We start from the raw sequence: 47,800 nt of genomic DNA on the forward strand, positions 1-47,800 counted from the left end.
CTAGCAATGCCACGTCGATCACTCCGATCTCCTGCCGAAAAGACAGGGGGAATTGTGCTACTAACGTGGGTCAGATTCCGTTGCAAATTCGTGGGAAAGGTGGGTCAGATTTCAGTGCAACTTAACATGGGTCATTTTGCACGCAAAATGACCCTAAAAAACTCTATTTTCTCCTTTAAAACAAAGGCTTCTAGGGCCAAGGTTGCAGAACAATGCAAACCACTTCATAGGGGCCTGGACGGGTCAATTTGCCCCACCTGCAAATGCCCCCTGCGCCCAGATCAGATCTGAACCAACACACGTAAATGATTAGGAGGTTTGCGCTTTCAAGATGCGATAAACGCTTGCGATTCCGATTGAACAGGCGTCTGCAATCTCTTGCTTAGTCAAGTCTTTGGCCGCCAGCGCCAGCACTTTTGCGCGCTTTGCTTGCGCTGTTGGTACTCGGCCAGTATAGGCACCGCGTTGTTTTGCAGCGGCTATTCCGACCCGCTGGCGCTCCAGCATATTCTCCCGCTCGAACTGAGCAATAGACGCGAACAGATTAAACGTTAGACGGCCTGATGGCGTGGCCGTATCCACAGCCAAATCAAGAATGCGTATCGTCGCGCCGGCACGAGCTACACGTGATTCAATCTCAACCATGTGCACCATTGAGCGAGCGGCCCGCGATAAGCTGCTAAACACAAGCACGTCGCCTGGCCTTAAGACGGCAAGGACTTTGGCGAATTCCATCCGGTCTTCCATTTTGACGCTGCTGATCTGCTCCTGGTAGATCGACTGGTCCGTGCAGCCTGCGCCCTTGAGCTTCGCAATTTGATCGGCAAGCCCGGCAACTTGCTCAACTGTGGACGTGCGTGCGTAGCCATAAATCGTCATGGCGATCCTTTCTATCAATAGGTTTTAGATATTGTGAAATTATCAATAGCCTCTAGAGCTAGGGGCGGCATTGATAGGTTTAGGGGAGGACGGCGGATGCGATCATTTGACCCTGCCTTATTGGAATTGCTCCTGTTCGCCTCGCAGGTAGCCACAAAGCAGCTCCGCCGCGAAGGTGATCAGTTGCACAGCGATCAGCTTCAAGATTTCGATGAGCAAGTTTTTCAATTTCATCTCCAGTGAAGTTAGATCGGCCCTTTGTTTTGCAGGCTATCGACGTACTTACAAACGAGGTACGTGTGAAGCGCTCCTGCAAAGAGCCCCAGCATCAGGGCGTACACGGCATCGCGACAAATACCGGTTGGATAGGGGTATGGATACATTAGCTTTCTCCTTCAACAGACAACATAAAAAAGGCCCAAGATAGATGGACTGTCCCGGGCCGGCTGCAACAATGAGTTTGAAGTGCTACACGAATAGCAGGTTATTTGATTGGCGGCTCATGACAGGAGCAGCAACGCTTCATCCCATGCCTTCTGCTTAAGCGCCGCGCCTTGGCCAAACCAGGCTGCATCCAGGCGATGATCGACACTGCGAGCGCGGCGATGGTGATCGACATACTCAGTGACGCTATTGAGCAGCCCCCATGCAGTCCCGGAAGCAGAGGCCATCTCAGCGCCTTTGGCATGACCGGCGTACAACTGCTGCACGGTCTTGATGGCGCGATCATTGAGGGAAGACGCATTGCTATCGAGCGCAAGACTCGTCGGATACGTCAGCACGCGCTGGAAGAACGCCTCTACTGCATTGCCGTTGACCTTGCATTCAGAGAGCGCCTTCATGCGGTCCATGAAACCATCCCAGGATGAAATCGCAATGCCTAACTGGCGCTTGATCGCATCAGGATTGAACTTACTACGATGCGGAACCTTGATGGCATCGCCACCATGGCCGACAGCAATCGCCAGCGTGTTATTGCAAACCACGCGCACCGATGTCAACTTAGCCGTGGTGGCCAACGTGCCGTCGCAGGCAGTCGCCAGCAGCAGATAACCATTGACGCGATCACAGCCTTTCAGATTTGCCGACTGGCCGGTCTTGGCTAATGCCCAGAACTTGCGGCCTTCCTTCAATACGCCAGCGGTTTCCAGCTCGAAGCCGCCAGCCTCGGTGAGGTCACGATAGAACTCTAGAATCTCGTGTGGCTGTACGACATGGAAACGTTTGGAAACGACCGACAGCGGGGCCTTTGTGTCCGAGCGATATAGCACGCGTTGATCGGGATAGGCATGGATCGAATTGATACCATTTTCAGACGAAGCGTATCGGATATCACTCGATTCAATGCTCCAGTTCATGCCAGCCTGTTTTGCCCAGACTTCCAATGGTTGATGAGGCGTGAGCTGACTCCCCAGGCCATGCCAAGGCTCTTGGCCTACATAGGCCATCGTTTGTACGAGATGCATGTATTTTCTCCTTGAGGTGAGATGAAGTGCTGAAAACATAAATGCCTACAGCTCCTTTGGAGCTGTAGGCATTTATGCAGGCGGGTGTGGGTGAGGCTAGGAGTTATGGCGCGCTTGGTGGTGCCATGTAACTAATCTCATTTCTACGATATAGATTTGAAATTTTTTAGCTCTATGTCTTCGCAGTCCAAGATTGACGGAGGCACACATACAGTAGTGGACGACTTGTCTTCAAGGCGGCTCACGCTGCACCACTTTGCGCGGCTAATGTGGCAAGGCATACACCGACATAGGCTCGTTCCTGGTTGACTTCTGCTTCACGCCTCTGCAGCGCTTCCAAGCGTTGCTGATGCTCCTGCTGGACGTCGGCAGGCGCCTGACTCAGTTGCGAAATCTTGGCTGCACAGTTCGCTATTTTCTGACCAAGGTCCGCCAGCAATTTGGTGCAGGCATCGTGCTTTTTCTGCGGGAACAGCTGGCATTCGAAAAGACGGATCGCATCGTAAATCTTGACGACTTCCTTGCTGGTTTTCGAATGAACGAAGTTCAAACTTGCTTCGTCAAAGGCGTGATGCTCCTGGTTCTGGCCACTCCAATTCACCAGGTCCTGTTTAATGAGATCAAAGTGCACGGGATCATAAGCAATGTGCGGCTCCACAAGCGCGAAGGTCTTTTCCAGACTGAGCTGCAGGTAGTTACTTTTCTTCAAGGCTGACTTCTGGAACTTTGCAGTGACCGACACGGCGTTGTCGATGCAATACTCCAAGACCATCGACTCGAACCAAATGCGGCAATAAATTAAAGCCTGTCTAATATCGTAGACCGCTAGGGCGCGGTGTACCTTTTCTTGGAATCCACCGGCATGATCGACTATCACAATGCCTTGGTTGGTGTAGCTGAGTACGCTACTGGTGTGTTGGACAGATTGCGGATGTCGATCAGCAATAATGCAGAATCGCTCCCAGAATAGGCGATCATGCGTTGTGATAATCATCTGCGTCAGACGCAGATACTCGTCCGCAAAGAACAGGTCGATGATGTTGGAGCGATGGTCGCTGTCAATTGCATTGACGACGTCGTCAAACACAATCAGAGGGAATTTGTTCTTTTCTGCCATCGCCAAAAGCAAGGACAGACCCAGTGCGCGCAAGTGCCCCTCGCTTAACACAGAGAAGGCATCCATGATGCTGCCATCAGCATTTGTAATTTTGATGCGGTAGTTTTCTCCGCTCTTTTCGAAGCTGAGAGCGTCGATGCGTTCATGGTCATCGTCGTGATGATTGATTGCCTTGTAATATTCAGCCGCCTTGACTTCGATGCCCGCAATTCGAGCTTTCTCAAGCTTGAATTTGTATCCCATCAGGTCTCGATAAAGATTGCCATACTCCAGCTGTAACTGCTCAATGAGGTCGTTGAAACGCACAATGTCTGCATCGTTCCCTTTCATAGCCGCACGCTGCAGCGCGAGACCGGCGAGCTGGCGGCTAACTTCTTCTAGTGCCGCCAGCGATGTCCTTTTCTTATCGAATAGACCTCGAAGGTCTTCTACCTGGTGTTTAAGCAGCTCGGCTTCATTTTCCAAGCGTTTGACCTGAACGTCGGATTGCGTGACCGCGTCGTGCTTCAGCTGACAAAAATTCAAATAAGCCTCTATCTCCGCCTGGTCGTTCGCGAGTAGTTCGGTGAACTTTGTGAGCACATGCGTGGCGGCTTCAAGTCTGTCTGTCGCCGTATGAAAATCAGCGTGGCTGGCCCGCAGCATCCCGAGTGCCAAGGGACATGGGATGCCCAGGCGTGCGTTGGTATCGACTGCTGCGATGGCATTGCCAATGGCAACGATCAACCGAGCCATACGTTCTTCGATCCGTTGCCGTGATGTCTTCAGCTGGTCAAGTGCTCCAAGTGTTGCCAGTTCACGTCGCGCCTTTTCAAATGGATTTTCGGCAACGCGATCCAATGGCGTTGAACATGCCGGGCAATGCTCGGCGACGCCATTACGTTCAATTGCTTGCAAGGCTTGATAGACGGCGCGATAGTTGACTGCGACGACGTTTTGCAAGAGGGCTTGATCCACCTTGTCTTTTCGAACGAGCAAGCGGCAAGCAATCCGCATAGTGCGTGTGATTTGCGATAACGGTGCGCAGAAAGGTAAAGTTGCGACCTTCAGTCGCTCGGCATTTCTAAGTTTGAGTTCCGCCAACCGTGTTAAGCGCGAAAGCCGGGCACGCACAGCGAATTGCTGGTGAGTCTCTAAGCCCAGGCGCACGCAGACGTCGTTATTGAAGACAGCTACGTTCTCACGATGATGTCGCCACTGTTCACGGAGAGCCTTTATATTGGCATCCAGCGCTTGCACTGCAACACTTTGGCTCTGCTTCCGATGCGATGTGAGATTGAAGTTTTCGGGCTTCACAAAGCGCGAGATTACTTCCTGAAATTCTTCGAGTCCGAACAGGGCCGCGATTACATCCCCTTCAGCGCTATTGGTGTCTTTCGACCCCAGTAGCGAGAATTCCTGCAGACGATTTCTATCAATAAAACAGCTAGACCATGTCAGATTAGCGGGAACACGTTTGCGGTCCGTGCCTATTAATGTAAGTTCGACCTTATTTGTGCCCCGTGTAATGTACTGCTTGACCTTGGTCTTGCGGCGATCTGCCTCCTTAATATGGCCGGTGGTGCCATACTCCAGCGCTTCGCATAACGATGACTTGCCCCCACCGTTAGGTGCGTAAAAGATGTTCTTGATCTTACTAAATCGTAGCAGCGCCCCTTTGTCATCAGGACCGAAAGCGCCGAATCCACGGAAGTTCTTTACCTGAAGCGTCGCCAGTGGCCTCAGCCCAGCAGGCGCAATCCAGTCCAACTCCGGCCGCGCATCAAGAATGCGTTTGAAGCGAGCCGCAATGCGCTGATAGTTGGTCGTGACTAAATCGTTATTGGCGGATGTCAGGTGAAGCTTGACGTGATCGGAGTATCTGCCCTTATCCTGTCGTCCTTTATACATACACCACAGAAGCGCCAAATAGGCGTCCGACTTTCCAGTCAAGTTTTCCTTGGCAAAGCTCAAAAGGTACTGACTCATTGGCACTCCCAAATGGCAGGGGCGAGACACGTTCGGAACGATGTGATTGCATTATAACAACTCAGTTTACTGTGTTAGCAAGTAGTTTCGTCAATGCGTACGTCGCCCGTTCGAAACACCACCGATACCGTTGAGTTGATGTTGAGTACCGAGCGTTCGCAATTGCACTTAAACCCTCCTATCCGGAGTGGCATCCTTCCAGCGGACTCGACAACTCGGGCTTCGCGGAGTTCCAGCCGCAGCTCGAAGAAAGCGGTTGCATCTTTCGGCAGTCGATCGGCTTCGACGCGTAGGCCAACTTTATGGCTTTCCAGTCAGCAGATGTACGCTACCGGCTGAGTGTGACCGTTTATGGCCCCGAGTTCATGGTTGGGCAGGCTAAGTATAGTTTCAAAACCTCACTTTTTCATAAATTGCATCAATAAAGTGTGAATTTTGGCAATAAACTCACGGGGTAGTGAATTTATTGCATCTGAAAGTGTGTTGCCTCTCATGCCTGGGGGCTATAATTGCGCTATGACATACGAAGAATTCCAACGGCACATCGGCAAGGCTGGGCTGAAGCTCTACGAGTTCGCCCACTTGATGGGGATGAACCCGACTTCGATCAGCAACAAGCGCAGGCAAGGCGTGCCCACGCACCTGGCTGTAATCGCTGTGCTGCTGGGCGAGATGGCGGAGCGCGGAATCGACTTCCACGAGCTACTCGCGCGGAACGGCATTGCCCATCCGGAACCATGCGCGTCCGCCGAAGGCCTCGCGGAAGGGGAATCCTAAGGATGGGCCGCCCATTGGAATCTGGAATCCGGACGGTCCTGCTCTGGCCGCTCAGGAAACGCGGAACCGCGCTGTGCTTGCGAGTATCCACTAGGTGCTGGGGCATGGGCCAGGAATGACTAGCGCGACTCCAAACTTACAGAGCAAGGCCAACCCACGACAGCTGGAGGCGATCCTGTCCACTGAAGGCCCGTTGCTCATCATCGCGGGCCCGGGCTCCGGGAAGACGTTCACCCTGGTCGAGCGCATCGTCTACCTCATCACGCACAAGGGCGTCGCGCCCGAGTCGCTCTTCGTCGTCACGTTTACGGACAAGGCCGCACGCGAACTCACCACGCGTATCTCCAACCGGCTGGCCGAACTCGGCATCAGGTTCAACCTGAACGAGATGTACCTCGGCACCTTCCACTCCATATGCCTGCGCATTCTGGAGGACTTCCGAGAGTTCACACGACTCAAACGTAGTTTCACGCTGTTCGACCAGTTCGACCAGCAATATTTCCTATACCAGCGCATTAAGGACTTCCGCGAGCTTCCCGATGCCGAGCTCGTCATAGGGGACGACCAGTCCGGCCGCTGGTCGCAGTCGGAGAACCTGCTCAAATGGCTGAACAAGGTCAGCGAAGAGGCGCTCGAACCCGCCACGCTGGCCTTGGCTCCGGAAGTGGAGATCCGCGCGCTGGCCGCATGTTTTTCTAAGTACCAGGAGCTACTGCACGAAAACAACTCGCTCGATTTTTCCGGCATCCAGTACGAGGCCCTGCGCCTGCTGGAGAGGCACCCCGAAGTGCTGGCGCAATTGCGCGGGAAACTGACGTACCTGATGGTGGACGAGTACCAGGACACGAACACCATTCAGGAGCGTATCCTGTTGCTGCTAGCGGGCGAAAAGCGCAACCTGTGCGTCGTGGGAGACGACGACCAGGGCCTATACCGATTTCGTGGCGCTACCATCCGCAACATCCTAGAGTTTCCCGGGCTGTTCGACGAGGGCGAGTGCAGACGCGTTGCGCTCACCGTCAATTACCGCTCGCACCCGGACATCATCCGCTTCTACAACGAGTGGATGCGCGAACAGTCGTGGGACGACGGAACGCGCGCCTTCCGCTTCGCCAAGCAGATCGTCCCGCGCGAGGGGGCATTCCCCGAGGTCCCCACGGCGGTGCGGCTGACCGCTACCGACGACAAGGACGAGACCGCGAACTGGCACGCCGAGGTGCTGGCGTTCCTCAACGGACTGAGGGAGTCCGGTAAGCTGTCGGACTGGAACCAGGTCGCCTTCCTATTCCGCTCGGTCAAGAACGAAAAGGTCGTGGCGCTAGCGCGCTATCTCGAAACGGCGGGCGTGCCAGTGTTCTCTCCGCGCTCAAACATGTACTTCGAGCGAGAGGAAGTCCGCCTGATGATTGGCGCGCTAATCTTCCTGTTCCCGCAGTTCCCCAAGGTTCGGGCTTGGGCCGAAGGCATCTCGCTGCCGGTCTGGGACTACTACGACCAACTGTGCTTCGCGGCCTTCGCCAAGGAACTACGTAAGCCGGAGAACAAGCCCTTGCTGGACTGGGCACGGCCGCTAGCTAAGCGCCACGCCGCGCTGGCGCAGAACACCGACTACTCGTTCTCAGGCCTGTTCTATCAACTGCTCCAGTTTCCGCTGTTCGCGCGCTACCTTGCCGAGGATGCCTTGCAAGGTGTGGACAAGGGACGCGCTGCGCGCAACCTTGGAACCTTCTCCAAGTTGCTCACCAAGTTCGAGTACCTGCATTTCGTCAGCGTGCTCAACCCGGAATGGCTGGAAAAGAACATCCGAGACCTGTTCAACCAATTCCTGCGCTTCCTGGTGGACGGCGGCATAGGCGAATACGAGGACGAGGCCGAGTACGCGCCCAACGGCTGTGTATCCTTCCTCACTATCCACCAGTCGAAAGGCTTGGAGTATCCGGTCGTCGTCTGCGGCTCCCTGGAAGCTGTGCCGCGCAAGCAGTACGGCGTGCTCGACGTGCTGTTGGAAGACGGCGGCTACCTGTCGAAGGAACGCTTCGAACCGCTCGACCACATCAAGAACTTCGACTTCTGGCGGCTGTTCTACACCGCCTTCTCACGCGCTCAGAACCTCCTGGTGCTGGCTGCGCAAGAGAAGCACGGTCGTGGAAAATCGCCGTCCAAATACTTCGAGCGGCTGTTCTACGAGCTGCCAAGCTGGCGTGACGTTGATCTCTCCGCCCTGGGCTACGAGGCAGTCAAGCAGATCAGCCTCAAGAGGGAATATTCGTTCACGTCGCACATCAGCGTGTTCGAGAGCTGCGCTGAGCAGTACCGCTTCTTTAAGGAGCTGGAGTTCGCAGCGATCCGCGAAAGCCCAATGCTGTTCGGTACGCTGGTGCACCAGACCATCGAAGACATCCACAAGGCAGTCCTCCGCGGCGAGGAAGGCGGTATCAGCTCTGATACCATCAGAGGATGGTTCTCGGCCAACTACGCCTTACTGTCGAAGAAGGAACGCGTGTACCTCGCGCCTACCTCGCAGCAGGCGGCGCTGCTGCATGTGATGCGCTACTACGAGCGCGAGAATGGCAACTGGGACCGCATTAAGGAGGCCGAGGTCGAGATCTCGCTGGTCAAGGACCAGTACATCCTCAAGGGCAGCGTCGATCTCATTCGGGGCGAACTAAACACGGTCGAGATCATTGACTTCAAGTCGGAGAAGAAGCCCGACATGGAGAAGGACCGTAGCCGGATCCAACAGTACCAACACCAACTGGAGGTGTACGCCCACCTAGTCGAGGAGCGCACCGGCCAGAAGGTCAGCCGAATGCACCTGTACTACACCGGCGAGGACGGCGGCAACCCTTACGTGTCCTTCACCAAGGACGATCGCTCCATCGGGAAGACCATCGCGCAGTTCGACGACATCGTTGCACGCATCGAGCGGCAGGACTATCGGATCGCCGCGCGCCCGGCCAAGCTATGCCAGAACTGCGACATGCGCGCCTACTGCGACAACAAGAATTGGAAATTCAGGAAAGACGACAAATGACGATAACCACGACGCCCGCACAAGAAAGCCTGCTACCGCCTAGGCGCGACGGCGGCACGACCAACGTCGAAAAGTACGAGTTCGAGCCGATCAAGGGTTACCCGATGCTGAACTGGCGCGGCAAGCGCCCGTTCACCTCGACGCAGTATTACCCGGCGCAGCTGAAGGAAGTCCACGGCGAGGAAGTGGACGGCTGGCGCAACAAGATCTTCTGGGGCGACAACCTCCAGGTGATGAGCCACCTGCTGAAGGAGTTTCGTGGCAAAGTTGACTTGATCTACATTGATCCCCCGTTTGATTCGAAAGCTGACTATAAAAAGTCAATTCAACTTAGGTCTGCGAAGGCTATCGGAGATCAGTCGTCATTCGAGGAGAAACAGTACACGGACATCTGGAACAACGATGAATACTTACAGTTTCTTTATGAAAGACTCGTTCTGTTGCGAGAACTGCTTTCCGAGAAAGGGGCAATTTTCGTGCACGTAGGAACTGGTGTCTCCCATTTCGTACGTTGCGTGCTGGAGGAAATTTTTGGTAAAGAGAGATTCGTCAACGAGATTATTTGGCGAAAGGCTTTTGCGCATAACGACCCTGGGCGATGCGGAAATATTCATGACGCTATTTACTATTTTTCGAAGTCGCCTGAACGTACTTGGAACAAAGTGTTCCAAAAAATTGACAAGGACTACGTCGATACTTTCTTCGATTCGTTCGATCCGGACCGAAACGAGCGATACAACAGGCTGCCAATGGATGCCCCACGCCACGGTGACGGTGGAAACCTCGTCTATGAATGGAAGGGCGTCTGGCCATCGCCTGGACGAACCTGGGCAACTACCAAGGACAAAATGGAAGCGTACGACCTTCAGGGGCGCATCCACTACCCAAAATCTGGTGGGGTTCCTCGCTTGAAGCGCTATGAGAGTGAGCACGAGGGGACAGTGATCCAGGACCTCTGGACTGACATCAACAAGCTGCACAACTTGGCTACTGAGGCGGCAGGATATCCGACGCAAAAGCCTGAAGCGTTGGTGGATCGGATTGTTCGGGCCGCATCCAACCCTGGCGACCTTGTGCTTGACTGCTTCATGGGATCGGGCACAACCCAAGCTGTCTCCATGAAGCTCGGTCGTCGATTTATCGGAGCGGACATTAATTTGGCCGCGATTCAAACTACTACGAAACGTCTTATCAATGTTGCCGAGAAAATGCGCCAGAAGTCACTTGACGGTGAGTTCAAGCAATTTGGGGGCTTCGAACTTTATAACGTCAACCACTACGACGTGTTCCGAAACCCCATTCAAGCAAAGGACCTGCTGATTGAGGCATTGGAAGTGCAGAAGCTGGAATTCAACACCGTGTTCGATGGCGAGAAGGATGGGCGCATGGTTAAAATCATGCCCATCAACCGCATTGCAACGCGCGCCGACCTGAACGAGCTGATCGCAGGCTTCGACTATAAGACGTGGGAACGTAGGCAGAACGAAAACCCGAACCGACCGGTCGAAAAGGTCTCCCTTGTTTGTATGGGCCACGAATCAGACTTGGCCGCCCAGTTGGAGCTCGCTGCGAAGCCCTTCAAGATCAACGTTGAAGTGGTGGACATCCTGCGCGACAAGTCCAACTTGGAATTCAAGCGCGACTCTGAGGCGAAGGTTACCATCAAGAAAGGTGAGCTGGCCATTGAAAAGTTCTACCCTATGAACCTGCTCCAGAAGCTGTCGATCCAGAAGGAGTCGGTCGGAGACTGGAAGGAACTGACCGAAAGCGTGCTGATCGACTGGAACTATGACGGCGCAGTGTTGCAACCGGCCGTAGTGGACATTCCGGCTAAGGACGAGCTGGTCAAGGGTACGTACAAGGTGCCCGACGATGCCGGCACCATCCGCGTAAAAATCACCGATCTGCTCTCGGAATCGTGGGAAGGGAGCGTCAGCAATGGTGACTAAACGCGCAGCAACCAAGGCCAGCGCGTCGGGCGCGTCGCTCGACTTCGCCTTCTTTCGCTTCCTGTGGCGTTTTTACCAGGACAACCGAGGCTCCATCCGGCAGAACTACAAGGAGCTGACCCGCAAGTTCCTCGACTTCAACAACCCAGAGAGGAACCCCAAAGCGTACCTACGCCAGCCGCAGTTCGAGGCGCTGGAGACCTACGTCTTCCTCAAGGAGTTCCTTGGTAACGCCAAGGTCGAGGAGATCTTCAAGGCATGGTACGAGCGCAGTGGCAAGTTCGAGGGCCGAAAATTTGGCTCCTTCCTTGGCAACGCAGGGCAAGAAATGTTCGAGTTCGGTGAAAGCGACGAGCTGGAACTTAGCTCGTACAAGGTATTGTTCGAGAAAATACGGAAGAACTCCCGCGTCTACCCGAACTACATCTTCGCGCTGACGATGGGCACTGGCAAAACCATCCTCATGGCGACCTGTATCTTCTATGAGTTCCTACTTGGGAACAAGTTCGAAAAGGACGCGCGCTACTGCCACAACGCGCTGGTGTTCGCGCCGGACAAGACGGTACTGCACTCGCTAAAGGAGATCGAGTCCTTCGACCTCACACGCGTCGTGCCGCCGGAGTACGTCAACTTCCTGACCACGCACCTGCGCTTCCACTACCTCGAAGAGGCGGGCACGTCGCTGGACACTTTGGACCGCTCGCGCTTCAACATCATCGTCTCCAATACGCAGAAGATCATTCTAAAGCGCCAGCGGAAGGAAAAAAGCTCCGTTGACAAACTGTTCGGCGCGACCGGCGAAACGCTCGCGGCCACGGGCGTGTACGCCGACGCCGCCGACCTCTACAACTTCGACCAGCCGGAAGAGGAAGGCGAGCTGACCACAAACCAGCGCTTCGAGAAGCTGCGCCGCCTGGAACAGTTGGGCATCTACGTGGACGAGGCCCACCACGCGTTCGGCAGGGCGCTGGCCAAGGACATGGGCGTCGGCGCGAAGGAAACCGACACAAGTTTGCGTACCACCATCGACATCCTCGCAGCCAGCCTTAACGCGGCGGGGACCCGCGTGGTGGCCTGCTACAACTATACCGGTACGCCTTACGTCGGGCGTGAGGTGCTACCCGAGGTAGTGTACGCTTACGGCCTGAAAGATGCCATCGAGAAGGCCTACCTCAAGAAGGTGGTGCTGCATGGCTACGGAAACACGCGCACCGACGAGTTCGTGGACATCGCCATCGAGGGCTTCCTAAAAGAATCAGGCAACCTGCGCCCGGAGGGCCTGCTGCCCAAGCTGGCCTTCTTCGCCACCACCATCGACGAGTTAACCAGCGAGCTGAAGCCAGCGGTCGAGCGCGCGCTGCTTAAGCATGGCATCCCGACCTCGCGCATCCTGGTCAACGTCGGCGACGAAAAGCTGACCACCAACGACGACATCCGCGAGTTCAACCGACTTGACACCGAAGGCTCGGAGAAGCAGTTCATCCTGCTGGTCAACAAGGGCCGCGAGGGCTGGAACTGCCGCTCGCTATTCGGCGTTGGCCTGTTCCGCGAGCCGAAGTCGAAGGTGTTCGTGCTGCAAGCCACGATGCGATGCCTGCGCGCCATCGGCGAGGCCCAGCACACGGGCCACGTCTTCCTGTCCGAAGACAACCTCAACACCCTCAACGACGAGCTACAGCAGAACTTCCGCATCAGCGTTGACGACTTGCAGAAGACGAACAGTGACAAGGAACGCGTGGAGGTGCGCGTGGTCGAGCCGCCGGTCAGGATCAAGCTGGTGCGGGTGCGCAAGCAGTATCAGATGCGCGAAAAGCAACCCGTGCCGGGCCAGGCACTGCTGCCCGAGCGCACCGACCGCGAGGCTTGGAGTGCGCTCATCGAAAAGTACCGGCTGATCGAGACACAGCAGGAAGGGCTCACCACCGCCGACGCAGCACGGGCGTCGGGTAGCCGCACGTTCGACCTGACCGCGCGCCGCGAGAAACGGACGTTCTCGCCGATGACGCTTGTGGCGGAGGTTTCCCGCTACCTCAATCTCAGCCCCCTCGGAGTCGAGGAACTCCTGGACGCGACTAAGGAAGGCACCGGCGAGCTGGTGACCATGGCCAACGAGTTCAACGAACTGCTGTACGACGAAATTATCCCGCGCCTGTTCCGCCAGCTCTACGACCTCGCCGAGTCGCAGCAAACCGAGGAGCACGAGGTCGATCTCATCAAGCTCCCACCGAAAGGCTACTACGAGGTGACGGCGGTCAAGGACAAGATCGTTCGCATGGACGACGTACAGATCAACGACGAGGAACGCGCCAAAAGCTTCCACCTTGACGCCTACTGCTTCGACTCGGGATCGGAAAGCTGGCTGTTCTGGGACCTGCTGCGCGAGCAGCGCGTGAGGAAGGTCTACTTCACCGGGATGCTGACCCACGGCCAATCCGACTTCTTCATCCAGTACATCGATCCGGATTCACGCACCGTACGCAGCTATTACCCGGATTTCATCTTCCAGCGGGAAGAGCCGGATGGCAGCCTGAAGTACGTGATCGTGGAGGTGAAGGCCGACAACCAGATTGAAGATGCCATAGTGCAGGCCAAGAAGGACTTCGCCCAGCAAATCGCAGTGGCCAGCGGCATGGAATACCGCATTCTAAAGTCCTCGGATGCGGACAAGCGTCACTATCGCGTGCTGATGTAACATGACAGCGACCAGGGATTGGCGGTGAGGGCTGTAATGCATTTAAAGGCCCTTCCCGGGAAATCCCCCAGTCGCCTGGCAGGCTCCCGGCGGAGGAATCTGGTTACGAAGGTGGAAGATTATCTCGATTGAAAAAAGTCCTTAATCGCCGAGGCATAAGGTTCCCAGCGTGTCTTTTCAATTTCCTCTCGCATATATTCGCGTCGTGACTCTTCGTCCCATGAGGCGAGCTCTTCGAGATCCGTCCTGAGCATTTCACGATATTTAGTCACGGCTTTTTCCCGCGCCCCCATGAGGGAGCGGTTGTCCAATCCAAATACGCGGATGGTTTCGCTCGCGCGATGTTTGTCGTCGGGAGGAAGTCCCTCCCTGGGCGCTATTGAGCCTGACGAATGGAAGTAAAGAAAGGCCTCAGCGTCCTCTTCATCAGGCTTGAGCAAGTGGTCAGGATTATAGGCGGGTCCACCCTGACGATCTTTGAAGTGGCCACAGTGGTCGTTGGAACCGCAGGCCAGAAACAGATTTTCCCAAGCAAAAGTCAGCTCAGGATAGCCGTTCGGATGGCTGGAATTCTTGCGGCGGAAGTGTTCAATATGACCTTCCGCGCGAATAGCACCCTGACAGTAAGCGCAGCGCAGCCCATATTCTTTGGCGTCCTCCCCAGTGATTCCAGGGATACCTTGCATCTGGAACAGCGCAAAACGCAGTTGTTTTTTGCAGGGGCCATCAAGATCAGACCATTTGTGGGTTTTAAAATCGTATTTAGCCAAACATGTGGGGGGAGTTGCGACGGAGCGATCAAGTTTATGCATACCGATCAGACCTTCGAGGCATTTGACTTGCGCAGCTTAAACGCTTGAAAGCGTATCAGGCGGTCGGTATCGAGAATCACTGGATGTCGCTCGCCGTAGAGTTCAATGAGTTTGGCGCGCAACTGACGTCCCTCGGCGTCGTCATAGGTGTGGTTTTCGATTTTATTGGTGTATTCGACCAGCCAGTTAGCCTCGTCAATCGGTGGTATCGGATTCACTCTCATGATGTCGTTGAGCGCGACCGCACTTTCAACGCCTTTGATTTCCTGCTCAGGCGGAAGCGCTTCCCATTGATTGAGGCGATTGCGGTACAAGATACGAATATTTTCGCTAGCGATCGACGTCAACACTTGGGGGCTGTGGGTGGTCACAATAAACTGCAACTTCGGGAAGGCTGCCGAAAGATCGGACAGTACTGTTTGCTGCCAGCTTGGATGAAGATGCATGTCGACTTCATCGATCATCACGATGCCACGCGTGAGCGTAGGAGCGTCCATGCCCAGGTGATTGTTGAGTTTGTAGCACCGGTACGCAATATCACCCACCAGAGCTAACATGCTACGAATGCCGTCGCTTAGCTGACTGACCTTGAGTACGCCATGAGTATCGTGGTGAAGAACCAGTTCTTCGTGCTCAGCGTTATATGCCAGTTCCCCCCAACCTGTGTGCTTGCGCAGTATCTTGTCAATGGCATTTTGGACCGCCTTGAATGGTGCACTGAGCTCAACAGCGTTTTCTGCGTTCAGGGGCAGGTGCCTTTCGAGATTGCGTATTTGAGCTTGCAAATAGGCTTGGTGAACCCGCGTAAACCATACGGCAAAGTGCTTATAGCTGGAGAATGGGTCGAGACAATCGCGATAGGCGAATGTGCGCGACTGCGACTGAGGGTCGGTTTCGACATGGACCGACGTCAGCTTTTTCTGTGCCCAGAGGCGGCCGGTCCCATAGTAACCAAGTACTGGGAGATCATCTGGCACGCCAGGTCTGTCGGTGAAGATGCGCTGTTGGAGAGCTTGGGCGGTGTCGTTTATGCCAAGCACGCCTACAGGGTTGATCTCTTTGGTTTTCGTACCCTTTCTAACGCTTTCCCGGAAGCGGGTGATTTGCCACGGCAAACCCTCGGAAAATGTTGCCTTTGGATCCGGTTCCTCCAGATATTTTCTTTCAAGCTGGGGTATCTGGAAGACGCCTTCTTGAAGTAGCTGGGCAACACACAACGTGCCATCTGCGTTGACCTGTGCTGGTAGGCGCCACTCCATTGAAGATGATTTTTGCTCCGTTTGCACACGTTCGAGAAATACGTCATCGATCTGAATCGTAGTTACGTCGTTGGTGGTACTACCTAGATCGAAGCCAGCAACATAGGGCCAGAGCGCCACTTTAACAGCGTCGAGAATGGAGGTTTTACCGTGACCGTTTGGCGCCACCAAGACAGTCATCTGCGGGTGGAGCTTCAGCGACAAACTGTCAAAGCATCGGTAGTTCTTAAGTCGAAGGTTGTCAATTCGCATAGTGATTTCCTTGGGTAGCTTTCTCACCAAACGCTGCATGCAGACTGGTGGCGGTAAATGTTGTCTTCTGTTGGGCTGACAAATGAAAGCTTGTTGAAGCATGCCAGTGCACCGCGCCGCAGCAAGCCGCACCCGTGCAAGTTTGCCCGCATTTTACATTGTGAACGGTTTCTCCAAAGTGTAGACACATCCCGATGCAGAAACATTCCTGCAAACCGGGCAGTAGGACACGTTTTATTAAAGAGCGTTCATTCTTAAAACCGCCAATCTGGCTTTATATATGCCACAACTCGGCGAGCATCCAGGATACCTACCAGGTATCTCATCTGACAGTCAGTGTCACAGTAAGTTTGAGCCAGTACAGTTAAACTCCGACGTCAGGCACGAGCCCGACAGCTCATTCGGACAAGAGGTCGGACCGCTTTCCAAGATACATCGACTTTTCCGGGCCACGATACGTCGGTAGCCAGCGCATATCTTGTTTGGCGGTCGGGTGATCGTACTCCGTTGAAGAGAAGATAAGCTGCGCGTTATGCGCTTCGCACATCCTTTCAAGTTCGGTGATGTATCTTGCCAAATCGGCTGTGTGGAGCTCGTCTTGCTTAGGTGTATCCAAAATCAAGAAACGGAACGGACTGCTCTCATCGGCGAGGTAAGCCTCTAACAGCGCCGCGTGAATGGCAAGCACTAGTCGACTGGTCGTGCTGCTTGTGCCTCCGCTACCAATGGTTTCCAGCGTTTCCCCCCCGAAGGTGAAACGCAGGTTCAGGTCAATGTCCACATGCCTTGAAACGCTGGTGGTGTCGAGTGTGTCCATCCATTTAACGGTTAGCTCACGCAGTTTCCGTCGCAGCTCGTTGAACGCGTGGTCAGCCCTTCCAGTGTTTGCTAGTTCTTCAATGCGTTCTTGAATGCGATCACGCTCTCGCTCCAATCTGAAAAGTTTCGAACGCTCATCCTTTAACCCAGTGATTCGGCCCAGTTCGCTCTGAGCAGTGACAAGCTGTCTAGTGAGCGCCTGTACGGCCGTCACCAACTGGTCGGCGCTGGAAGTACTTGACGACTCGAGACTCTCGACGAGGGTTTGCCGCTCCGCGCCCATTTCCTCAAGCCGTTCTTCCAACTGCTCGATACGAATCTCAGCTCGCTGACTATTTCGTTCAAGGTCCTTGATTTGATCCTTGAGGTACAGCAGATTTTTCCCGTACGAATCGGCGCTCCCGAGGAAAAGTCCACAGTTGGGAGCACGGCAGATTTCGTGAAATGACGTGAACACCCCGCGCGCCTCTTCGTTCAAGCTAAGGGTCTTAACTTCGCCGTCAATCTCTGCGCGGATGACTTCGATACCTGCAACCCGATTTTGCAATTCGAAGAGCTCCAACTGGCGCCCCCGGATTTGCACGTCTTTCTGGTGTAGCAGTTGCGTTAATGCCGAGCTCGCCGCCCCCTTAGAGTCTACCGAAGCACGAAGTCCGTCGATCTGCTGGGTCAAATTCTCACAGGTCCGTTGCAGTGCGGCTTGATTTGCATCGCTGCCATCAACGCCCCGGCTCTGATACTCAAGCACGCGCTGCGCGGCAACGATCTTGCGGGTCTGCGCCTCCAATGCACTCTTTTCTTCGATTAGCGACTTCTTAACTTCGAACGAGTGCTTGGGATTCAAGCCGAACGCGAACCGCACCATTTCAGCAAACTGATCCGTTATAAAGGAGCTAGGGGCGCGGTACGCAGTTGAGTATCCGTGCCCCTGGATCAAGTAGAAGAGTGGAAGTAGGGTCGCGATGTACGGCTGCGTTTCCTGTCCCTGCGTTGATACAAGCCTTGGTGGCTTAAGTCCAAGCAGTTGAAAAAGCGCGGCCGAGAATGATGCCTCGGAATGGTGCTCAGTTTGCTCGCCATCGAAGTCAATCTCGGCATAGAAGATCCCATTCTTCGCCTCAATGGAACGCCGAATCGTAAGTGGCCTACCGTCAGCTTCGGCTTGTAAGATTACAGAGTTGCACTTCTCAAGGATTTCAGCCCTAAAGTTGTTGGGAAACCCCAGCGCTGAAGCGAGCATACGCACGACGGGAGACTTTCCGCTGCCGTTCGCGGCGAAGAGCATAGTGGTTCGGTGCCCGAATTCAAGGACTGGAGTTTCCCAGCCTCCCTCGCCCAGCGGCTCTACTTGAAGTGACTTCAATCTCAATTTACTTCCCCCCTGACTCGAGCTTCGTCCCTGATGTACTGATAGCTAAGTTCGATCGTTTTCAATGAGTGAGCCAGAAAACTTTCTCCCTCCACGGCGCCGCTATAGACCTTTTTGCCCAAGTCGGTAGCAGAGATTTCGCGCGTTACCTTGTCGATGATGATCAGCCCCGTCGTATCCAAAAACGTCAAGGCCTTGATAGTCCTAATGCGCAGGTTGCCGGACCAACCAATGTCCTGCGATGAACCCTTAAAGCCCGGCACTGTTCGCTCCAAGCACTCTCCAACCAGTTGACCAATCTCTGGCAGTTCCGGCTTTGAGCGGCCTTTCGAGATGGCCAAGATGGTCATCGCAAGCAAGGGCAGCTGAAATAGAGCTTCGTTGTCGAGCCTGTGCATTGGCGAAGGACCGTTACCAGACAGGTTCAACTTGAGGCCAAGGCGTCTGGCTTCACTGAAAAATTCGGTCGAGATCATCGTGTCGCTCTCCTAACGATTGCGGCGCAGAAGCCTCCGAACACGAGGTCAACGTCCAGCGCCCCGAACTTCTTGCTGTTCGAGTCCAATATCTCTTGAACAAATTTCTCGAGGTCCGCCAGGACGCCGCCAGCAAGGAGCCACGCCTTGCACCTACTGTCGATTTCGTCGAGCAAAAGGTTCAAAGTAAAGTCTGGGAATGTGTGGCGCGCGCTTCTGAGCCAAACGTCCCAGGATACTTTAGCTCTCGATGCCGCCTCGATCATGGACTCCGTAGCGCCAACCTCCCTCAGCTTTCGCTGAAGGATTGACGCGTTCTTAATTGCAGCTGGGTCACCGCCTTGCTGCAGCGTGTTGTACACCTGAGTGGAGATGCTCAAGACGTTAAGCAGGTCCTCAAGACCGACTCCGGTCGCTAAATCGATTTCGGACTGGGACAGCCCACTGATCGGAGCGCAGGACCTCTCCTCTACCAGCGCCACCAAGCTTCTCGCGATCCGCTCAACCTCGTCCTGATGCAGCTCGATCTCGGAATATTTCCATATGGCGTTGTGCGCGGCAATTCCAAACGCCTCAAGGGTGTCCCCAATGTACTGAACATTGGGCAACAAGGACAGCTTCTTGCGGGCCGCTTCAACTTGCTCAGGCGATAGCGGGACGTCCGGCGATACGATGGCAGCAAACTTCTCGATAAACTGGCGGGTGTATTTCTTGCTGGACGTCCCAGCAGCAAGATCTGCGACGAGGTCATGTACTTCGTCTTTGAAGTGAACATTGCTAAGAATCGTTACCTCTCGACACTGGTCGCCAAACTCGATCGTATGCAGGAAAAGCTTGCCGGCGATACTGCTTCGAATAGCATCCAGTTTCAGCGGGGTGTCAAGCGCGCCCGTCTTTTTCAAGGCAAACAACTCACCAATGTCCCATTGCTGATTGGGCCTGCCTTTTGTCTTTACCTGAAAGAAGTGGTATTCGATCACGCCAGCAACAGTTCTGCGAACGATGAAATCGTCATGGTAATCGCAATAGATGCGGTCAACTTCCGTGCCCTTCAGAATTTCCAGCGCTGCGAACGCAGCTGCTTGATACTGCATCTGGAATCGCACCATGGTGTCGCGGCCGACAGTTTCGCGCGGTACTTTCTCATGGATTAGGTCCATGGCTATTGTTTTACCCCATCTAGATTGCCCAAGCACAATTTGTATCAGATTTTCAAGCATTCGCCTAGGTCCTATATTACCTTTTCGATAATTAATAGGGTTGTGGGCTGCACAACTTTGGCTCGACAATGCGGCGGGCAGCTGGCTATAACCTAGAGAGAAGTAGGGATCCATACTGTATAATTATACAGTTGTTCGTGTCTTAATTCTGGAGTTTAGGCTAGCGTTATTAGCCTGCTCCGAGCTTGCTGTCGGCGAACGGGCAAAGTGGGCGCTATGGGGAGCGGAAGCTGCCGCTAGTCTGAAACTGTTTCTCAGATGAGGTCCGAGCCATACGCCGATCTACTTCGCCGCATCCTCCTGCAGCAAGCGCACTAATGCAAGGGGCGGGACTAGCCTCGTATTGGAATGGTTTGTTTTCGGCCCTGTACTTAAGGGATCGGGCGGTATCGCTAAGGCGCGTGCATGGCAATGGATGGTTCAGCTGACGCCGGAACAAGAGCGGCTAGCGCGACTGCACCGTCGATCCGAATGGACACAGACTCCTTGAAATTCAAGGCGAACCAGCGAAGTTCTGCGCACGAAGCACTGCGACCACTTGACTTCCCAGTAACGAATTGTGTTAGAAGGGAAATCTGCTTTCGACGTAATGAGGAGGCCACCAGTAATGAGAGCAGTTGGCGAAATGCCTTACTCGTTTGCATCCTACAGGGGGTGTAACCATGGCTTACACCCAATCAAATCTTATTTTGATAGTCAAATTGTTAGTTTGATGTGGCTTCCTCTACGTTTTCTCAATCAAATCAAACACTTGCGATGACTTTATGGCGGAAGCGGTGAGATTCGAACTCACGAACGGCTCACACCGTCGGCAGTTTTCAAGACTGCTGCCTTCAACCACTCGGCCACGCTTCCTAAGTGTGCAACATTATACAGATTTCTCACGCCGCCCGGGAAGATCTTCCTGGCAGCCAATTTTCGCGCAGGGCGCGCTCGAATTCGTCCGCTTCCAGCGGCTTGGAGAATAAATAGCCCTGCACTTCGTCACAGCCGGAGTTTTTCAGGAAGGTCAGCTGCTCCATCGTTTCCACGCCCTCAGCGATCACTTTGTGCTTCAGCTGCTGGGCGATGCTGATGATGGTGTTGGCAATCGCGCAATCGTTGGTGTCGTCCGGGATGCCTATCGTAAACGAGCGGTCGATCTTCAAGGTGTCGATCGGGAAGCGTTTCAGGTAGGACAGCGATGAATAGCCGGTGCCGAAATCGTCCAGCGACAAGGTCACGCCCATGGCGGTGATCCGGTCCATGATGCCGATCACGCGGTCGATGTTGTGCATCAGCGTGCTTTCGGTGATTTCCAGTTCCAGCCACGATGGTTCCAGGCCGTAGCGCTTCAACGTATCCGACACCCGCCCCGGCAAGGCGGCGGTGAATTCGCGCGCGGAGACGTTGACCGCCAATCGGATCGGCGGCAGTCCGGCATCTTTCCACGCCTGCGCCTGCGCGCAGGCCGTCTCCAGCACCCATTCACCCACTTGCACCACCAGCCCGGTCGCTTCGGCCAGTGGGATAAACTCGGACGGAGGCACCAGTCCGCGCTCGGGATGGCGCCAGCGCACCAGCGCTTCGGCGCCGATGATTTTGCCGTCGGCGATGGCGTATTTGGGCTGGTAGTGCAGCAGCAGCTCGCCGTTGCCGAGCGCGTTGCGCAGGCCGGTTTCGATGCGCATGCGTTCCTGCATGCCCTGGTTCATGTCCTGGCTGTAGAAGGCGATGTGGTCGCCATCCGCCCCACCCTCTTGCTTGGCACGGTACATGGCGATGTCAGCCAATCGCAGCAGGGTTTCGGCATCGTTACCATCCTGCGGGTAGACGCTGATACCGATGCTGCCGCCGACCCGCAGGTCGTGGCCATCGATGTAGATGGCTTCGTTCAGCGTGGCCAGCAGTTTTTGCGCCACCATGCTGGCTTCGAAGTGCTGGCCGATGTCGAACAGGCCGACCGCGAATTCGTCGCCGCCCAGCCGCGCCACCAGATCCTGGTCGCGCAGCACGGTGCGGAAGCGGCGCGCCACTTCGACCAGCAACTCGTCACCGATCTTGCGCCCCAAGGTGTCGTTGATCAGCTTGAAGCGGTTGAGGTCGATGAACAGCACGCAGCCATGCGCTTTGTTGCGCTGGGCCACCATCAAGGCCTGGTCGACCAGCTTGGTCAGCAAGGTGCGATTCGGCAGGTTGGTCAGCGCGTCGTAATACGCGAGGTGGTGGATGCGCTCCTCGGCCAGCTTGCGTTCGGTGATGTCGGTCAGGTAGGCGATCAGGCCAATCGAGCGGTCGTTGATATCGCACAGCGGCGACAGCGACAAGCTGGCCCAGAACACTTCGCCACTTTTCTTTTTGCGCCGCACTTCCATCAGCCGCCCGCCCTGTTCGAGGAAGGCGTCGTGGAAGCCGATGTCTTCGTCGTCGTACAGGAACAGGATGTTGCGCCCCACCGCTTCCACCGCGGTGTAGCCGAACAGCCGTTCGGCGCCCTTGTTCCAGCTGATGATGAAGCCGTTCATGTCCATGGTCAGCACCGACTCATGGATTTGATCGAGGATTTGCGCCTGGTGCTGCAGCTGGGCCTCGACCTGGACGTAGGCGTGCGTGGTGCGCTGGGCCACCGAGTGAACCTGCATCACGCTGCCCAGCAGGCTGGCCAGGCTGGCCAGGTGCTGGCGGTCCAGCTCGCTATAGGAGGCGCGGCCGGACACCACGAAGCGGCCGAAATGCTGGTCGTCGAAGCGCACTTCCTGGGTCAGGCTGGGCACGGCGTCGTCGTTGGCGGCCAGCACGGGTTCCAGCGGCGGCTCCAGCAACAGCGCCACCGCGTCGGCCGGGATGAACTCGCCCAGCGGGCTGCTCAGCACGGCGCGCACGATGCGGCTCAGTTCCTCGATCAGGGCTGTCCCGCGCAAGCGCAACACCGCGTCGCATAAGGCCGCGCTGTTGGTCAGGAGATCGGGGACGGGAGGCGCGTACATGGGTCAGAGGTTCCTGCTCACCTGGACTGCCCAGTGGTAAGCCTGCAATTGCGCTTGCCAGTAGGTTTCGCGCGCGATGCCCAGCTGTTCCAGCACGCCGCCATCGGCCTGCTCGACCAGCTTGAGCAGCTCGCCCAGCGGGCCGGCGCGGTCCAGCAGCGCCATCACCACGTCCAGATCCAGGCTGAGCGCGGCGACAATTTCGGTCATCGGCATCGCCAGCAACACATCCAGCAGCGAGAACACGCCGGCCACGAAGGCCATGTCTTGCTGGTCGCGGTCCCAGCCCTGGGATTTGGCCAGCTCTTCCATCATCGAGGCCCGCACCGCCGCCAGCGGCAGCAGCGGATTGGCCAGGCCATCGTCCTGCTGACGCGCGTACAGCAGCAGTTGCAGCCAGCGCTGCAGCTGACGCCGGCCCAGCACGTTGATGGCCTGGCCGAAGCTGTGGATCGGCGAACTGAGCGCGAACGCGGCCGAGTTCACCAGTTTCAATAAATGGTAGGACAACGCTGGATCCTGCTTCAGCAGCACTTCCAGCTCGCGCGAATCGGCGTCGCGCGCCAGCAAGCCCAGCAGCGCCAGCAGACGCTTGCGCGAGGTGCCGTCGCCCTGGTTGCTGTCGTGCGCTGGATGCAGCGCGAAGTCGCCGGCAAACCAGCTGAAGCCGGCCTTGGCGCATTCGGCGATGCGGGCCTCGCTATGCATGCCGGTGGCCAGATGCGGCCCCGGCTGTGCCACCAGCGCCAGCACCGGCGGCAGCGTGATCGCGGCGTCGACCATCAGCGCGCGCGCGCCGCACATGGTGGCGGCGGAACCGGCGGCCACGCCGTCCAGCATGATGCGGTAGCCGGCGTCGGCATAGCCGGCCAGTTTCTTTTGCACCGCCGGCTCGGCCACGGCGGCGGCCGCCACGCGCAGGATCACGCGGTTGGGCGGCAGCGCCTCCAAATGGGAAGCTTCCAGCAGTTGCGGGTTGGGTATCGGGAAGATGCAGTCCAGCGGCGCCAGCGCGGCAAACACGTCCGGCGTTTTCAACAGCGTCAGGATAGCCTGCAGGGCATCGCCAGCATCGGGCGATGGGAGGAATGCCAGTGCCACCCACTCGTTATGAGCGTTGGATACTGCTTGTAATTCCACCAGTGGAAACGGGCTGATTTCAGGCGCAGACATCAATATCTCATGAGGTTATGCGCGCCATCTTAGATCAACAATTGACATTAGGCAATCGATACCATGTTGCTAGTGGTGCGATTAGCATTATTACCAGTTCAAGACCAGTCAACAGCGCGCGAAACGATTTATTTTACACTATAGCAATATTCCACAGTCGGTGAGGGAATATAGCAGATATTGCCGTAGAAACACGATCTGTTAGGAATTTCTCAATGGCATTACGCGTCGTCGTCGATTTTTCACCACATGGTAGCGGTTGTCATGCCTGCTTATTGGGCATGCTGCACTGCAAACCGGATCAGTTCGGCCTGCCCCTCGATGCCCAGCTTGCGCTTGATGTTGAGGCGATGGGTTTCCACCGTGCGCACACTGAGGTCGAGCGCGCGCGCGATCTGCTTGTTCGATTCGCCGTTGGCGATGTGGCGCAGCACCTCGTGTTCGCGGGTGGTCAGCTGATTGTCCTGGTGTTGCGGCTGGGCCAGTTGGCGGGCCAGCGCCGCGCTGTAATAAATACCGCCGGACATCACGGTTTCGATCGCCACCACAATGTCCTTGCCGGGCGCGTCCTTGAGCACATAGCCGCGCGCGCCAGCCTGGATCGCCTGCGACACATATTCCAGCTTGTCGTGCATCGACAGGATCAGCACCGCGATGCGCGGGAAGGTCTGCCGGAACAGCGCGGTGGCTTCAATGCCGTTGGTGCCGCGCATATTAATATCCATCAGCACCAGATCGACCGGATGGCGGGCAGCCTGTTCCAGCGCCTCCGCCGCGCCGCCGGCCTCGGCCACCACTTCAAATTGCGGCATGGCTTCCAGCCGCGCGCGCAGGCCGTCGCGCACCAGGGGGTGGTCATCAACCAGCAGGATTTTGATTGTATTCGTCATAGCAATTAACTGTTATTCGCGGCAAACGCCGTCACGATCGTGCCATCGGTGGAGGAAGCGATATCGAAGCGGCCGCCGATGGCATCCATCCGTTCCATCATATTGCGCAGGCCGATACCGCGCTGCGGGTGCTGGGCGATGCCTTCGGCGTCGAAGCCATGGCCGTCGTCGCGGATGCGCAGCGTCACGCCCTCTTCCGCGCCGGCCAGCCGGATCTCGATACGGCTGGCGCCGGCGTGGCGCTCGATATTGGTCAGCGCCTCCTGCGCCAGCCGGAACAGCACCGTATTGGCCACGTCCGGCAACGCGTCGGTGCTGCCCACTGCCTCGAAGTGTACCGGAGTGCCGCTGCTCAAGGTGTACTCCTTGGCCAGATGGTGCAGCGCCGCCGCCAGACCGAGGTCGTCGAGGATGGCCGGGCGCAGATTGTGCGAGATGCGACGCACCTCCGCCATCACATTGCTGAGCTGATCGGCGGCGTGCTCGAACACCGCCAGCGCCGCCTGCTGCTGCTCCGGCTTGCCGGTGAGGCGGATGATGCCAGCCTCGATCTGCAGCTTGATCGACACCAGCCACTGGCTGATGCCATCATGCAAATCGCGTGACAGCCGCGCCCGCTCCTCCTCCTGCGACTCCACCACCCGCTGCGCCAGCACCTTGAGCTTGGCGTCGGCCACGCGCAATTCGCTGATATTCAGCGCCAGGCCGGAGCTGGCCACCGCCACCGCAGCCGCAATCGCGATGCCGGCGATCCACAGCATCGTGTTATGGATATTGCCGGATTGCTGGACATCGACCTGGGCCAGCGCCTGATCGACATCGTCCAGATAAATGCCGGTGCCCATCATCCAGCCCCAACGCGGCAGCGCGACCACATAGCCCAGCTTTTCCACCGCCTTGTGGGTGGATGGCTTGACCCACATGTAACGCTCCAGCCCGCCGCCCTCGCGGGCGCGTTGCAGCAGATTCTGAATGGTCGGACGGCCATTCTGATCACGCAGCTCGAACAGATTGCGGCCGACCAGCTCCGGCTGACGCGGATGCATCAACGCATTGCCGTGCATATCGTAGAGAAAGAAATAGCCATCATTGCCGTAGCTAAGCGAACCGAGGATGCGCATCGCCTCCTGGCGCGTGGCCTCATCGTCGCGGCCGGAATCGTACAGATGGGCGATCGAATGCGAAGCCAGCGCCACATAATGCTTGAGTTCAGCCTCCTTGCTACTCAAATAAGCGCGCTGGATAGTCGCGCGCTGCTGCTCCGCCAACAGCACCGACTGATGGCGCACCGCCAGCGCGATCGCGCACAGCGCCAGGATCAGCGGCGTAATCGCCAGAAAAATCACTTTTTGCCGCAACTTCATCCTGCGTCTCCCTCTCGTTATGCCGCGATTCTACGCTGCCGGCCGCCTGCGGGCCTACGTAGTTATACGCAAGACCGATGCGTATTGCTGCGCTTGCGGCTGATATCACAATCGTGAATACTCACCATAAATAACTCCGGGGTCAGGTCCATCATTTCTACACGGTCTCTGCCGTAGCGTCCCGCTACGGCAGAGACCGTGTAGAAATGATGGACCTGACCCCGGAGTGGAGACAACCCTTGGAGGAGAATATGAGTACCGTACCAAATTCCCTGGCCAGCAAGCTGGGCTGGGCTGCGATGGCGCTGGCCGGCGCTTCGGCGCTGGGCGTGGTCGCGCTGCATCGCGGCGAGTCGATTAGCGCGATCTGGATTGTGATCGCCGCTGTCTGCGTGTATCTGATCGCTTATCGTTTCTACAGCTTGTACATTTCGGATAAGGTGCTGGGTTTGGACGGTCGTCGTCAGACGCCGGCCGCCCGCCTCAACGATGGTCTGGACTATGTGCCGACCAATAAATATGTGCTGTTCGGCCACCACTTCGCCGCCATCGCCGGCGCCGGTCCGCTGGTCGGCCCGGTGCTGGCCGCGCAGATGGGCTATCTGCCCGGCATGCTGTGGATTCTGGCCGGGGTGGTATTCGCCGGCGCGGTGCAGGACTTTATCGTGCTGTTCATTTCGATGCGCCGCGATGGCCGCTCGCTGGGCGATCTGATCAAGTCGGAGCTGGGCCCGATTCCAGGCAATATCGCGCTGCTGGGCACTTTCATGATCATGGTCATCATCCTGGCGGTGCTGGCGCTGATCGTGGTGAAGGCGCTGACCGGCTCGCCCTGGGGCAGCTTCACCGTGATGGCGACGATTCCGATCGCGCTGTTCATGGGCGTGTATTCGCGCTTTATCCGCGTCGGCCGCATCGGCGAGGTGTCGGTGATCGGCTTTATTCTGCTGATGGGCGCGATCTTCGGCGGCCAGTGGGTGCAAGAGAATCCAGCGCTGGCGCCGATGTTCACCTTCACCGGCACCGAGCTGACCTGGATGCTGATCGGCTACGGTTTCGTCGCTTCGGTGTTGCCGGTGTGGCTGCTGTTGGCGCCGCGCGATTATCTGTCGACCTTCCTGAAGATCGGCACCATTGTCGGCCTGGCACTGGGCATTCTGGTGGTGGCGCCGCATCTGCATATGCCGGCGCTGACCAAGTTTGTCGATGGCACCGGCCCGGTATGGTCGGGCTCGCTGTTCCCCTTCCTGTTCATTACGATTGCCTGTGGCGCCGTGTCCGGCTTCCACGCGCTGATCTCGTCCGGCACCACGCCCAAAATGATCGAGAGCGAAACCCATGGCCGCTTCATCGGTTATGGCGCGATGTTGATGGAGTCGTTCGTCGCCATCATGGCGCTGGTGGCCGCCTCGACCATCGATCCGGGCGTCTACTTCGCGATGAACTCGCCGGCCGCGTTGCTGGGCACCACGGCCGAATCGGCCGCGCAGGCGGTGTCGCAGATGGGCTTTTACATCACGCCCGAGATGCTGACCGAAACCGCGCGCAACGTCGGTGAACACACCATCATCTCGCGCGCCGGCGGTGCGCCGACCCTGGCCGTGGGCATGGCTCACATCCTCTCCGGCGTGCTGGGCGGCAAGGAGATGATGGCCTTCTGGTACCACTTCGCGATTCTGTTCGAGGCGCTGTTCATCCTGACCGCCGTCGACGCTGGCACCCGCGCCGGCCGCTTCATGCTGCAGGATCTGCTGGGCGCCTTCGTGCCGTCGATGAAGAAGACGGAAAACACCTTCGCCAACCTGGTCGCGACCGGCCTGTGCGTGGCGGCCTGGGGCTACTTCCTGTACCAGGGCGTGGTCGATCCGCTGGGCGGCATCAATACGCTGTGGCCGCTGTTCGGCATCGCCAACCAGATGCTGGCTGCGATCGCGCTGATCCTCGGCACCTGCGTGCTGTTCAAGATGAAGCGCGGCCAGTACGCCTGGGTCACCATCGTGCCGACCATCTGGCTGCTGCTGTGCACGCTGACGGCGGGCTGGCAAAAAATCTTCGACGCCAATCCGAAAGTCGGCTTCCTGGCCCACGCCGCCAAGTACCAGGCCGCGCTGGATGAGGGCAAGATCCTGGCTCCGGCCAAGTCGATCGCGCAGATGCAGCAGGTGATCTTCAACGATTATCTGGACGCCTCGCTGGCCGGCTTCTTCGTGATCGTGGTGCTGAGCGTGCTGGTGTTCGGCGCCCGCACCGTGCAGGCGGCGCGCGCCAACAGCAAGCCCACCGTCAACGAAAGCCCGCTGGTCCTCTCCACCGCCAAGGTGCTGTGATGCTGGGCGAGATCGCCAAGGCCGGCCGCTATCTCGGGCAAAGCATGCGCCTGATGATGGGTCTGCCTGATTACGATGCCTATGTGACCCACCGGGAAACCACCCATCCCGGCGAGCCCTACATGACGTATGAGGAATTTTTCCGCGAACGTCAGGAAGCCCGCTACGGCGGTGCAGGCAAGCGCGGCGGTTGTTGTTGATCGCAAAAGCCGGCTCCATGTGAGCCGGCTTTTTTCGTCTGGCGCGGAACTATCACGTCTGCCCATGTGTCCAAACTCGGAAACGGGAGACGCATGGCTCATCCATTCATTTACCAGCAGGCGTATGCGCGCAATATCGGCTGGGTCACGCCCGCCGAGCAAGCCAGGTTGCGCAGCAAGCGCATTGCCATCGCCGGCATGGGCGGGGTTGGCGGCGTGCATTTGCTGACGCTGGCGCGGCTGGGCATCGGCGCGTTTCACATCGCCGATTTCGATACCTTTGACATCGCCAATTTCAACCGTCAGGTCGGCGCCACCATGTCCACGCTGGGCCGTCCCAAGGTTGACGTGCTGGCCGAGATGGCGCTGGACATCAACCCGGAGCTGAGGCTGGTGCGCTTTCCCGCCGGTGTCAGTCACGACAGCCTGGCCGCCTTTTTCGAGGGCGTGGATCTGTATATCGACGGCCTCGACTTCTTTGCCTTCGCCGCCCGCCAGGCGACCTTCGCCGCCTGCGCCCGGCTCGGCATCCCGGCGGTAACGGCGGCACCGCTCGGCATGGGCACGGCAGTGCTAAACTTCTTGCCCGGCCATATGACGTTCGAAGAGTACTTCGGCTGGGGCGACAAGCCGGACATGGAAAAAGCGCTGCGCTTCCTGGTTGGGCTGGCGCCGGCCGGGCTGCACGGCGGCTATCTGGTCGATCCGTCCAGCATCAACTTGAAGGAGCAGCGCGGTCCGTCTACCATCATGGGGTGCGAGCTGTGCGCCGGCGCCGCCGCTACCGAGGCGCTGAAAATTTTATTGAATCGTGGCGACGCGCGGGCGGCTCCCTGGGGCTACCAGTTCGACGCCTTTCGCAACAAGCTGGTGCGCACTTGGCGCCCCGGTGGCAACCGTCATCCGCTGCAACGGCTGGCGATGCTGCTGGCCAAACGGCGCCGGCCCGGAGGGAGTACATGAACAAGCTGGAATCGCGTCTTGACACCACACTGGAGCAGATCCTTGAACTGGCGCGCTGGGCGCCCAGCGGCGACAACACGCAGCCGTGGCGTTTCGAAATCCTCGACGCGCGCCGGCTGGTGGTGCACGGCCACGATACGCGCGACCATTGCGTCTACGATCTCGATGGCCATCCCAGCCAGATGTCGATCGGTGCGCTGCTGGAAACCATGGCCATCGCCGCCAGCGGCTTCGGGCTGGAGATGCGCAGCATGCGTCATGACGACACGCCCGACAACCGCCCCACCCTCAGCATCGAGTTGCTTGAAGCGCCCGGCCTGGAAGCCGATCCGCTGACCGACTACATCCTGCCGCGCAGCGTGCAGCGACGTGCCCTCAGCCGCCGTCCGCTGACGCCGGCCGAGAAGGCCGCGCTGAGCACCGCGCTGCCGGCCGGCTACCGCATCCACTGGCTGGAAGGCAGTCAGCGCAGCGCCGCCGCGCGCCTGATGTTCCGCAATGCCAAGCTGCGCCTGACCATGCCGGAAGCGCACCGCGTGCACAAGGCGGTGATCGAATGGAATACGCAGTTCAGCCAGGACCGCATGCCGGACCAGGCGCTAGGTGCCGATCCGCTCACCACCAAACTGATGCGCTGGGTCATGCACGACTGGCGACGCGTGCAGTTCTTCAACACCTGGCTGGCTGGCACGCTGGCGCCGCGCCTGCAAATGGATCTGATCCCCGGTCTGGCTTGCGCCGCCCATTTCCTGCTGGTGGCCGAGCGCAGGCCGCAGCACATCGACGATTACATCGCGGCCGGCCGCGCCATGCAGCGCTTCTGGCTGAGCGCCACCGCGCAGGGCTTGCAACTGCAGCCGGAAATGACGCCGCTGATCTTCTCGCGTTACGTGCGCGAAGAGCGCGTGTTCTCCGGCACAGCGGGCATGCAGGAAAGCGCGGCGACGCTGGCGCGCGAGGGCGCGGCGCTGGTCGGCCAGCAGGATTGGGAAGCGGCGGTGTTCATGGGCCGCATCGGCGCCGGTGAAGCGGCCCGCGCGCGTTCGCTGCGGCGGCCACTGAACGAGTTACTGATCCACAGCGGCGGAGGGCAATAATGCGCGCGATCAAGCCCGGCCAGGTTGCCGTCTTCCTCAGCCTGCTGGCGCTGATCCTGCTGCTGGCGGTGGGCAGCACCGCGCTGCTGCTGGGCTCGATACCGCTGGGCGATTTTCGCGGCGTGCTGCTGCTGATCGCCGCCGTGCTGCTGGTCTATCTATACGCCTTTCTGGTGTACCGCTGCTTCCTCAAACTGCTGCCCTTGCGCGAAGGCGAGGTGGCGCAGAACACGCGTCACGAGCTGGTGGCCAACGTCAACATCCTGTTCTACCTGCTGCTGTTCAATTCGCTCATACGCACCCATTTCATCCCGGTGCCCTTGCAACGGCTGATCTATCTGGCGCTGGGCGCCAAGCTGGGCGCCAACACCTACGCCGCCGGCGCCCTGCTCGACCCGCCACTGACGCGCATCGGCAGCAACACCATCATCGGCCACGACGCGGTGATTTTCGCCCATGTAATCGAAGGCGCGCGGCTGGAACTGAAGGCGGTCCAGATCGGCAACACCGTTACCATCGGCGCGCACGCGGTGGTGATGGCCGGGGTGCGGATCGGCGACAACGCCATCGTCTCCACCGGCGCCGTGGTCACCAAGGACACCCATATCGGCGCCGGCGAAATCTGGGGTGGCATCCCGGCGCGCCGCATCAAATCCGCGCCGGGCTCGGCGTGACGGATTTTTTTACACTGCGCGTCGTCACGCCGCCAAAATCATGCACAAGTGATTGATTTTAAATGAATTAACAACACTGGCAGGGCTCTTGCTCTACATGGCTACGGCCGCGATTTCCGTGGCCTCAATATGAGGAGCAAGCATGAAAAACTATCACCCCGCGCTGGCCGTCGCCATGCTGGCAGCCGCGCTGTCGGCGCCGCTGACTGCCAGCGCCGGCCCCACCCTCGGCTTTGATCCCACCGGTACCGGCAACTACACCACCTACGCCGACCTGTGGACCAACGTCACCGACACCGGCCTGGCCACTGGCTTTGTGCCCGGTGCAATCGTCGGCCCCGGCGCCGGCACGCCTTACCTGACCGAACTGCGCACGCAAACCGTGATCGGCACCATGTCCAATAGCAACACCCCCGCCATCGTCACGCCGGCCGGCCTGAACACCACTTTCGAGATCAGCAAAGTGGTGCGCTTCCAGGAGCTGGTGGACCAGCAAACCGCGACCACCGCCCACTTCACGCTGCCAGCCTCGCAGTCGGCGGCGATGGACGTCGACCCACTGCACGCCGGCGTGCAAAACGTCGCCATCTTCTTTGACGACATCACCGATGGCAGCAAGGCCGTGCCCGGCAACGGCGGCAACACCGTGCGCTGCTATGGCGAAGGCAGCACCTCCACCGGTTGCGGCACCGCCGGCGGCGATGGCGACGGCGTCATGATCCTGTCCGGTCATCTGGTATTCAATGAAGCCAGCTTCAGCGCCTCTGGCGCGATCGGCACCGGCTCCTTCGATTCGCGCTTCGTGATCGACTACGTCAACGCCGATTACCTGGACGCCGTCAGCGGCGCCATCTTCCTCGACAAGTTCACCGGCACCACCAACGTGCCGTCGTTCTTCACGCCCACCATGATGTGGGATGGCGCCACGCCCACCACCGTGCCGTTCCTCAAAGTGGATTCGTCGCAAAGCTTCGCGACCATTCCCGAGCCAGCCACACTGGCCTTGATCGGGCTGGGTTTTGCGGGCCTCGCGCTGGGCACGCGCCGCAAAGTGCAGTCCTGACCGCAACAGCGGTCTTTTACAGCGGACCGGCCACCGTCTTCCGGTCCGTTTTTTTCGTGCGCGCTTATTCGTGCGCATTTACTCATGTGTCGTCACGCGCCAGTGCGCGCGCTTGGTGCGGAAGGTGTGATGCTTGCGGTATTCGCCCGGGCTCATGCCCATGGCACGCCGGAACAGCTTGCTGAAGGTGCTGCCGTTGGCGTAGCCGCAGGCGTTGGCGATGGTTTGCAAACTGTTCAAACTAATCTCCAGCATCACCTTGGCACGCTGCACCCGCAAATCCTGCAAATAATCGAGCGGCGTCATGCCCAGCACCGCCTGGAAGTGGCGCAGCAGCGTGCGCTCGCTGGACGAGGCCACCGCCGCCAGCGCGGCCAGATCATAAGGCTGCTCCACGTTGGCCTCCAACCACTGCTTGGCGCGGAACACCGGACTGTCCGAGGTCAGCGCCAGCCAGTCCTGCTTGGCCATCTGATTGCCCAGTTGCTGACGCTCCTGCTGCAAGTGCAATAGCCGGGTACAGCCTTCGGCGACCTGCTGGTCCAGCAGCCGTGCCAGGATGGCGATCATGAACTCGGTCTGCTGGCTCGGCGCCACACAGCTGTATAGCTGCGGATAAAAACTCATGGCATCCGGGCTGGAAAAATCGCAGCCGGGAAAGCCGCGACGGAAATAGGCCTTGAACGCCCAGTGCGCGTCCAGCGACAGGCCATCCAGCATGCCGGCCACTGCGGGGAAGATCAGCCCGGTCGAACAGGCCGCCACCAGGCCGCCCTCCGCCACATGCTGTTTCAGCATGGTCAACAGCCCCGGATAGCGCGCAACCACCGCCGGCAACTCCAAAGCGTTGGATACATACAACGCTGGCACCACAATCAGACGCCGCTGCGGCGCCACTTCCCGCGCGCTCGACGGTCCCGACGTGAACACCCCGACCAAGCTGTTATCGAACAGCGTTGGACTGCCTTCCGGCATCACCACTTTCCAGCTCAAGAGGCTTTCAGCATAGGGGTTTCTCAACTTCAGCACCGTGCTGGCGAGCTTCAGCACGTCGACGGCGTTGAACACCGTGCCCATGATGGTTTCTGGAAAGCAGAGCACCTGGACGTCCAATGTGGTAGCGGTAGTGGCGGAATTGGTCATGATTATGGCGATATTGATCCTATTTGAATCATAATGCAAACCTTAGAATCAATTTCAGCAGGCAATCAGCCGGCGTTTTGATGCTCAACAAGTAGTCGTTCAACGGGAGATGAGAGTGAGTGTGATTCAACAACGGCTGAAGCTGCGCCTGTGCGCCAGCGCCGTCAGCGTCGCGCTGGCCAGTATGGCCGCGTCGGTCAGCTTTGCGCAGGAAACCGATCAAGTGGTGGTGGTCACGGCCCAGAGCCGTAGCCAGCAAATTCAAAACGTGCCGATTGCCGTGCAGACCATGTCCGGCGCCGCGCTCAAGGACCTCGGCGTGGCCAGCCTGGCCGACGTCGACGCCTTCGTGCCCGGCCTGGCCATCGATACCTCGCAATCGATTCGTCCTCAGGTCTACCTGCGCGGCGTCGGCACCGAAGACTTCGGCATCGGCACCGACTCGCCAGTCGGCATTTACACCGATGGCGTCTACACCGGCAAGAACGGCGGCTCGCTGCTGAACTTCAACGACATCAAGCGGGTCGAGGTGCTGAAAGGCCCGCAGGGTACGCTGTTCGGCCGCAACGCCGCCGCCGGCGCGATTTCCATCGTCACCAACGAACCGATCAACCGGGTCGAAGCCAACGCGCTGGTGCGCATCGGCAGCCGTGGCGAGAAGCATGCCGAAGCACTGTACAACACGCCGCTGAGCGACAGCGTGGCGCTGCGCATCTCGGCCGTCAGCCAGCAAAACGATGGCTGGGCGCTGAATTCCTACAACGGCCAGCGCATGGGCGACGACGGCGACCGTGGCGTGCGCGCCGCGCTGCGCTGGCAGGGCGACGAAAGCTCGGCCACGCTGAGCTGGGAACACGAGGTGATGCGCCAGTCCGGCCCACCGGTATTCTCGGTCACCAACAACAAGATCAACTACGGCGGCCCGTCGACCTGGAGCGACCCGCTGGCTACTCAGCTCAACAACGACGCCAATCCGAACATGCAGGGCCGCACCTTCGACGGCGTCACGCTGCGCGTCGAAAAGCCGCTGTCGTTCGCCACCCTGACCAGCACCACCGCCTACCGCCACTACAACGCGCAGAACTGGCAGGACAACGACGCTGGCTCGAACCCGGCCTCGGCACTGTCGACCGGCATCGTCGAATCCAACGCCACCTGGCAGCAGGAGTTCAAGCTGAGCGGCGAGACCGGCAAGATCAACTGGGTCAGCGGCGTCAGCGCCTACCGCGAGCGTGCCACCTCGGTGCAGAGCGTGTCGGCCACCACCACCTCGCTGGACACCATCATCGCCCACTCGGCCGGCCTGGCGCCGTACGCAACGCTGACCACGCTGGCACAGGCGCTCGGCAAGGCCACTGGCAGCAGCACGCTGCAAGGCGTCAACCTGCTGGGCCAATCGTGGACCGAATCGATCTACGACAAGGGCGAATACCGCGCCTACGCCGCTTACGGCGACGCCATCTGGCACGTCAGCGACAGCACCAACCTGACCTTGGGCGGCCGCTACACGCACGACCAGAAATCGTTCAGCTGGTACAACCCTGCCCGCAACGCGGCCGGTCTGGATGCCCAACTGGCGGTGTTGAACTCGGCCAACTTCTACCAGGCGCTGGTGGCGGCCAAGCTGCTGACCGCGACCCAGGCTGCAACGCTGAAGGCGGTCACGACCAGCAACATCCAGTTCACCAATCCAGGCTCGTCGAAAGCGGCCTTCACCGCCGACAACAGCTGGAACAACTTCAGCCCGCGCGTGGTGCTGGACCATCACCTGACGCCTGACCACATGGCGTACGCGTCGTGGAGCAAGGGCTACCAGGCCGGCGGCTTTGACGCGGTCGGCGTCAACGGCCAGTACGACAAGGAACTGGTGACCAATCTGGAAGTCGGCTTGAAAGGCACTGTGCGCTCGATCGGCCTGAGCTACGGCGCCTCGCTGTTCCGCTACAAGTACACCAACCTGCAAAGCCTGACGCTGATTCCTGCCAGCGCCAGCAGCGGCATCCCGGTCTACCAGATCGTCAACAGCGATCAGGAAGCCACCGGCGTCGACCTGGAAGGTCAATGGAAGCTGAACCGCATCTGGCGCCTGAACGGCTCGCTGGAATATCTGGATCAGACCTACTCGCACTACGTGGCGCCAACCGGCGTCAACCTGGACGGCCAGGCCGCCGGCGCGCCGCTGTTCAGCGCCTCGGCCGGCGTGGCGGCCAAATGGCCGGTAGCCGACGGCAATGCTGACTTCAGCCTGATGTACGGCTACCAGGGCAAGAAGCGCTGCAACGAAGACACCAGCAGCACCGGCACCTGTTCGCCGGACAGCGTGGTCGGCGCCGGCAAGGCCCGCGAGCGCATCGACACCCGTCTCGGCTGGACCGCACCAACCGGTCGTTGGGGCGTGGGCCTGGTGGTCAACAATCTGACCAACAAGCAGTACGTGTCGGTCAGCACGCTGGGTTCGGCCGTGGGTTCGCCCTACGTCTATGTCAGCAAGCCACGCGTGATTTCGCTGGAACTGCGCGTACAGCTGTAATTTTTGTCTCAATTCGGAGGGATGTTCATGCGTTGGATGTGGCGGATGGTGATGGGTGTGGTGGCAGCATTGCTGCTGTTGTTGGTGGTGATGTTGGTCAACACACTGCGTCTACCCTCCCCGCCGCCGCTGGCGCAACGGGCACCGACGCCGCCGGCCGGGCTGGAAGCAGCGGCCGAGCGGCTGGCGGCGGCGGTGCGCATCCCTACCGTATCGCATGGTGAAGAGAGCAACGACGGCGTCAACAATTTCCCTGCACTGCACAAGCTGCTGGAAACCAGCTTCCCGCTGACGCATGCCAAGCTCAAGCGTGAGCTGGTGGGCGACAGCCTGCTGTACACCTGGCAGGGTTCCGATCCATCGCTGGCGCCGATCCTGATCACCGCCCACATGGACACCGTACCGGTCGAGCCGGGCACGGAAGCCAAGTGGAGCCATCCGCCATTCAGCGGCGCGATTGCCGATGGCTACGTCTGGGGCCGTGGCACGCTCGACATGAAGCACGTGGTGATGGCCACGCTGGAGGCGGTGGAAAGCCTGCTGGCGCAAGGCTATCAACCGCGTCGCACTATTCTGCTGGCCTATGGCCACGATGAAGAAAAAGGCGGCAAGCAAGGCGCCGCCAAAATCACCGAGCTGCTGCAACAGCGCAAAATCCACGCCGAGTTCTCGATGGACGAGGGGCTGGTGATACTCAACGGTTTCATTCCCGGCGCCGAGCGTCCGGTGGCGCAAATCGGCCTGTCGGAAAAAGGTTATATGACGCTGGAACTGAGCGCCAAGGCCGACGGTGGCCATTCGTCGATGCCGCCGCAGTGGACCGCGGTGGGCCGCATCAGCCGCGCCGTCGCGCAACTGGAGCAGCATCCGATGCCGGCCTCGCTGGACGGCCCTGGCGGCATCGGCCTGCGCACCATGGCGCCGGTGCTGCCGTTCGCCACCCGTTTTGCGATTGCCAATGAGTGGCTGCTGTCGCCGCTGATCCTGCGTCAGCTGGATGCCGCCCCGGCCACCAGCGCGATGACGCGCACCACCACCGCACCTACCATGGTCAGCGGCGGCGTCAAGGAAAACGTGTTGCCGTCGGAAGCGCGCGCCATCGTCAACTTCCGTCTGGCGCCGGGCGACAGTGTGGACGATGTCGAGAAGCACACGGTGGCGGCAATTAACGATCCGGCGGTGCAAGTGCGTCGCGCCGGCTCCACCGCCGCCACTGCGGCCACGCCGGTGGCGGACATGCATTCGCCCGGCTACCAGCTGATCGCCTCGACGGTCGGCAAGGTGGCGCCGGAAGCGCTGGTCGGCCCTGGCCTGGTGCTGGCCGGCACCGACAGCCGTCACTATGGTCTGGTCAGCGACGCCGCCTTCCGCTTCGTGCCGGTGCGCATGACGCCGACCGACGTGCCGCGCATCCACGGCACGGACGAGCGCATCAGCATCGTCAACTACGGCGAAATGATTTCCTTCTACCAGGCGCTGCTGAGCGAAGGCGCCGCCCGCTAACACAAGCGCGCCAACAGGCTCGCCAGCCGCGCCGCCGCATCGTACTGCTGGAACTGCCGCGCCACGGCCTGCGCCGCCGCACGCGGCTCAGGCTGCTGCAGCAAATGCAGCGCCGCGCCGCGTAACTGTTCCTCCTGCAACCGGTCCGAACGCAACAGCGCGCCGGCGCCGGCGCGCAGCACGCCATCCATATTCAGGTACTGATCCAGATTGCCGGCGATGCCCAGCACCGGCACCCCGGCCGCCAGCGCCTGCTGGCTGGTGGGGCTGCCGCCGTTGCAGATCACCAAGCGCGCACGCTGCGCGGCCTGCTCGCCCGGCAGATAGCTCGCCACGTGTACATTGTCCGGCAACAGCCCGGCATCGACATTGCCGGCGGTGGCGGCCATCACCGTCAGCGGTAGCGGCGCCAGCGCTTGCAGCACGCGCGGCAGCAAGGCGGCCTGGCCCGAACTGCCCAGCGTGACGTAGACGATGTCGCGCCCGCCGGGCATCGCGTCCCACCACGGCGGCAGCTCCACCGGCGGCGACCACATCACTGGCCCCAGATACGCATGCGTGATCGGCAAATCGTGCGCCGGAAACATCTCAGGGATATCCGCATACAGCACGTGGTCGGCATCGGTGTAGACACGTCGCAGGTCCGGCCCCAGCGACGGCAACTGATAGGCGCGCCGCACCGCGTTCAACGGCCGGCTGTGCAGCGCAAACGCCAGCGGCTGCACAGCGCGGAACAGCGGCTCCGCCAGCGCGATCGGCAACACGCGTGACAGCGCGATCGCCGGCACCCGGTAGTGCTGCTGCACGTAGGGACTCCAGTAGGCGTTGGTGACCGTCACATAGGGCACCTGCACCACCCGCGCGCTGACCGACAGCGACAGTCGAAAATCGCCTATCACCACCTGCGGCCGCACCGCTTCCAGCAGACGTATGTCGTCCAATACGTACTGTGCCAGCGTGGCGCGGTCGTACACCGGCTTGCCGGCGGCCAGCGCGGCCAGAAAGCGCTGGCTGGAAATGCTGTTCAGCGTCCAGCTACGCAGCTGACTTCCCTTCAAAAACATCTCATGCCCAGGTGCACAGGCGAAATGCACGTCATAACGCTGCCGGTCCAGCGTTTGCGCCAGCGCCAGCGAACGGCCGACATGCGCCAGCGTTACCGCCTCGGCCACGAACAAGATTCTTTTGCGTTCCATGCCACCAGCTTGCGACGCTCACACACGGCTTGTTTGAGGCAGGTCAAACGTGCCTGCCTTAATGCAGATCAAAGTCGAGCTTGCCTGAAGCATATATTTTTCTCATTGGCACTTTGAATGGGCACAACGATGTTCAACTTTGAACGCTCGGGTCTGAGTCAAAAGCTGACGATCATGTCGGTGCTGTCCACCGGCAGCGCGCTGCTGCTGGTGTTCGTCGCCTTTGCCGCCACCTCCGTGCTCAGCCACACCGAGGACGCCAAACAGCAGCTATCCTCGCTGGCCGGCGTGGTCGGCAACAACAGTCGTGCCGCGCTGCAATCCGCCGACCGCCAGCAAGCCCGCCAGACACTCGCCACCTTGGCCGCCGAAGAAGACATCCTGCAAGCCGCGCTGTACGACGGCGATGGCCGGCTGCTGGCGCGCTACGCATCGCCGCGCCTGCCATCCACGCGCAACGCGCCGGACCAGTTGGGCGCCACCGCCACCGTTACCAACGTCCATGCCGAGCGCAGCGGACCGCCATGGGCACCCGCCCTGCGCGTCTACCGCCTGCTGCACGATGGCGATGAAGTGGTGGGGACGGTGATGGTGGAGGTGGCGCAAACCCGCATGTGGCTGGATATCCTGAAGAATTTGGGCGCCGCCATGGTGGCCGCCGTGCTGTCCTTCATGATGGCGCTGCTGACGGCGGCCCGCTTCAAGGGCAGCATTGCCGAACCGGTCAGCCAGCTGATGACGGCCGCCCAGCAGATCAGTCGCGGCCAGGCGACGCCGCGTCTGGCCCACCAGCGCAACGACGAGCTGGGCGCGCTGATCGACAGCTTCAACGATATGCTGGCCCAGGTCGAGGGCCGCGACGCCGCGCTGGCACAGTACCGCGATCAGCTGGAACGCCAGGTCAGCGTGCGCACCGAACAACTGGAAAAGGCCAAGAACGCCGCCGAGGCCGCCAGTCAGGCAAAAAGCGCCTTCCTCGCCACCATGAGCCACGAAATCCGCACCCCGATGAATGGTGTGCTGGGCATGACGGAACTGTTGCTGGCCTCCCGTCTCAGCGAGCAGCAACGCCATTACACCAGCATGGTCAAGCGCTCGGGCGAACATTTGCTGGTGATCATCAACGACATCCTCGACTTTTCCAAAATCGAAGCCGGCAAGCTGACGGTGGAATACATCCAGTTCAATTTCCGCGACCTGCTAGACGATGTCGACAACGTATTCCTGCCGCAGGCCCAGGCCAAGGGCTTGCGGCTGGAGCTGGACATCGCCCACAACATCCCGCTCGCCATCTGCGGCGATCCCAACCGGCTGCGGCAGGTGATTTTCAACCTGCTCGGCAACGCCATCAAGTTCACCGACGCCGGCCAGATCACCGTCAAGGTACGCGTCGTGCATGAGGATGCGCAAGCGGTCGCGCTACGCTTTGAGGTGCACGATACCGGCATCGGCGTCTCGGCCGAGGCGCGCGCCCGCATTTTCGACTCCTTCTCGCAGGCCGACGGCTCCACCACCCGCAAGCACGGCGGCACCGGACTGGGGCTGGCGATTTCCAGGCAACTGGTGGAATTAATGGGCGGCGCAATAGGCGTCGAACATGCGCTAACTCAAGGATCGGTGTTTTGGTTTGCCGTAAATTTTGACAAACGTCGCGTCGATATCGACGATCCTTCCACCGCCACACAGGGACTTCGCGCTTTGATTGTCGATCCACACCCCGTCGCCCTGGAGCGACAACTGGCGGCATGGCGCATCAGCTGCGCCAGCTGCGGCGCCACCGACGCCCTGCCCCGGCTGCGACGAGCGGCGGCGGACGGCCATCCCTACGATCTGGTACTGCTTGACATGGAGCAGCCGCGCACCAGCGGCCTGGCGCTGGCGGCCGCCATCCGCGCCGATAGCGCGCTGCCGGCCACACGCCTGCTGCTGCTGGCCACCGAACGCAACGCCGCCGACAGCGTGCAGCAGCGCGCCGCCGGTGTCGCCTTCCAGCTCATCAAGCCACTGCGCGACTGCGATTTGTACGAGGCCATCGTCGCGCCCTTGCGCGGACGCGAACCGCGACCGGCCGCCGTGGCCGCAACCGCGCCGCCGGTCAGCACGCTCAGCGCCGGCAACACCTCCGCTGCACGCGCGCGCAAACGCCGCAAGGTGTTGCTGGCGGAAGACAATCCGGTCAACGTCGAAGTCGCCAGCGCGATGCTGGAAGGGCTGGGACTCGAAGTCAGCCGCGCCTGCAACGGCGAAGAAGCGTTGCACTCGGTGCAGGCCGACGACTTCGACCTGATCCTGATGGACTGCCAGATGCCGGTGATGGATGGCTTTGCCGCCACCAACGAAATCCGCCGCCACGAACAACAGCGCGGCCGCGCGCGCAGCCTGCCCATCATCGCCATCACCGCCAACGCGCTGCAGGGTGATCGCGAATCCTGCCTGGCCGCCGGCATGGACGATTACCTGAGCAAACCCTTCACCCAGCAAGCGCTGGGACAGACCCTGGCACGCTGGATCAGTCTGCCGCGAGTGGCGCCGCCGCCGGCCGACACCCCGCCAGCGGACGACGACACCATCCACCTGCAGGCGCTGGACAATATCCGCGCCCTCAACCCGGCCAACGGCGATGCGCTGCTGGAGCGGGTGCTGCACGCCTTCCTGAACGACACGCCCGGCCAGCTACACACCATCCGGCTGGCGATCGCCAGCGACAACCCCGGCCAGCTGCGCAAGGCCGCCCACAGTCTGAAATCCAGCAGCGCCAATGTCGGCGCGCTGGCCCTGGCCCAGCGCTGCAAGGAGATGGAGCAGCTGGGCCGCAATCAAACAACCGCCGGCGCCGCTCCTCTGCTGGCTGAGATGGAACGCTCTTTCCAGGCCGCGCGGCAGGCGTTGGGAACTATCCTGGAACGGGAGATCTGAACATGGCAACTTCCCCCAAGCGCGGCCTGGTACTGGTGGCCGACGACGATCCCACCATGCGCCTGCTGATGCTGGAAATGCTGGCGCAAGTCGGCCTTGACGCAGTCGAGGCCGCCGATGGCGTGCAGGCCGTGGCCTGCTATCAAAGCGTGGCGCCCGATCTGGTGCTGCTGGATGTCGACATGCCCGGCATGGACGGCTTTGCGGTCTGCCGCGAAATCCGCCGCCTGGAAGCGCAGGCGGCCGTGCCCATCATCATGGTCACCGGCGGCGATGAACTGGAATCGGTCACCCGCGCCTACGAGGCCGGCGCGACCGATTTCGTCTCCAAACCGATCAACTGGCCCATCCTCGGCCACCGCGTGCTGTACGTGCTGCGCGCCAGCGACGCCATCAGCCGCCTGCGCATCGCCGACGCCCAGCACCGCGCGGTGCTGGCGGCGATACCGGACACCTTCTTCCGCATGAACAAGGAAGGCTACTACCTCGACTACGAACAGGGCCACGAGGCCAGCAACGTGTTTGCCAGCGACTTGTGCGTGGGCCGCCACCTGAGCCAGGTGCTGCCGCCGGACATCGCCGGCCACATGCTGGAGCAGGTGCACACGGTGCTGGACAGCCAGCACATCCGCTCGCTCGATTACGAGCTGCCGCTGCCCGGCCCGGCGCCGCGCGCGCGTCAGGGCGAGCATCCGGCGCCGCTGCCGGTGCGGCACTTCGAGGCGCGGCTGGTGGCCACCGGGCCGGACGAGGTATTGGGCCTGGTGCGCGATATCAGCGAGCGCAAGCGCAACGAGGAACAGATCCGCCGCCTGGCCTATTGCGATTCGCTGACCGGCATTCCCAACCGTCAAGCCTTCCTGGAAACGCTGGAAGCCGAGCTGGTGCGCTCGCGCAAGGCCAACAAGAAATTCGCGGTGCTGTTCATGGACCTGGACGCCTTCAAGCGCATCAACGACACACTGGGGCACGACGTCGGCGATCATCTGCTGAAAGCCGTGTCGGAACGGCTGCGCGAGACCACGCGGCCGGGCGATCTGGTGTCGCGCACCGAGGCCGGCAACAACCTGGCGCGGCTGGGCGGCGATGAATTCACCATTCTGATTCCGGATCTGGAGCGGGTGGAAAACGCGCTCAACGTCGCGCATCGCGTCAAGGAAGCGATGCGCCGCCCCTTCCTGCTGGATGCACACGAAATCTTCGTCACCGCCAGCATCGGCATCTCGCTCTATCCGGAAGATGGCGAGGACTGCAACTCGCTGCTCAAGTATGCCGACACCGCCATGTACCACGCCAAGAACTGCGGCAAGAACAACGCCAAGCTGTACAGCTCGTCGCTGACGATGCAGATCATGAGCCACGTCAAGCTGGAAGTCGGCCTGCGCAAGGCGTTGCAGAATGACGAGCTGTATTTGCTGTACCAGCCGCAGATCGACGTCACCAGCTCGCGCATTGTTGGCGTCGAAGCGCTGGTGCGCTGGCGCCATCCCGAGCGCGGTGTGATTTCGCCCACCGAGTTCATCCCGCTGGCCGAGGAGACCGGGTTAATCGTGCCGATCGGCGAATGGGTGCTGCGCGCCGCCTGTCAGCAAGCCACCGCGTGGCAGCAGACCGGCAAGCCGCCGGTGCGGGTGGCGGTGAACCTGTCGGCCAAGCAGTTCAAGGACGAGAATCTGACCCAGATCGTGCTGTCCGCGCTGCACGACACCGGCCTGCCGGCCGAGCTGCTGGAGCTAGAGCTGACCGAAGGCACGCTGATGGACGACGCCCGCGCCACCATGGTCACGCTGGAGCAGTTGCGCGGCATCGGCGTGTATTTATCGATCGACGATTTCGGCACCGGCTATTCGTCGATGAACTACCTGAAGCGCTTTGACGTGCGCGCGCTGAAGATCGACAAAAGCTTCATCAGCGGCCTGCCGCTGGATTCCGAAAACGCCGCCATCACGCGCGCCATCATCGCCATGGCGCACGGCCTGAAAATGGCGGTGGTAGCCGAAGGCGTGGAAACCGATGCCCAGTTGGTGATGCTGGAACAATACGGCTGCGACATGGTGCAAGGCTACTACCTCGGCCATCCCTCGCCACCGGAATCGATCCAGCGCCTGCTGGCCAACCAGTACGCGCTGGCGCTGACGTGATCTACATCAGCAAGCGTGGCTGGCAGCATATACTGAAACACCATACCGGCACGCAAATGCAGGGCTCAAGAAAAAAGAGTACATTCAACGCGAACGAAGACTTGGTCCAGCTAATCAATCTGGCGTCGCAGCATCCGCCGCTGGGGAAAATCAGGAATCATCTCGTGCGCGTCTTCGACGCCGGACATCCGGTGGGTATCAACCGCCGCACTGGACAACCAACCACGCTGGTGACAGTGCTGACGCGGTTGAATGGCGAACTGGTCACGATGTTTCCAGGGACACCTTAGGAGCTGCAATGGCACTCGACTTTGCTGTTTTGACAGAAGACGACACTTCCGCCGAGATTATCTCCTTGGGCATCCGTCAACACGACATCCTTATGACCCTTGCTGGGCAGCTCAAGCTTCAGCAACTGCTCCGTTTTGGAGACTATTGCAATGAAGTGGACTTCAGGCCATCCGAGCTGCCGGCGCTGGCGCGCGATCTGGACATCGTCAGCAAGTCGGCCGCGCCCAGGGAAATCGTGGCGTTTGCGCGCGCGCTGGATGGCTTGGTGACGCTGGCGATCCAGCGCCACAAGCCGCTGATGGCGATTCCCGACTGATTACAGCACGCCGTCTTGCTTCATGGCGGTGATCTGCTCCGCGCTGTAGCCCAGCGCCTGCAGCACCTCATCGTTGTGCTGCCCCAGCTCCGGCCCCAGCCACTTGGTGTGGCCCGGCGTGGCCGACAGTTTGGGCGAAATCGCCGGCAGCTTGACCGGCGTGCCGTCGGCAAACTGGTGCTGCTCGAACATCTCGCGCGCCAGGAATTGCGGATCGCTCATCATGTCGCGCACCGAATAGATCTTGCCGGCCGGGACGTCGGCCGCCTGCAGCACCGTCAGCGCGCTGTCGATGTCCTGCGTATCACACCACGCCTGAATCGCATCGTCGATCAGCTGCGTATGCTTGACGCGGCCATCGTTGCGCTCCAGCTCGGGATTGCCGGCCAGATCGATGCGGCCCATGGCCAGCATCAGCCGCTTGAAGATCGCATCGCCATTACCGGCAATCACGATATTCTCGCCATCCTTGGTGGTGTAGGTGTTGGACGGCACGATGCCCGGCAGCGAGCCACCGGTGCGCTCGCGCACCACGCCCGCATGGTCGAACTCCGGCACCAGCGATTCCATCAGGTTGAACACGGACTCATACAGCGCCACGTCCACCATCTGGCCCTCGCCCTTCAGCTTGCCGCCGGTGGCGTCGCGGTGGCGCAGCGCCATCATGGCGCCGATCACGCCATGCAGCGCCGCCACCGAATCACCGATCGAGACGCCGACCCGCACCGGCGGCCGGTCGGCATGGCCAGACACATAGCGCAGACCGCCCATCGACTCGCCGATGGCGCCAAAGCCCGGCAAATCCTTCATCGGCCCGGTCTGGCCAAAGCCGGACAAGCGCACCATGATGATCGACGGATCGAGCGCCTTCAACTGCTCGTAGCCCAGCTCCCACTTCTCCAGCACGCCGGGACGGTAGTTCTCGATGATGATATCGGCTTCCAGCGCCAGCTTGCGCGCGATCTCGCGGCCCTGCGCGTGCTTCATGTTCAGCGTCAGCGATTTCTTATTGCGCGACTGCACCGACCACCACAACGACGTACCATCCTTCAGCACCCGCCATTTGCGGATCGGATCGCCGCCATCGGGCGCTTCGATCTTGATGACTTCGGCACCGAACTCGGCCAGCATGCGCGCGCAAAACGGACCGGCGATCAGCGTGCCCAGTTCCAGCACCTTGATGCCCTTCAATGGGCCGGCAGTATTTTTCGTCATGTCGCTCTTCGATCCAGCATGGCGCGGGCGATGGTGCCCGCATCGACGTATTCGAGTTCGCCGCCGACCGGCACGCCGCGCGCCAAACGGCTGACCTTGAGCCCGCGCGCCTTCAGCATCTCGCTGATGTAGTGCGCGGTGGCCTCGCCCTCGTTGGTGAAATTGGTGGCCAGCACCACTTCGGTAACCAGGCCATCGGTGGCGCGCGCCACCAGCTTTTCCAGATGAATGTCGCGCGGGCCGATGCCGTCCAGCGGCGACAGCCGGCCCATCAGCACGAAGTACAGCCCCTTGTAGGTCAGGGTCTGTTCGATCATCAACTGGTCGGCCGGGGTTTCGACCACGCACAGCAGGCGGCGGTCGCGTTCTTCATCGATACAGGTGTCGCACACCTCTTCTTCGGTGAAGGTATTGCACAGCGCGCAGTGATGCACGGCGCTGACCGCCTGATGCAAGGCGCGCGACAGCATGTCCGCGCCTTCGCGATCATGCTGCAACAGGTGGAACGCCATCCGCTGCGCCGATTTGGGGCCGACGCCCGGCAGGCGGCGCAGCGCTTCGGTCAGGAATTCCAGCGACTTGGACATGGGTCCTTAGAATGGCATCTTGAAGCCGGCCGGCAGGTTCATGCCGGCGGTCAGGCCGCCCATTTTCTCGGCGGCGGTGGCTTCAGCTTTACGCACGGCGTCGTTGAAGGCGGCGGCCACCAGGTCTTCCAGCATGTCTTTGTCGTCGGCCAGCAGCGATGGGTCGATCGAAACGCGCTTGACGTCGTTCTTGCAGGTCATCACTACTTTGACCAGGCCGGCGCCGGATTGGCCTTCGACTTCGATCAGGGCCAGCGATTCCTGCGCCTTCTTCATATTGTCCTGCATGGCCTGGGCTTGTTTCATCAGGCCGGCGAGTTGGTTCTTCATCATGATGGTGTACTCCGTGGTGGTGGATTGTTAGAGAGTGAATCAGGCAGCCGCTGCCGCGCTGGCTTGCGGCGGCACGACGGAGCCGGGGACAACCCAGGCGTCCAGTTCGCGGATCATGCTGTTCACGAAAGGATCATTGGCGACAGTTTCCTCGGCCGCGCGCTGGCAGGCTTCGCGGTAGGCTTGCACCTCGGCGCTGGCGGTGTACCAGACCGCGCCCAGTTCGCTGTCGAGGCGTACCGTGCGGCCAAAGCGTTCGCTCAGCGCGGTGGTCAGTTTCTCGACGTTGCTCGGCGTGCGCCAGGTTTCGATCGGCACGCGGATGGTGAATACGGCGGCGTTGCCGTCCAGGCTGCAGCGCACCAGTTCGGATTGCATGGCCAGTTGCTGGGCCGTGCCACGCAGTGGCAGCGCAGCCGCCACCGCTGGCCAGTTGCCATCCCAGTTCAGTTCGGGAACCGGGGTGATGACGTAGGCATATGGCGCCTTGGCCGGCGCCGGCGCGGCGCGCGCAGGCATGGCGATGGCGTGCGGATCGTCGGCCTGATAGGCCTGCCCCTGCGCTTGCCCTTGCGGCGCGCTCGGCTGCGGTGCGTACGGATGGGCGGACGATGGCGCGGCGACCGCACTATCGTCAGAAAATTCGGTCACCCAGGGCGGTAGGTCATCCTCCGCAGCGGCTTGTGGCTGTCGGGCTTGCGGCGCGGTGTGCTGCGGCGCGGCCTGCGCGCGTGGCGGCACTTCCAGCACGGCGGCCTCGGCGCTGCCCATGGCGGCCGGCGGCATGTCTTCCCACGGCGCCGGACGCGCAGGCGCGGCAGCG

Annotated in this window: 33 protein-coding genes, 1 tRNA gene and 1 pseudogene; 16 read left to right on the forward strand and 19 right to left on the reverse strand. The window is 59.9% G+C overall.

The features are described 5' to 3' along the window. Window positions 1–309: 309 nt before the first annotated feature. From GJ699_RS31455 to GJ699_RS31465, 3 genes are all read right to left on the reverse strand, one after another. A complete protein-coding gene (locus GJ699_RS31455) occupies window positions 310–879 on the reverse strand; it encodes a recombinase family protein (protein ID WP_154383375.1) in 570 nt (189 codons plus the stop codon). A 500-nt stretch (window positions 880–1,379) separates the two neighbouring features. Further along, the gene (locus GJ699_RS31460) at window positions 1,380–2,345 is read right to left on the reverse strand and encodes a DUF932 domain-containing protein (protein ID WP_154383376.1); all 966 of its coding nucleotides are present in this window, start codon (window positions 2,343–2,345) and stop codon (window positions 1,380–1,382) included. Between the two features lie 241 nt (window positions 2,346–2,586). Beyond that, window positions 2,587–5,430, reverse strand: coding sequence for an AAA family ATPase (locus tag GJ699_RS31465; protein ID WP_154383377.1), 2,844 nt, complete (start codon window positions 5,428–5,430; stop codon window positions 2,587–2,589). A gap of 516 nt (window positions 5,431–5,946) precedes the next feature. Here GJ699_RS31465 and GJ699_RS31470 point away from each other — a divergent pair. The 4 genes from GJ699_RS31470 to GJ699_RS31485 all read left to right on the forward strand — a co-directional run bounded on the left by GJ699_RS31470 (window position 5,947) and on the right by GJ699_RS31485 (window position 13,882). Continuing rightward, window positions 5,947–6,207 (forward strand): XRE family transcriptional regulator, encoded by a 261-nt coding sequence (locus GJ699_RS31470; protein WP_229262389.1) that lies wholly within the window; start codon window positions 5,947–5,949, stop codon window positions 6,205–6,207. Window positions 6,208–6,322: 115 nt separating this feature from the next. After that, window positions 6,323–9,241, forward strand: coding sequence for an ATP-dependent helicase (locus GJ699_RS31475; RefSeq protein ID WP_154383378.1), 2,919 nt, complete (start codon window positions 6,323–6,325; stop codon window positions 9,239–9,241). Then, the gene (locus tag GJ699_RS31480) at window positions 9,238–11,190 is read left to right on the forward strand and encodes a site-specific DNA-methyltransferase (protein WP_154383379.1); all 1,953 of its coding nucleotides are present in this window, start codon (window positions 9,238–9,240) and stop codon (window positions 11,188–11,190) included. The genes GJ699_RS31475 and GJ699_RS31480 overlap by 4 nt, the downstream gene beginning before the upstream one ends. Then, entirely contained in the window at window positions 11,180–13,882 is a 2,703-nt protein-coding gene (locus GJ699_RS31485; RefSeq protein ID WP_154383380.1) for a TnsA endonuclease N-terminal domain-containing protein, read from the forward strand. Before GJ699_RS31480 ends, GJ699_RS31485 begins: the two co-directional genes overlap by 11 nt. A gap of 119 nt (window positions 13,883–14,001) precedes the next feature. On the opposite strand, the gene GJ699_RS31490 is transcribed toward GJ699_RS31485, so the two are convergent. The 10 genes from GJ699_RS31490 to GJ699_RS31535 all read right to left on the reverse strand — a co-directional run bounded on the left by GJ699_RS31490 (window position 14,002) and on the right by GJ699_RS31535 (window position 26,482). Further along, a complete protein-coding gene (locus GJ699_RS31490; protein WP_154383381.1) occupies window positions 14,002–14,694 on the reverse strand; it encodes a retron system putative HNH endonuclease in 693 nt (230 codons plus the stop codon). 5 nt (window positions 14,695–14,699) lie between these two features. After that, the gene (locus tag GJ699_RS31495; RefSeq protein WP_195763693.1) at window positions 14,700–16,205 is read right to left on the reverse strand and encodes an AAA family ATPase; all 1,506 of its coding nucleotides are present in this window, start codon (window positions 16,203–16,205) and stop codon (window positions 14,700–14,702) included. A gap of 397 nt (window positions 16,206–16,602) precedes the next feature. Then, the gene (locus tag GJ699_RS31500) at window positions 16,603–18,309 is read right to left on the reverse strand and encodes a coiled-coil domain-containing protein (protein ID WP_154383383.1); all 1,707 of its coding nucleotides are present in this window, start codon (window positions 18,307–18,309) and stop codon (window positions 16,603–16,605) included. An 80-nt stretch (window positions 18,310–18,389) separates the two neighbouring features. Next, on the reverse strand, window positions 18,390–18,869 hold the full coding sequence (locus GJ699_RS31505) for a hypothetical protein (RefSeq protein WP_154383384.1): 480 nt from the start codon (window positions 18,867–18,869) through the stop codon (window positions 18,390–18,392). Continuing rightward, window positions 18,866–20,089 carry a dsDNA nuclease domain-containing protein gene (locus GJ699_RS31510; protein WP_195763694.1) on the reverse strand — a complete coding sequence of 408 codons (1,224 nt, stop codon included), beginning with the start codon at window positions 20,087–20,089 and terminating at the stop codon, window positions 18,866–18,868. The genes GJ699_RS31505 and GJ699_RS31510 overlap by 4 nt, the downstream gene beginning before the upstream one ends. A gap of 765 nt (window positions 20,090–20,854) precedes the next feature. Next, window positions 20,855–20,944, reverse strand: a tRNA-Ser gene (locus tag GJ699_RS31515). 26 nt (window positions 20,945–20,970) lie between these two features. After that, window positions 20,971–23,055: a putative bifunctional diguanylate cyclase/phosphodiesterase gene (locus GJ699_RS31520; RefSeq protein WP_154383386.1), complete on the reverse strand. Its 2,085-nt coding sequence runs from the start codon at window positions 23,053–23,055 to the stop codon at window positions 20,971–20,973. A 3-nt stretch (window positions 23,056–23,058) separates the two neighbouring features. Continuing rightward, window positions 23,059–24,228 (reverse strand): EAL and HDOD domain-containing protein, encoded by a 1,170-nt coding sequence (locus GJ699_RS31525; RefSeq protein ID WP_154383387.1) that lies wholly within the window; start codon window positions 24,226–24,228, stop codon window positions 23,059–23,061. A 272-nt stretch (window positions 24,229–24,500) separates the two neighbouring features. Continuing rightward, a complete protein-coding gene (locus tag GJ699_RS31530; RefSeq protein ID WP_154383388.1) occupies window positions 24,501–25,118 on the reverse strand; it encodes a response regulator transcription factor in 618 nt (205 codons plus the stop codon). Window positions 25,119–25,123: 5 nt separating this feature from the next. Further along, window positions 25,124–26,482 carry a cache domain-containing protein gene (locus tag GJ699_RS31535; RefSeq protein ID WP_154383389.1) on the reverse strand — a complete coding sequence of 453 codons (1,359 nt, stop codon included), beginning with the start codon at window positions 26,480–26,482 and terminating at the stop codon, window positions 25,124–25,126. A gap of 251 nt (window positions 26,483–26,733) precedes the next feature. On the opposite strand from GJ699_RS31535, the gene GJ699_RS31540 reads away from it, so the two are divergent. From GJ699_RS31540 to GJ699_RS31565, 6 genes are all read left to right on the forward strand, one after another. Then, entirely contained in the window at window positions 26,734–28,809 is a 2,076-nt protein-coding gene (locus GJ699_RS31540; RefSeq protein ID WP_154383390.1) for a carbon starvation CstA family protein, read from the forward strand. Further along, complete coding sequence (locus tag GJ699_RS31545) at window positions 28,809–29,009, forward strand: YbdD/YjiX family protein (protein ID WP_072786250.1); 201 nt, start codon at window positions 28,809–28,811, stop codon at window positions 29,007–29,009. Before GJ699_RS31540 ends, GJ699_RS31545 begins: the two co-directional genes overlap by 1 nt. A gap of 93 nt (window positions 29,010–29,102) precedes the next feature. Continuing rightward, on the forward strand, window positions 29,103–29,972 hold the full coding sequence (locus tag GJ699_RS31550; protein ID WP_154383391.1) for a ThiF family adenylyltransferase: 870 nt from the start codon (window positions 29,103–29,105) through the stop codon (window positions 29,970–29,972). After that, window positions 29,969–31,069: a nitroreductase family protein gene (locus tag GJ699_RS31555; RefSeq protein ID WP_154383392.1), complete on the forward strand. Its 1,101-nt coding sequence runs from the start codon at window positions 29,969–29,971 to the stop codon at window positions 31,067–31,069. Before GJ699_RS31550 ends, GJ699_RS31555 begins: the two co-directional genes overlap by 4 nt. After that, entirely contained in the window at window positions 31,069–31,743 is a 675-nt protein-coding gene (locus GJ699_RS31560; protein ID WP_154383393.1) for an acyltransferase, read from the forward strand. The genes GJ699_RS31555 and GJ699_RS31560 overlap by 1 nt, the downstream gene beginning before the upstream one ends. A 142-nt stretch (window positions 31,744–31,885) precedes the next feature. Continuing rightward, entirely contained in the window at window positions 31,886–32,806 is a 921-nt protein-coding gene (locus GJ699_RS31565; protein ID WP_154383394.1) for a PEP-CTERM sorting domain-containing protein, read from the forward strand. A 78-nt stretch (window positions 32,807–32,884) separates the two neighbouring features. Here GJ699_RS31565 and GJ699_RS31570 read toward each other — a convergent pair whose 3' ends face one another. Further along, window positions 32,885–33,949 carry a GlxA family transcriptional regulator gene (locus GJ699_RS31570; protein WP_154383395.1) on the reverse strand — a complete coding sequence of 355 codons (1,065 nt, stop codon included), beginning with the start codon at window positions 33,947–33,949 and terminating at the stop codon, window positions 32,885–32,887. Between the two features lie 115 nt (window positions 33,950–34,064). Between GJ699_RS31570 and GJ699_RS31575 the strand changes: the two genes are divergently transcribed. Both GJ699_RS31575 and GJ699_RS31580 read left to right on the forward strand, forming a co-directional pair. Then, a complete protein-coding gene (locus tag GJ699_RS31575; protein ID WP_195763695.1) occupies window positions 34,065–36,479 on the forward strand; it encodes a TonB-dependent receptor in 2,415 nt (804 codons plus the stop codon). A 21-nt stretch (window positions 36,480–36,500) separates the two neighbouring features. Further along, the gene (locus tag GJ699_RS31580; protein WP_154383397.1) at window positions 36,501–37,982 is read left to right on the forward strand and encodes a M20 family peptidase; all 1,482 of its coding nucleotides are present in this window, start codon (window positions 36,501–36,503) and stop codon (window positions 37,980–37,982) included. On the opposite strand, the gene GJ699_RS31585 is transcribed toward GJ699_RS31580, so the two are convergent. Continuing rightward, window positions 37,979–39,178: a glycosyltransferase gene (locus GJ699_RS31585; RefSeq protein ID WP_154383398.1), complete on the reverse strand. Its 1,200-nt coding sequence runs from the start codon at window positions 39,176–39,178 to the stop codon at window positions 37,979–37,981. The two genes, GJ699_RS31580 and GJ699_RS31585, sit on opposite strands and share 4 nt — an antisense overlap. Before the next feature lie 129 nt (window positions 39,179–39,307). Between GJ699_RS31585 and GJ699_RS31590 the strand changes: the two genes are divergently transcribed. Genes GJ699_RS31590 through GJ699_RS31605 form a run of 4 tightly spaced genes read left to right on the forward strand, consistent with a single transcriptional unit; the run spans window position 39,308 to window position 44,842 of the window. Continuing rightward, a complete protein-coding gene (locus GJ699_RS31590) occupies window positions 39,308–42,094 on the forward strand; it encodes a hybrid sensor histidine kinase/response regulator (RefSeq protein ID WP_154383399.1) in 2,787 nt (928 codons plus the stop codon). A 2-nt stretch (window positions 42,095–42,096) separates the two neighbouring features. Further along, window positions 42,097–44,235, forward strand: a complete 2,139-nt coding sequence (locus GJ699_RS31595; RefSeq protein WP_154383400.1) for a putative bifunctional diguanylate cyclase/phosphodiesterase — start codon at window positions 42,097–42,099, stop codon at window positions 44,233–44,235. Further along, window positions 44,232–44,525: a hypothetical protein gene (locus GJ699_RS31600; protein WP_154383401.1), complete on the forward strand. Its 294-nt coding sequence runs from the start codon at window positions 44,232–44,234 to the stop codon at window positions 44,523–44,525. Before GJ699_RS31595 ends, GJ699_RS31600 begins: the two co-directional genes overlap by 4 nt. An 8-nt stretch (window positions 44,526–44,533) precedes the next feature. Beyond that, window positions 44,534–44,842, forward strand: a complete 309-nt coding sequence (locus GJ699_RS31605; protein WP_154383402.1) for a hypothetical protein — start codon at window positions 44,534–44,536, stop codon at window positions 44,840–44,842. On the opposite strand, the gene GJ699_RS31610 is transcribed toward GJ699_RS31605, so the two are convergent. The 4 genes and pseudogenes from GJ699_RS31610 to GJ699_RS34300 form a co-directional block, all read right to left on the reverse strand. Continuing rightward, the gene (locus GJ699_RS31610; RefSeq protein ID WP_154383403.1) at window positions 44,843–46,057 is read right to left on the reverse strand and encodes a CaiB/BaiF CoA transferase family protein; all 1,215 of its coding nucleotides are present in this window, start codon (window positions 46,055–46,057) and stop codon (window positions 44,843–44,845) included. It lies immediately after the preceding gene. Continuing rightward, entirely contained in the window at window positions 46,054–46,644 is a 591-nt protein-coding gene (recR, locus tag GJ699_RS31615) for a recombination mediator RecR (RefSeq protein ID WP_154383404.1), read from the reverse strand. The genes GJ699_RS31610 and recR overlap by 4 nt, the downstream gene beginning before the upstream one ends. Before the next feature lie 6 nt (window positions 46,645–46,650). Next, on the reverse strand, window positions 46,651–46,977 hold the full coding sequence (locus tag GJ699_RS31620) for a YbaB/EbfC family nucleoid-associated protein (protein WP_135200448.1): 327 nt from the start codon (window positions 46,975–46,977) through the stop codon (window positions 46,651–46,653). 39 nt (window positions 46,978–47,016) lie between these two features. Next, window positions 47,017–47,800: pseudogene (locus tag GJ699_RS34300) on the reverse strand (DNA polymerase III subunit gamma/tau); the annotation flags it as partial.

The organism is Duganella guangzhouensis (assembly GCF_009674535.1).
GTDB lineage: Bacteria > Pseudomonadota > Gammaproteobacteria > Burkholderiales > Burkholderiaceae_D > Rugamonas > Rugamonas guangzhouensis.

Coding starts and splice junctions, on each gene's coding strand:
- GJ699_RS31455 (WP_154383375.1), bottom strand. CDS start 879: ATGACGATTTATGGCTACGCACGCACGTCCACAGTTGAGCAAGTTGCC.
- GJ699_RS31460 (WP_154383376.1), bottom strand. CDS start 2,345: ATGCATCTCGTACAAACGATGGCCTATGTAGGCCAAGAGCCTTGGCAT.
- GJ699_RS31465 (WP_154383377.1), bottom strand. CDS start 5,430: ATGAGTCAGTACCTTTTGAGCTTTGCCAAGGAAAACTTGACTGGAAAG.
- GJ699_RS31470 (WP_229262389.1), top strand. CDS start 5,947: ATGACATACGAAGAATTCCAACGGCACATCGGCAAGGCTGGGCTGAAG.
- GJ699_RS31475 (WP_154383378.1), top strand. CDS start 6,323: ATGACTAGCGCGACTCCAAACTTACAGAGCAAGGCCAACCCACGACAG.
- GJ699_RS31480 (WP_154383379.1), top strand. CDS start 9,238: ATGACGATAACCACGACGCCCGCACAAGAAAGCCTGCTACCGCCTAGG.
- GJ699_RS31485 (WP_154383380.1), top strand. CDS start 11,180: ATGGTGACTAAACGCGCAGCAACCAAGGCCAGCGCGTCGGGCGCGTCG.
- GJ699_RS31490 (WP_154383381.1), bottom strand. CDS start 14,694: ATGCATAAACTTGATCGCTCCGTCGCAACTCCCCCCACATGTTTGGCT.
- GJ699_RS31495 (WP_195763693.1), bottom strand. CDS start 16,205: ATGCGAATTGACAACCTTCGACTTAAGAACTACCGATGCTTTGACAGT.
- GJ699_RS31500 (WP_154383383.1), bottom strand. CDS start 18,309: ATGCTCTTCGCCGCGAACGGCAGCGGAAAGTCTCCCGTCGTGCGTATG.
- GJ699_RS31505 (WP_154383384.1), bottom strand. CDS start 18,869: ATGATCTCGACCGAATTTTTCAGTGAAGCCAGACGCCTTGGCCTCAAG.
- GJ699_RS31510 (WP_195763694.1), bottom strand. CDS start 20,089: ATGCTTGAAAATCTGATACAAATTGTGCTTGGGCAATCTAGATGGGGT.
- GJ699_RS31520 (WP_154383386.1), bottom strand. CDS start 23,055: ATGTACGCGCCTCCCGTCCCCGATCTCCTGACCAACAGCGCGGCCTTA.
- GJ699_RS31525 (WP_154383387.1), bottom strand. CDS start 24,228: ATGTCTGCGCCTGAAATCAGCCCGTTTCCACTGGTGGAATTACAAGCA.
- GJ699_RS31530 (WP_154383388.1), bottom strand. CDS start 25,118: ATGACGAATACAATCAAAATCCTGCTGGTTGATGACCACCCCCTGGTG.
- GJ699_RS31535 (WP_154383389.1), bottom strand. CDS start 26,482: ATGAAGTTGCGGCAAAAAGTGATTTTTCTGGCGATTACGCCGCTGATC.
- GJ699_RS31540 (WP_154383390.1), top strand. CDS start 26,734: ATGAGTACCGTACCAAATTCCCTGGCCAGCAAGCTGGGCTGGGCTGCG.
- GJ699_RS31545 (WP_072786250.1), top strand. CDS start 28,809: ATGCTGGGCGAGATCGCCAAGGCCGGCCGCTATCTCGGGCAAAGCATG.
- GJ699_RS31550 (WP_154383391.1), top strand. CDS start 29,103: ATGGCTCATCCATTCATTTACCAGCAGGCGTATGCGCGCAATATCGGC.
- GJ699_RS31555 (WP_154383392.1), top strand. CDS start 29,969: ATGAACAAGCTGGAATCGCGTCTTGACACCACACTGGAGCAGATCCTT.
- GJ699_RS31560 (WP_154383393.1), top strand. CDS start 31,069: ATGCGCGCGATCAAGCCCGGCCAGGTTGCCGTCTTCCTCAGCCTGCTG.
- GJ699_RS31565 (WP_154383394.1), top strand. CDS start 31,886: ATGAAAAACTATCACCCCGCGCTGGCCGTCGCCATGCTGGCAGCCGCG.
- GJ699_RS31570 (WP_154383395.1), bottom strand. CDS start 33,949: ATGACCAATTCCGCCACTACCGCTACCACATTGGACGTCCAGGTGCTC.
- GJ699_RS31580 (WP_154383397.1), top strand. CDS start 36,501: ATGTTCATGCGTTGGATGTGGCGGATGGTGATGGGTGTGGTGGCAGCA.
- GJ699_RS31585 (WP_154383398.1), bottom strand. CDS start 39,178: ATGGAACGCAAAAGAATCTTGTTCGTGGCCGAGGCGGTAACGCTGGCG.
- GJ699_RS31590 (WP_154383399.1), top strand. CDS start 39,308: ATGTTCAACTTTGAACGCTCGGGTCTGAGTCAAAAGCTGACGATCATG.
- GJ699_RS31595 (WP_154383400.1), top strand. CDS start 42,097: ATGGCAACTTCCCCCAAGCGCGGCCTGGTACTGGTGGCCGACGACGAT.
- GJ699_RS31605 (WP_154383402.1), top strand. CDS start 44,534: ATGGCACTCGACTTTGCTGTTTTGACAGAAGACGACACTTCCGCCGAG.
- GJ699_RS31610 (WP_154383403.1), bottom strand. CDS start 46,057: ATGACGAAAAATACTGCCGGCCCATTGAAGGGCATCAAGGTGCTGGAA.
- recR (WP_154383404.1), bottom strand. CDS start 46,644: ATGTCCAAGTCGCTGGAATTCCTGACCGAAGCGCTGCGCCGCCTGCCG.
- GJ699_RS31620 (WP_135200448.1), bottom strand. CDS start 46,977: ATGATGAAGAACCAACTCGCCGGCCTGATGAAACAAGCCCAGGCCATG.